The sequence below is a fragment of the Falsiroseomonas tokyonensis genome (assembly GCF_019024325.1).
In the GTDB taxonomy this organism is placed as follows: Bacteria; Pseudomonadota; Alphaproteobacteria; order Acetobacterales; family Acetobacteraceae; genus Falsiroseomonas; species Falsiroseomonas tokyonensis.
Genome location: NZ_JAFNJS010000014.1, coordinates 1 through 54093, shown reverse-complemented (window position 1 = coordinate 54093; position 54093 = coordinate 1). Strand labels below are relative to the sequence as shown.

Genomic DNA, 54093 nt, shown 5'->3' with positions numbered 1-54093 from the left:
CAATCCACCTTCTTCGGCAGATCGACCGCGATCTCCACGGCGCCGTCCTGGAAGCGGACCGTGCCGGTGTCCTTGCCGGCAGCGGCACGGGCGCCGATGGCGCGCTGCTCGTAGCGGAGCGCGATCGCGGCCTCGATCCAGTCCTGCATGCGCTTGGCGGCATCCAGCGCCTCGCGCGCATCGGTCTGCAGCAGCGCCAGATGCTCGGCGGGCAGCGCGATGACGTCGCTCACCTGCATGTGGCGCAGCGCGTCGAGGGTCGGGCGGTTGGTGCGGAGCGCGTCCATCACGCGGCCTCCGCGAGCAGCATCGGCAGGATGGCGGAGGAGGCGCGGCGCGGGCGACGGCGGGCGACGAGGATGTAGTCGTAGTCCTCGTAGCCGTGGCGGCGCTGCACGATGTCGGCAAGGCCGAGCTCGGCCAGCTTCCAGGCGCGGGCCGCCAGGCGCTGCAGCGCGGTGCGCTCCGGCTCGGGCAGGCACTGCAACTGCGGGCAGACCTGCCGGGCGAGCGCGCCGCGGTGGTAGGTGATGCTGTCGCCGGGAGCCGCGGCGCCCAGCCAGGCGCAGAGGGAAGCCTCGGTGAGAGGCGCCACCACTGCGCGGATGTCGGTGATGCTGGTGTCCATGACAGCCATTACTCATCCACCTCCAAATCCGTATCAGGCGGCGGAGGGGATGCCGGCGGCGAGCAGCCGCAGGCGGATTTCCCGGATGCGGCGATAGATGCGCATGCGCGGCATCGTCTTCTGCTCGCCGAACTCGTGCGGCGTGTGCTCGCTGAGCGCTGCGCAGAGCGGGTAGTCCTCGGGGGCGACTGCGCCGGCCGCGCGCTCCAGGTCGAGGCGGCGTTCCAGCGCGCCGATGGCGTCGGTGGACTGGCCGCACCACGCGCCGTATCCATCCGCCTCCGCGATGGTGTCGCCCAGCGTCAGGCCTTCGGTGTTGGGAACGGCATCGTCGAGGGAGCGCGGATGGCGGGCAGCGCGCTGGCGACGGGCTTTGCCGGCGATCAGTGCGGCAGCATTCCGGATGCAGACCCGAGCGAAGGCGCCGAACTCGCCCTTCGCAGGGTCGTAGGCAGGAAGACGGGTCAGAAGATCGACAAGAAGATCCTGGCGGAAGTCTTCGCGATCCTCAGGCGGCAGGCCGAGGCTGCGGCACAGGGCCGAGGCTGCAACGCCGGCGAGATGGTGGGCCGGAGCGAGGTCGGGGAGATTGGGGCGGGAAGCCATCGGTGGTCCTTTCCATCGAGTTGATGGGCGGACCGTGCCGTTCGCGGGGGGATTCAACCTGTGTGGAAGCTATCCGAACCTATGTGGAAGCTATTCTGCTCGTGCGTCCGAGCGTCGAAACCAGATGCGGTCAGCCGGCAGCCGAAGCTCGTACCCTACACCGCGAACGGTCCGGATGAGCGCGTCCGAGGCTTTCTCTTCCGGTGACGCTGCTGCCGCAATGACCTTCTTGATGGCCGAGATGACCAGTGTCACCTGCTCGTCTCTCGGCTCCTCGCCATGGGTCGAGTATCTGGCGAGAACATCCAGGATCGCACCCCTCGAAACGATGGGATCGCGGTCGGCAGCCGCACCGGCGAGTTCTCGCAGGGCGTGGAATTCACGGGGGGTCAGCGAAAGCTCGCTGCCCCGAAAGGCCGCAACCGAGCGAATCTCGTCGATCTGCAGAGCATCCTCGCGCGGAGACGCATCCTGTCCGCTGACAAGATCGTCGAGCAGGATTCGGAAAGGCGCGGGCAGGGCGCCAGCTATGCGCTCGGCGACGGGGCTGATGGTGACGCCGAGTGGCTGAATCAAACGAAGCGTCTCGGGACTGAGGAAGCGCAATGTCGGTGTCATGATGATCACGCGACCCGCACCATGGCGTGCCTTGATGGCCGACAAGGTGTCCAGCGCATTCCGGTCGGACAGGAGTCGTACCAGGTAGACGCCGCACGGGTACGGTTTGGCCGGGACGGCACCGATGCGCACAACCCGTGCGTCCAGCAGTTCCAAAGGCGGACCCGTGATCCCGCTGTCGCGGCGGATTGCGACCGCCGTCGCGCGAAAGTCGATGTCGAGCGAACGCGCATGCAGATCATCTTGGACGACGGTGAGGTAGGGCTCGCCATCAACAAACTCGACATCCGCTGCGTCCGCCTCGTCCAGCGGTGGACGCCAGGCCAGGATGCCCACTTGGCGGAGGTGATCTCGAAGCGGCTCCCACCCTACGCAGGCTGCGGCGGGCAGCGCGCGGATGGGATGCAGATCAATCTGCTGCAGCAGCGAGGCGAGCAGGGTCGTCATCCATCAGAAATCCGTTGAGCCGAAGGTGCTCGAATATCCGGGCCTCGAGCAGATGGTCGCGAAAGGAGACTGTGTTGGGCACCTTGATCGCGACCGTGACGTCGCGTCGCTCCCCGTCGATTTCGAAGCGCATCCGCATCTTCAGCCCCGATACCCTCAAGGTCGAGAGATCGATGTCTGGACACACGCGCTCGACCCGGGACACGGAATTCAGGGTGTCGGTCATGCGGAGGCTCCACGGGGAACCTCCGCGGCCGCCTTTGCCTGCTTGCCCCTCATCGATCTCGATCTCGACGACCTTGACGCTTTTCAGATCGTCGTCCCAGTCGTTCTCGAACTTCCAGGTGGTGCCCTTCTTTTCGATGGGCGCCAGATGGTAAAGTTGATCGCTCTTCGGACCAAAGAAAAAGTCGGGATCGTCGAGGAGATGTTCGGCGAATAGGTGCACCAGCTTCAGGCGCTCGACCTTGGCGCGGGCCGCCACCTTGATGAGCCCCGTCTCCGGCTCGAAGCAAATGGCGTCTGCTGTGATCTCGCGGACAGGACGTGTCGTCTGCCGGCCGCCCTCTTCTACGGGAAGGATCACGGCGTTCATCCCGTGCTCGACCAGCAGGTTGATGTGGGTGGCTTCCGGGTACCAGTAAACGTCGCAAATGCGCCCCTGGTAACGTCGCGCGAAGTATTCCCGGCAGGCGGCTTTGAAGGCTTCCCGTGCCGTCTCGTCCTCGTGCCGCGGCACCACTCCTTTCCTGGCTCCGATCAGCCTGAGGGGGGATGATGCGAAAAACGCGTGCCGATGGACCGCTCGCTGAAAGATATCGCGGTGGTGCAGGTAGGCGATCAGCGCGAGATGGCGCGCGGTCAGGCGCTTCCGATCATCGGCGGGTGCCGGTTCGGCCTCCTCGGCCAGTCGCACGCCGCGCTCATCGGCAATCTCCTGAAGCGCCCGCGCTCCATTCGGTGTCGAAAGTGTCAGTATTGAGTGAAGCGCATCCAACAATATATCGGGGAACTCGTCACCGCGCTCCCGGAAGAGGTGGAAGAGGGCATCCCGCTGGGCAGATTCGTCTTCAGGAAGCTCAAGCCACTTAAAGGCCATGTCTGGCTCATGCGGCGCAAGGAGTTCTTGAAGAAGGCCAAGGTCGACCGTCTGCATGAACAGGCGGTTCACGAAGTTTCGGACGTTCTTGGCCAAGCGAAGCTCCAATTGATGATTCGTAATCTTTCTATCGGAGGTTGTGAGCACGGCGCAACGGTCACGTGATACGGATTCTGGCCTTGCCGAGTAATGGCTTGGGATGAGCCTTCCCGCATCCGGCCCGATGAACCAGCAGCTCCCGTCGCACCTTCGGGAGGTTTGCTCGATCCTGGCCGCCGGCCTGGTGCGGCTGCGCAGCCGCGCTGCCGAAGACCATGCGCGGGATGCACAGATAGCTCGGGGGGTGGGAGACGTTCGCCTACACTCCACCGCCCACCAGCGCCTGCATGCGAACCCCAACAGGAAGGGACTCGCATGACCAGACGATCCACTGCGCCCGCGCTAGCGCCCACAATCCCGAAGATTCCACCGACGCAGGTGCTGCCGCGGCTCGCCGCGCTGCAGGCGGCGCCCACCGCCGCGCTGAAGGAGCAATGGCGGGAGTTGTTCGGCAAGGAGCCGCCGCCCTGGAACCGGGCCTACATCCAGAGCCGACTGGCCTATCGCATCCAGGAATTGGCCTATGGCGGGCTGAAGCCCGAGACCGTTGACCGGCTGGTGGCGCTGGGCGAGCAACTGGATGGCGGCAACGTCGTCCTGCGCCGAATCCGCGCCGACAGCCGCCCGCTGGCCGGCACACGCCTCATCCGGGAATGGCAGGGCGTGCAGCACGTGGTCACCGTGCGCATCAACGACTTCGAATTCGAGGGGCGGCCGTATCAGTCGCTGTCGGCCATCGCGCGGCACATCACCGGGACGCGGTGGAATGGCTGGACGTTCTTCGGGCTGCGCGCGCGGGGTGATGCATGACCCGTCGCGCCCGCATCGAGCCGGCCATGCCGGCGACGACCAAGAAGCTCCGCTGCGCTGTCTATACGCGTAAGTCTACCGACGAAGGGTTGGAAAAGGAGTTCAACACACTCGACGCGCAGCGCGACGCTTGTGAGGCCTACATCACCAGCCAGCGAGCCGAAGGCTGGGTACTGGTCCGCGACCGCTACGACGATGGCGGGTTCTCCGGCGGCACGCTGGAGCGGCCGGCGCTACAGCGCCTTCTGCGCGACATTCAGGCCGACCTGGTCGACGTGATCGTGGTCTACAAGATCGACCGCCTGTCTCGCTCGCTGATGGATTTCGCTAAGTTGGTGGAGGTGATGGATGCGCACGGCGTCACTTTCGTGTCCGTCACCCAGAGCTTCAACACGACCACCAGCATGGGACGGCTGACGCTGAACATCCTGCTCAGCTTCGCGCAGTTCGAGCGAGAGGTCATTGGCGAGCGGATCCGCGACAAATTCGCCGCCTCGCGCGCTCGCGGCATGTGGATGGGGGGCAAGGTGCCGCTCGGCTACGATGTCGTGGCACGGAAGCTGGTGGTGAATGAGGAGGAGGCACCGCGGGTGCGCCGCGTGTTCGAAATCTTCGCCGAGACAGGATCGGGCATTGAGACGGTGACTCGCCTCCGGGCGGAGGGCGCCACCAGCAAGGCAGGGCGAACGCTCGACAAGGGCGACGTCTATAAGCTGCTGAACAACCGGACCTATGTCGGCGAGGCCGCGCACAAGGGGCAGATCTATCCCGGTGAGCACCAGGGCATCGTGCCGCGGGAGCTGTGGGACCGGGCGCACGCCGTGCTGCAGGTCAGCCCGCGGGTCCGCGCCAACCAGAATCGGGCGCAGACGCCGGCGCTGCTGAAGGGGCTGATCTTCGGCGTGGATGGCCGGGCGCTGTCGCCGACCCACGCCCGGAAGAATGGCCGGCTCTACCGCTACTACGTGGCCCAGCGGGTCCTGAAGGGTGATGCGGCCGGCGACGCCAGCATCGTGCGCCGGGTTTCGGCGGCGGAGATCGAGGCGGCGGTGGTGGATCAGGTGCGGGCGCTGTTGCGGCAGCCGGAGATCGTGGTCGGCACCTGGCGGGCGGCGCGCAGGGAGGCGCCCGACCTGACTGAGGGCGAGACGCAGGACGCCCTGCATCGGCTCGACCCGCTCTGGGAGCATCTGTTTCCCGCGGAGCAGGCGCGGATTGTGCGGTCGCTGGTGGAGCGGGTGGTGGTAGGGCCGGCTGGTGCCGACATTCGGCTGCGGCTTGACGGGCTCGGCGGACTCGTCCGCGACCTCGGCGCCATTGCGCCCGATGCGCTGAGGTCGGCAGCATGACCACGGCGACCAGCATCACGGTCCGGGTGCCGCTGGCCATCCGGCACCGGCCGGGCAGGAAGACGGTCGTGATGCCCGATTCGCAGGTTTCGTCTTCGACCACCACCCGCGCCGACCCTGCCCTGGTGAAGGCAATAGCCAGGGCGCATCGCTACCAGCGCATGCTTGACCAGGGCCTCCACGGGTCGCTGACCGAGTTGGCGGCGGCCGAGAAGATGGATCGGTCCTTCCTGGGGAAGCTCCTCAGCCTGACGCTGCTGGCGCCGGAGCTGGTCGAGGCGATCCTGGAGGGCCGGTGCGACGTCGGCCTGCCAACTCTGCTTCGGCCCTTCCCGGCATCCTGGCACGAGCAGGCCAGCGCCTTGGCCGCGGGGAGCAGGCCGCCTTCGTTGCGGGAGACCAGGGCAAGAGGCTAAGGTGCCGCATCGGCTGCGGCACCCTCTGGGACTTGCGGCAAGAGGGGGAATTCTTGAGCGGGTTGAATATCTCGAACTTCATTTGGGGAATCGCCGACGACGTTCTCCGGGACGTTTATGTCCGCGGAAAGTACCGTGACGTCATCCTGCCGATGACGGTCATTCGCCGGCTTGACGCGATACTTGAACCGAAGAAGGAAGCGGTTCTCGCCCGCAAGGCGTTTCTTGACGAGAACGGAGTCCGGGACCAGGACCAGCCCCTGAAGCAGGTGGCCGGCGAGGCCTTCTACAACATCTCGCCCTTCACGCTGCGCGACCTCACCGCGAAAACGCGCCAGCAGCAGCTGAAGGCCGACTTCACCGCCTACCTCGATGGCTTCTCGCCGAACGTCCAGGACATCCTGACCAAGTTCAAGTTCCGGAACCAGATCGACACGCTGGTCGAAGCCGATGCGCTCGGCCCCCTCATCGACAAGTTCCTCCATCCATCCGTCAACCTCTCCCCCTATCCGGTGAAGGATGAGGACGGCCGGGTGCGTGTGCCTGGTCTCGACAACCACAGCATGGGGACGATCTTCGAGGAGCTAATTCGTCGCTTCAACGAGGACAATAATGAGGAGGCTGGCGAGCACTTCACGCCGCGCGACGTCATCGAGCTGATGGCGAACCTCATCTTCCTCCCTGTCGCAGAGCGCATCGAGTCCGGCACCTATCTCATCTATGACGCCGCCTGCGGAACGGGCGGCATGTTGACGGTCGCGGAAGAGGCGCTGACCAAGCTCGCTGCAGATCATGGCAAGGAGATCAGCACGCATCTCTTCGGCCAGGAGGTGAACGCCGAGACCTACGCCATCAGCAAAGCCGACCTGCTGCTGAAGGGCGAGGGGGCCGAAGCGGAGCGCATCCAGCACGGCTCCACGCTCTCGTCAGATGCGTTCCCCTCGCTCGAATTTGACTTCATGCTGTCCAACCCACCCTACGGCAAAAGCTGGAAGACCGACCTCGAGCGGATGGGCGGCAAGAAGGATCTGAAGGACCCGCGCTTCGTCATCCAGCATGGCGGTGACGCTGAATTCAGCCTCGTCACGCGCTCCTCGGACGGGCAGCTGATGTTCCTGGCCAACAAGCTGGCGAAGATGAAGCGCAGCACGCCGCTCGGCAGCCGAATCGCCGAGGTGCACAACGGCTCATCGTTGTTCACGGGTGATGCGGGATCTGGCGAGAGCAACATCCGCCGCTGGGTGATCGAGAACGACTGGCTAGAAGCCATCGTCGCCCTGCCGGAGGGCATCTTCTACAACACGGGCATCGCGACCTACGTCTGGGTGCTGAGCAACCGCAAGGCCGATGAGCGACGAGGCTTGGTGCAGCTGATCGACGCGACGGCATGCTCCCGCCCGCTACGCCGCAACCTCGGGAAGAAGAATTGCGAGATGGGGCCGGACGACATCCGAGAGGTCTCCGACGTCTTTCTCAGCCAAGCCAATCTGCCGGAGCCGGCAGCAGCGGGTGAGGTGCGGCGTGTGCGCACCAAGGTGCTGCCGAACGCTTCCTTCGGCTATTGGAAGGTGGTTGTGGAGCGTCCGCTCCGGCTGGCCGCACGGCTTGATGATGCCTCGCTGCGCAGCCTGCGTCGCGCCGCGGTGGCGGCGAAGGACGAGGCGCTCGCTGACCTCGTTGACGCAGTGGCGCCGACGCTCGGCGCCGGTCCCCACCTGGACATCAACGCCGTGCTCGCGACGATCCGCACCGCGGCCGCGGCGAAGGACGAATCCCTGACCGCCAAGCGGGAAAAGCTGCTGCTGGCCGTGCTCGGGCGGCGCGACCCGAAGGCGGCGCCGGTCATTCGCAAGCAGTCGAAGCCCAAGCCCGGCACCGAGCCAGAGCAGGAAGCGCTGCACGGCCGCTACCAGCAGAAGCTGGGTGGCCGCACGGTCGTGGTGGAGTACGAGCCCGACCCCGAGCTGCGCGACACGGAGCAGGTGCCCTTCCTGGAGGAGGGCGGCATTGAGGCCTTCATCCGACGCGAGGTGCTGCCGCACGCGGAGGATGCCTGGGTGGACGAGGACCGGACGGAGATCGGCTACGAAATCTCCTTCACGCGCCACTTCCATCAGCCGAAGCCGTTGCGCGACCTGGCTGCGATCGAGCAAGACATTCTGGCGCTGGAGCGGGAAGCCGCGGACCTGCTACGCCAGGTCGTTAGCGCGGCCTGAACCATGGGGTCGAAGCTATCGCCTTATCCAGAATATCGTGAGAGCAGCCTTGCTTGGCTGCCACGAGTGCCGAGCCAGTGGGATGTTCGGCGCTTGAAGTATGTCTTTCGTGAGGTGGTCGACCGGACCGAGACCGGCGAAGAAGTTCTGCTGTCTCTCCGGCAATTCCGGGGCTTGGTCCCACATAAAGACGTCTCGAAGAAGCCGATCGATGCCTCGGACGTGATCGGCTTCAAGCGTGTCCAGGCTGGTCAGTTCGTACTGAACCGCATGCGCGCTTCGAGCGGTATGATGGCATTCTCCACGCGCGATGGCTTGGTCAGCCCGGACTACGCGGTCTTTCAACCCTTATGCCCGGCCGACCCTCGTTTCCTCGTCTACCTCATGCAGACCCGCGAGCTTGGCGCCGAATTCCGACGGCAGTCGAAGGGCCTTGGAACCGGGACCGCAGGCTTCCTACGACTTTACACGGATCGGTTCGGGGCAACGGCTATTCCCTTCCCGCCACCCGAAGAGCAGCGACGCCTTGCTGATCACCTTGACGCGCACGGGCGGCTGACGACACGTCTGATCCGGAACCGACGCCGCATGCTTGCTGTGCTGAAGGAGCGCCGTCAGGGCATTATCAACGACGCCGTAACGCGGGGCGTCAATCCGGCCGCGGCCATGAAGGCAACGCCGCTCGACTCGGTCCCGCTGATCCCGTCGCATTGGCAGTTGAAGCGGCTGAAATACCTGACCCGCTTCTCCAATGGCATTGCGTTCAAGCCCTCGGATTGGAAGGACGCGGGTACGCCGATCATCCGCATCGAGAACCTCAACGGGAGCGACCAGTTCAACTACACAGATCGGGCGGACCTTCCAGAGCGACTGCTGATTCAGCCGGGAGACCTACTGTTCGCTTGGTCAGGCAACCGCGGGACGTCATTCGGTTCCTTTGAATGGGATCGGGCCTTCCCCGCATACCTCAACCAGCACATCTTCAAGCTGGAGAGCTTCTCGCTTCATCGCCGGTTTTTCTTCTACGCCCTGCGCGCAGTCACCAAGCGGGTCGAGGATAACGCGCACGGCATCATCGGCCTGGTGCACGTGACGAAGCCCGAACTCGGCGCGATTGAGGTCCCCGTACCGCCGCCCGACGAGCAAGAGGCGATCGCCAACCACCTCGACCGTGTGCTGGGCGAGATCAATGCCGCAGCTGAAAAGCTCGTTAGAGAGATCAAGTTGGTCGAGGAGTACCGGGAGCGCCTGATTGCCGACGCAGTTACCGGGAAGCTCGACGTCCGCGCCGCAGCCTTGGCGATGCTCGCCGACGAGAGCGACGGCGAGGCTCCGCCTTTGGAGGATGAGGAGGCAACGACAGCCGAGGATGCCGACGACGAGGACAATGCCGACGTGGCGCTTGCCGAGGTCGATGAATGACGGCTGCACCGCCAGCGAAGCCGAAGATCTACCACATCCTGCATGTGGACCGGCTTGCCTCAGTGGTGGCGAACAAGCGGCTCTACAGCGATGCCGCCATCAGGGCGCGCGCCGGTGCCGGAACGGTCATCGGCATGCAGGGGATCAAGGACCGCCGGCTCACGCTGCCGGTTACCTGCCACCCGAAGACCTATGTCGGGGACTACGTTCCGTTCTACTTTTGTCCTCGCTCGATCATGCTCTACTTGCTATATATGGGGAACGCGCCGGGGCTCGATTACCGGGGCGGCCAAGTCCCTATCGTCACGCTTGAAGCGGACCTCCACACCGTGGTGGAGCGCGCGGACAAGGTGGGGCGACGGTGGGCCTTCTCGCTTGGGAATGCCGGCGCGAACTATCAGTCGTTCAGGAAAGACTTGAGCCAGCTCAGCGATATCAACTGGACGGCGGTCCAGGCCACGGATTTCCGCTCATCCGATGTGAAGGAAGGCAAGCAGGCTGAATTTCTCGTCCACGAACGCTTCCCGTGGTCTCTTGTCGAGAGGATCGGCGTTCGGACCATCGATATGCAGAAGCGCGTGAGGGAAATACTGGACGGCGCGGACCACATGCCGCCTGTTCAGGTCCGGACGGACTGGTACTACTGATGCGGAGGAGAATCGGATGATCACCAGCAAAATCGGAGACCTCCTCGCCGAGCCGGCCGAGGCGCTGGTGAACACCGTGAACTGCGTGGGCATAATGGGCCGCGGCGTGGCACTTCAGTTCAAGAATGCCTTCCCGGAGAATTTCAAAGCCTACAAGGCCGCGTGCGACCGGGGCGACGTGCAGCCTGGCCAGATGTTTGTCGTCGAGGTCGGACAGCTGACCCGGCCGCGCTGGATCATCAACTTCCCCACTAAACGCCACTGGCGCGGCAATAGCCGGATCGAGGACATCGAGAGCGGGCTCGTCGCCCTGGCCACCGAGATCCGGGCGCGGGGCATCCGCTCCATCGCCATCCCGCCGCTGGGCAGTGGCCTTGGCGGCTTGGAGTGGCGCGACGTCAAGCCGCGCATCGTCGAGGCGCTGCGCGGCATCAACGATCTCGAGGTCATTCTGTTCGAGCCCGCCGGCGCCCCCGTGGATGGCCGCGGCATGGCCTCGAGCAAGGTCCCGCCGATGACCGCCGGCCGGGCTGCGCTGGTCGGGCTGATGCACCGCTATCTGGGCGGCCTGATGGACCCGTTCGTGACGCTGCTGGAAGTGCACAAGCTCATGTACTTCATGCAGGAGGCCGGGCAGCCCCTGCGCCTGCGCTATGCCAAGGCGCCCTACGGCCCCTTCGCCGAGAACCTCGGCAATGTCCTCGCCCAGGTCGAGGGGCATCTGGTTGCGGGCTACCGTGACGGCGGCGACGCCCCGGACAAGCAGCTCACCCTCGTGCCGGGTGCCGTGGATGACGCCATGACCTTCCTCGAAGGAGAGGAGGCGACGCGGGCGCATTTCGATCGCGTGGCTGCGCTCGTCCAGGGCTTCGAGACGCCGTTCGGGCTGGAGCTACTCTCTACCGTGCACTGGGTCGCCAAGGATGCCCCGGACGCGACGCCGGCGGACATCGTCGTTCGTGTGCATGGCTGGGGTGAGCGGAAGCGCCGCTTCTCGCCGCGGCAGATCGGCCTGGCGCTCGACACGCTGGCCGGTCAGGGCTGGCTGCCGGGCCGCGTGACCACGCCCGCGGCGTGAGTACCGACACCAGCGAGAAGGGCCTCGAAGCGCTCATCGCGCGATCGCTGGTCGATGACGCCGGCTATGTGCTCGGCGACCCCAAGGACTACGACCGCGACCACGCGGTGGATGTGCCGAAGCTCCTGGCGTTCCTCCGAGCCACACAGCCCGAGGCGGTCACGCAGCTTGGGCTGGAGGATGAGGCCAAGCGCCTCAAGTTTCTCCATCGCCTGCAGGGCGAAGTTGCGAAGCGCGGTGTGATCGACGTGCTTCGCAGCGGGGTGAAGGACGGCCCTGTCTCCGTCGAGCTGTTCTTCGGCACGCCCTCGGCCGCGAATGCCAAGGCCGTCGAGCTGCACGTCGCGAACATCTTCAGCGTCACGCGGCAGCTGCGCTACGCCAAGGATGGCGGTGCGCAGTCGCTCGACATGGCGACCTTCATCAACGGACTGCCGATCTCCACCTTCGAGCTCAAGAACAGCCTGACGAAGCAGACCGTCGCGGACGCGGTCGAACAGTTCAAGCGCGACCGCGATCCGCGGGAGGCGCTGTTCAAGTTCGGGCGCTGCGTCGTCCACTTCGCCGTGGACGATGCCGAGGTTCGGATGTGCACCCATCTGAAGGGGAAGGAGTCTTGGTTCCTGCCCTTCAACAAGGGCTGGAACGATGGAGCCGGGAATCCGCCCAACCGAGCCGGGTTGAAGACCGACTACCTGTGGCGCGACATGCTGACCAAGCCGCGCCTGACCGAGATCCTGGAGAACTACGCTCAGATCGTCGAGGAGCGGGACGAGCACGGCAAGAAGAAGCCTCCGCGCCAGGTGTTCCCCCGCTACCATCAGCTCGACGTGGTGCGGGAACTGCTGCGCCACGCCGGGGATCACGGTGTCGGGCGGCGTTACCTGATCCAGCACTCGGCCGGCAGCGGCAAGAGCAACTCTATCGCCTGGCTCGCGCATCAGTTGGTCGGGTTGGAGCATGCGGGGCGCCTGGCATTCGACACCGCAATCGTCGTGACCGATCGGCGGCTGCTCGACAAGCAGATCCGGGACACGATCAAGCAGTTCGCTCAGGTGGCATCGGTTGTCGGGCATGCCGATCGGTCCGGCGCGCTGCGCGAATTCCTGAAGACGGGCAAGAAGATCGTCATCACGACGGTGCAGAAGTTCCCGGTGATCCTCGACGAGATCGGCGATGAGCATCGTGGCAAGCGCTTCGCCATCATCATCGACGAGGCACATTCCAGCCAGGGCGGCCGCACCTCTGCCAAGATGAACATCGCCCTCTCGGGCGCTGGCGGCGAGGGGCAGGAAGAGGACGAGACGGTCGAGGACACGATCAACCGGATCATGGAATCGCGGAAGGTCCTCCCCAACGCCAGCTACTTCGCCTTCACGGCCACGCCGAAGAACAAGACGCTGGAGGTGTTCGGCACGCCGTTCACTGAAGGCGGCGTCACCAAGCACCGCCCCTTCCACACCTATACGATGAAGCAGGCCATCCAGGAAGGTTTCATCCTGGACGTGCTGGCCCAGTACACGCCCATCCGGAGCTACTACCGCCTGGCCAAGGCGGTGGAGGACGACCCCGAATTCGACTCCAACCGGGCGAAGAAGAAGCTCCGCAGCTACGTCGAGGGGCACGAGCACGCGATCCGCCAGAAGGCGGAGATCATGGTCGATCACTTCCACGACCAGGTCATCGCCCGAAGGAAAATTGGTGGTGACGCGCGAGCGATGGTGGTGACGGGGGGCATTCAGCGCGCGATCCAGTACTTTCACGCGTTCCGAGATTACCTGCGGGAGCGGAAGAGCCCGTACCAGGCCATCGTCGCCTTCTCGGGCGAGCATGAGTATGGCGGGCAGAAGGTCACCGAGGCATCGCTGAACGGCTTCCCGAGCAGTGCCATCGAGGAGCGCATCCAGAAGGACCCGTATCGGTTCCTGATCTGCGCCGACAAGTTCCAGACGGGCTACGATGAGCCCCTGCTTCACACGATGTACGTGGACAAGGCGCTCTCCGGGGTAAAGGCGGTGCAGACCCTGTCGCGGCTCAACCGTGCGCACCCGAAGAAGCACGACACGTTCGTGCTCGATTTCCAGAACGATGCTGACGTGATCGAGGCGTCCTTCGCGCCCTACTACCGCACGACGATCCTCAGCGAGCAGACCGACCCGAATAAGCTGCACGACCTGAAGGCCGCGCTCGACGGCCACCAGGTGTACGACGCGGCTCAGGTGGACGACCTCGTCGCCCGCTACCTGTCCGGCGCGCCACGGGATGCTCTGGACCCCATCCTGGATGCCTGCGTCGCCACATACCTGAGCGACCTGGATGAGGATGGACAGGTCGACTTCAAGGGGAAGGCGAAGGCGTTCGTTCGGACCTACGGCTTTCTGGCGTCCATCCTGCCGTACACCAATGCGGAGTGGGAAAAGCTCGCCACCTTCCTCAATTTCCTGATCCCGAAACTGCCAGCGCCGCGGGAGGAAGACCTATCGAAGGGCATCCTCGAGGCGGTCGACATGGACAGCTACCGGGTTGAGGTCCAGGCATCGATGGCTGTGGCCTTGCCGGACACCGATGCCGAGGTCGATCCAGTGCCGACCAGTGGCGGCGGCCGAAAGCCAGAGCCCGAACTGGACCGACTGAGCAACATCATCCAGGCGTTCAACGACCAGTTTGGGAACGTCGACTGGAAAGACGGGGACAAGATCCGGAAGGTGATCACCGAGGAGTTGCCGGCCAAGGTGTCTGCGGACAAGGCCTTCCAGAATGCGGTCCGGAACTCCGATCGGCAGAATGCCCGAATAGAGCATGACGCAGCTCTCCAACGGGCGATGAACGACCTCGTCGCGGACCACGTCGAGCTTTTCAAGATGTTCCAGGACGACCCGTCGTTCCGGAAATTCCTCACGGACAACATTTTTGCCGCCACCTATCGGCCCGATAAGGGGTCCGGCTCGGGTGCGTCGCCGCCCTGAGTTGGCGCCGGGTTGTCATTGGCAGGCGAAGCCGACCGCAACTCAAAGCAGTGCGGGCGGGTTGGATAGCGAACAAAATCAACGTGTTGTCGGCTTGGGAAATAATCGCCCAAGTCCCGAGGTGCAGAGAGAATTGGTCGGTCGGAGAGAGAAAGTGCCAACCTCGGGGCAGTCGCTATCCCGAGCTTCGGGCGCAAAGCCCCGCCAAATCTGGCCGTGACCGCCGGCTACTGCTGAACAGAGAATGAGGTTGGGAAACCGGCTGGAGCAGCGGTAGCAACCGGAATCCAACCTTCGCTGGGCGCGGTGAGACATGTCTCAAATGGCGCGACCGGTTCCGCCGCGGGCAAGGGCGCTGGCTCGACCAGGTCGTGCGCGGCTATCTCGCGCATTACGCTGTGTCCGCCAACTCGTTGGCCATCACGTTCTTCGCGCACTAAGCCATCTGGCACTGGAAGCTGGCGCTCGGACGCCGCAGCAATATGGGCCTATTGACCTGGACACGGATGACGACCATCGCCGCACGGTGGCTGGCGCCAGCCAGGGTCCAGCACGCGTATTCGCAACAACGCTTCATCATCAAACACCCGAAGCGGGAGCCGGATTATCAGCGCACGCTCGGATCTGTCCGGGGGGCGCGGGGTAACCCGCGTCTCTACCGGAATGGGCGCCGGAAGACAGGACGACGCGCCACGAGGTGCTGTAACTGCGCAAGGTAGACTGCCCATCTGAGACCACACCCACAATTTTGTGAGTTTTCCGGCCTACAACACCTGGCGGAACGAGACTAAATAGATCGAGCGTAGCGTCGCGATCCTAATGATCGCCGCTTTCGTATTTCCCCTGGTCACCGCCCTTGGTGCCCCGGGAGGCTTCGAGTGGATGGAACTTTCGTTCCAGCGGCAGGGCCAAGCGCTCACGTCGCCCGTACAGCGGTCCACTTGATGCCTGCAGTAAGGATAGCGCATGGCGCAGTTCCTTGGTGCGGGCAGGACCTCCTGGCGGTCGCGCGAGGCCCTTAGCCCGCCTCCCCAGTGAGAGGCGGCGCCGGAACCTATGCGCCTTTCCCCTCACGCCTAGGCAAGAGAGGAGACGAGATTGTATGATTTTTTTCCCACTGTGTTCCGCCAGGGCGCTCGTGGCTGTGCGTTGTCGCCTTACCGGCAGTCCGCCTCTGGAAATTCAACCGCGCTGAATTTGTTCTTGCTGCTGCCTGCTCGGCGACACGTCCAACATTTCGGCTTGCCGACAGGCCTTGAAGGCCGCCGCCCTGGGACCTCCCCTCTATCGCTGCATCGCGTTCGTTTAGCACGCGGACGCGTGACGTGACCGAGCGCGCAGATGCCGTCTGGCCGGAATTCCTCGAGCGCGTGCTGGGCGATGAGCCGAAGCCCGAACTGCAACGGCAGAAACTGAACAACGCCTCGCCGGCGTCCACCGACGTGTCGGAGCGCCCCAAAACGGCGCCCGCCGAAACTAGATCGCCCTTGGTGCAGTCCGATCCGCCGTGAATGCGCCTGTGGAGGGACACACCGTCCGGCACCACTCGGCAAACATCACAGGCAAACAGATTTCATCAAGGACTCCCAATGCTCGACATTCTCAGATCGGATACAATGCGCCGCAGTTTCCAGCGCGGCATGCAGGTGACCGCAAACGCGGTCGCCGTGACACTAGGCCCATGCGCGCGCCCCGTCTTTGTCGGTGATCTCCACGCCCCGTTGCGTGTCGCGCAAACCGGGCTCGCTGTCGCCACATCAGTTTTTTTTGAGGATCCTGCAGAAACTGCTGGGGCTGCGCTTCTGCGGCAGGCTGCGGAATGGGCACGCCAGGCGTCCGGCGACGGTACAGCCAGCGCTGTCGCGGTGGCTCATCACCTGGTGCACGAAGGCATCAACCTCGTAGGTGTCGGCTTCGACCCGACCGAATTGCGTCGCGGGATCGAACTGGCGTTGGGGGAGGCTGACAACCACCTCAGCCTGATCAGCACGCCTGGGAAGGATGCGGAATCTTTGAGGCATGTCGCTAGAACGGCATCGGCCGACTCAAGGCTGGCTGATCTCATCGTAGACATCGCCAGGGAGAGTGGATCGGGAAGCCTCGTCATCGTCGATGGAGGATACGGCTCAACGCCGCGGATCGAGAGCGTTGGTGGGCTCCAGATTGAGGCCGGCTACGTGTTCCCACGGGTGATGACGGGCGGTGCTCGCGGTGGCGACAGAAAGCGCTTGCACCGCCCTCTGGTCCTGCTGCTCACCACATCAAGCCCGGATGGCACAGCACTGGATCGGGTGCTCGATCATGCCGGACGCGCCCGCAGACCGCTGCTCGTTGTTACCGAACGGGCCAGGGCGGATCTCGCCGCGCAGGTCTGGCGATGGTCGGTCGATTCTGACCTGAAGGCCCTGGTGGTCGAACTGCCATCGATCAGGCCAGGCGACACGAATGGCGGCGCGACGATGTCAGAACTCGCAGTTCTGACGGGCGCAAGACTGATCTGCGGCGATACGGGCGACGCGCCGATGGTGCACCATCTTGGTGAAGCTGGTGTCGTCCTGGCCGACGCGACCCGGACACTGGTCGTTGCGCCCAATGGCAATCACTCGGGCGCTCCAAGCCGTCTGCTTGTCCTGCAGACGCCTGGCCGTGGCGCCCATGACGGTGGCGATACCCGCGTGCGGGCCGAACGCGCAGCACGGGCAGTTCATGCGGCCACGTTACATGGCGTTGTTCCGGGAGGCGGCGTGGCGCTGTTGTCCGCTGCCTCGGCACTGGCTGCCCTGGGGCGCCTGTCACAGGACCGCGTGACGCGCATCGCCTTCTCATTGGTCCAGCGGGCATTGGAGGAACCGTTTCGGCAACTCGTCCACAATGCCGGCATCTCGCCGACTACCGCCTTGCGGCGCGTGCACCGGCGCGACGATTTCGAATGGGGCGGTCTGGTCTTGCCCTCGGGTGAGGTCGTGGATGTCCTCAGGGCTGGAATCATCGACCCATTGCCGGTCCTCCAAGGCGTTCTGCAGGCGGCGTCCTGCGCGGCGAGATTGATGCTGACCACCGAGGCGGTTGTGGCTCGTGGCCGCGATGCCGAGGCACGAGATGCGGCTTTGCGACTTGCCTCCTGACGCTGTGCGGCTGGCGACCTGGCATCAAGACCGAGCAAGGAGAACGACATGCTCGCGAACCAACGACATCGGACGATCGGAACACGCGGCTCTGCCGAAATCGGCGAGGAGAAGTTGCTCCTGCGGATCCTTCAGGCGCGACCCTGGGCCATAGCACTGGACGTCGTGCGCATCGCACCAATCCTCGCCCAACATGATCAGAAGCAATTGGAGGCGCGCATGACCCGCCTGCGTCAGCGGACGGTTCGAGGGCGGTAGACGAGGCGCCAGGCCATCCGCCGCCACCACACGTCACATCGGAGAGAACAATGAACGACGAGGAACTGATTGCCAGGATCGCCTTTCACGTGGACCCCCTGGTCTTCGAACACCAGGGCTCGCAGCCGCCAAATGGCTTCATGGGCTCCGCCGAATGGTGGGCAACCGCCAAACACAGTCGCCGGCAACGCGCCACCGAAGCGGCGACCGCGGCGGTGGTAGCGATGCGCGCGCTAGGCCTGGCATGCGTCCCGCATGAGGCAACGCCGGCAATGCTGCAGGCCGGCGTTGCCTGCCTCCCCCAGGGCAGGACAGCCGTCGAGAAGGATCAATGCGCGCGCGGTATCTGGGCTGCGATGCTGACCGCGGCTGAACGGGCGGAGCCCCCGGCACAGCCGGCACATGACATGAACCGCGCCTTCCCCTCCGTGATCCGGCGGCGAGCATGACGAATGACGACATGGCTCTGGGTGAAGTAACGCTCGCATTCTTCCATGTCCGGCGCGCGTGCGGGTGACGCGCATGCGAAATGCTCTTTCGGCAGCTGGGAGGCTCAGCCATCGGGATCTCTTCCACAGAATGATGTCCCGACGATCGAGACCATGCGAGCCATCGAACGATGGGGCGGTGCGGTGCCGGGATCGCCTGGTCAGGTAAGTTCGCTACTGCGGCGAGCCACATAGATCGTGTTGGACACCTCATGATCACCATGCAGGCTGTCAAAGCGCACAACATGCGTTTCGACATCCGCGAAAATCATTGTCAGCGTCGCCACGAATCCCGGATCTGGTGGGTCGTCCGACCAAAGGGCGAAGATGCCTCCAGGATACAGATGGCCAAGCACACCACGAAGGCCGTCGGGCTCATAGAACGGCGCATGGCTCGGATGCAGCAGTCGGCTCGGCGAGTGGTCAATGTCCACAAGGATGGCATGAGCTTTCTCGGACTGCATGCCAGAAGCGAAGCGTTGATCAGGCGCCGCGCAGAAGGCGAAGAAGTCACCGTGGACCAGCTCGCATCGTGGATCGGCGATAAGTCCCGCGCCCAGTGGCAGCAGTCCGGCCTTGTGCCATCCTATGACGTCCGGCAGCGCCTCTACCACGCGGAGTGAGCGGACGCGCAAATCCTCAAGCACTGCGGCAGCGGTATGTCCCAGTCCAAGACCGCCAACCACGACATCCAGCCCGGCCCCGTACAGCGCCGCGAGGCCCAGACGGGCGAGGGCGATTTCCGCATAGGTGAACTGGCTCGACATCAGAAAATCGTCGTTGAGCTTGATCTCATATATATCCTGATGTTGGTCCGGAGGCCTGCGGCACCGCAGACTCAATATGCCCAGGGGAGTCGGCCGGAAATCCAGTTCTTTGAAGCGCATGCTGGTCCACGTCCTTCTCGCAAATTGGCCAAGGAAGGCAAACCGGCGGGGGCGACATACCCTTGGTGAGGCCGGTCAACGCGGCAGAAAGATCCAATTCAGGATGTAATCCTGCAGATTGGCACTCTGTGCGTGCCGCTGCGCCAGATCGATCTGTTGCACACGCCGCAATACGCCCTGGTCAAGCGCGAAGGCATCATAACCATGGGCACATATCTCGCCGAGGAGTTCGACGAGCGGCCTGCGCGTATGCCGCTCCTCAATCTCTACCACCAAGTTCGGCCGCCAGAGGGCCAATGTGCGAGCCGCCCCGGCGATCACCGCCATCTCATGCCCTTCGACGTCGATCTTGATGAAGCCGATGGGTCCGAGATCGAGGTCATCCAACCGCTTTGTCTCCACTTCAACGCTGCGGTGTTCCGCCGCACCGATCTTCTTCGGGTTGAGCGACGCGCCCTGGTTGGAGTAGCCGCGAGAGCCTCGCGGAACCATCAGCGCCGAGGTGCCGCTACGGTCAGACAGCGCGATGGGATACGTCGTCACGCCGATGCCCGCACTTCTGCGCAACAGGCGATAGATCTTGGGGTTCGGCTCGAAGGCATGGACGCAACGCGAGTGGCACCGAAGCACCTCGGACCAGACGCCGCGGTTCGCGCCAACATCCACCGAAGCCCTACTCTGGTCGGCGAGGAACGGCACCATGCGAATTTCTGCCTCTCCACATGCCTTCTCTCGCGCCACCTGGTAGCGCAATTGCAGCCGCGCCGGCAGCAGGAGGGCCTTGAGGCGCTCCTCCACATTCATTGGCGGCTCCCATGCTGTCATGTCAGCCATGGGCAAGCTCCGGCCATCGGCGCAGCATCGCGTCCGCTACCGACCAAGCCTCCAGGTTCGTCATCTGGCTCGCCGACGCGCGCGCGCCATCTGCGTCGCGCAGCGCCTGAAGTTGGGCGATGCTTTCCGGCGTCCTGACGACTAGCGCATTCCTGCCCCAGGGGGCGTACTGCGCATCCTGCGTCGGGCCAAACAAGCCGATGGTGCGCGTCCCCGTCGCGGCCGCGAGATGCATCATCGCGGAGTCATTGCCAACGAAGACATCGGCGCGCTCCAGCAGCGCCGCCGTGGTCGGCAGGTCGTAGCCGAAGGCATCGACGAAGCCGTTCTGAGAGATACCGTCGATGACCGTCGCGGCTGACTTGCGTTCATCCGCTCCGCCGACAAGCAGAACCGTGCTACCGCCCAGCACTCCACCCGGTCCGGTGAGGCGGTCGATGAGCTCTGCGAAGCGGGTTGCTGGCCAGGTCTTGCAGATCCAATTGGCGCCTGTGCCGAGCGCAAGCACGGGGCGCCCTTCTGGCAGCAGTCGCGCTGCGGCCAATCGGTGGCTTTCGTCCAGCCATAGCCGCGGCGCCTGCGGCGGCAGGTCGAGCGTGCGGGCCGCCTGGGCGACACGATGCTCACCCGGCGCGCCCTTTGGCACGCTGTGCCGCGCATCCGCACGAAGTAGCCAGGGTAGCGCCGAGCGCCGCAAGTCAACGATGCGGCGCCATCGCCGTCCATACGTGGCGCGCCAAAGGTCAAGCCAGTGACCGCCGCGCGGACGCTTCTGCATGATATGCAGCGACGCCACACCCGACGCGTGGCGTAATGCGAGCGCTGCCGGCGCGCCGCAGGCGAGGGTGATCTCTTCCTGCGGATGCTGACCATGCAGCCAGTGGAGAAGCCCGCTGACGAGAATACCGTCGCCCAATCGAGTCGGCCCAATGAACAGGATCGCCATGCTGATATCCGGCGTCTAAGAGGCATAGGATTTCTGCTCGGCGATATCGGAGCCGAGCAGCGCATTGATCTCGGCCTTCAACGCGGCCCGCTTGTCGTTCGTCATGTAGACGTCACGTGCCAGACGAACGAAGTCGGCGCCAAACTCGCCACGCGCCTCAAGGTCCCGCAGCCTGTCCTCAATGGTCCAGAGAGCCTCGTTCACGGCCTGCAGCGATGTCTGGAGATGACGCAGCGTGGGCTTGGAGTGAAGCAGTGGCTCGACGACTTCGCGCAGCGTTTCCGCTTCGCGTCTGACGTGTTCGAGCTTGTTCCTATCCGCAATTCGGGACCGCTTGATCTCTAGTATGGTGATTTTGTCAATCGCCTCGCCTGGCGAAATTTCGACCCGCAGGCGCATTCATCTTCTCCCGGTTTCGCATGGCTCCTGTCGTTCATCGCCACGTAGGTGGCGGAACAACCGGACGCGTCAGGGGGGAGTGAAGCCTTTGCTCGACATGGAGAGTTTTTAATCAATAATGCAGGCTTTAGCAACCTATTGCAGCGCCGCAGATGTGCTGCTCCGATGCGTTCGATCGGGGCCGCCGGTTTGTCTCGAGTGACGGGACGGCCAGACCAGGTCGCCGAGTGCTTGCGCTGCAGTCGTTCCAGCCGTGACCACTTGACCGCGCTCCCTCCTCCCGCTTGGGAAGGTGGGCGATACAATCGCTCGGCTCGGCATACCGAATAGGACTCGTTGGACCTGCAGTTCTGATTCGCGGCCAATCACAGCCGTGGTCTGAGACAATCAACGCTCAGCGTGAAGCACATGTCACGCAATGCGCGATCGCCGGGTCGAGCGCCAGGCGCCCCGGCGCGATCGGCTCGCCACAATGGACGCACCAGCCGAATTCGCCCGCCTCTATTCTCACCAACGCGGCTTCAATGCGGGCCAGGGTCCCGGCGCGACGCCGTTCAGTGGCGAGCGCCATAGCCTGCTGCTGCATCGCATCCATCCGCGACAACCGCCCGACACTGGTCTGGTCCAAGGTCACCGCCTCGCGGCTTTGCGCCGAAGCGGCGCTGATGCCTCCCAACGCGGCGCGTTCCGCCAGAAGGCGCTGCTTCATCGCCATGACGTCAACGCCCGGAGGTGCGTCGGCCGGATTGCCGTTCATTGTACGACACCCGAGAGCCCGTGCTGCTCGCGCACGGTATGGAATCGGATGGCCTTCCACTCCTCCTCCATGCGCTGCCGGCGCCAGTTGGAGGCGAACAGGGCTACGATCTCGCCATCATGGTCCTCCGCGAGATCATTGATATGCGCTCGCGTGAAGCGGGCCATGGCGTCCCGATCATCGGACGCGATCCAACGAAGCTGATCCCACTGCGTCACCTCGAAACCGAGCGGAATGCCGTATTCCACCTTCAGCCGGCTGGTCAGCACATCCAGCTGCAGCAGCCCAAAGACGCCGACGACCGGCGCTGAGCCGTCAAGTGGCTTGAACAACTGCACCACGCCCTCATCGGCCAGTTGCTCCAGCGCCTTTTTCAGCTTCTTGGCGAGCATGGGGTCATCGAGGCGCGCGCGTCGCAAATGCTCCGGCGCGAAGGAGGGCACACCCCGGAAGTTCAACGCCTCTCCCTCGGTCAGCGTGTCGCCGATGCGCAGCGTGCCGTGATTGGCGATGCCAACGACGTCACCGGGCCAGGCCTCCTCAGCCACCTGGCGCTCCTTGGCGAAAAAGAACAGCGGCGCGTTGACAGGCACGTGCTTGCCGGTCCGCACCTGGGTCAGCCGCATGCCCTTCTCCAGGCGCCCCGAACAGATGCGAAGGAAGGCAACACGGTCGCGGTGGTTCGGGTCCATGTTCGCCTGCACCTTGAACACGAAGCCGGTGAGGTTCGCCTCTCCCGGAACCACCATGCGCGTGTCGGCGGGCCGCGGTCGCGGCGGCGGCGCCAGCCGCGCAAGCCCGTCGAGCAGATGCCCCACGCCGAAGTCCCGCAAGGCACTGCCGAAGAACACGGGGGTCATCGTGCCTTGCAGGAACTGATCGCTGTCGAAGGCCGGGCATCCCGCCTCCACGAGACCTGCCTGCTCACGCAAGGTCGCAACGCCCCCCGGGGATAGCAGCCCATCGAGTGCGGGATCATCCAGGCCACTCAGGCGAATGTGATTGTCACCGCCATCCACCAACATGCGCAGAGCCGGATCGAGAAGATCGTAGACGCCGAGAAAATCGCGCCCTTCCCCGATCGGCCAGGCCGCGGGCGTCACGTCGAGGGCGAGCGTCTTCTCGATCTCATCGATCAGGTCGAGCGGCTCGCGCCCGTCACGATCCATCTTATTGATGAAGGTGATGATCGGGATGTCGCGGAGCCGGCAGACCTCAAACAGTTTGCGCGTCTGGCTCTCGATGCCCTTCGCCGCATCCAGCACCATCACGGCGGCATCCACCGCCGACAGGGTGCGATAGGTATCCTCGGAAAAATCCTCGTGGCCCGGGGTATCGAGCAGGTTGAACACCAGGCCGTCACGCTCGAAGGTCATCACGCTGGTGGCGACGCTGATGCCCCGGTCCTGCTCGATCTTCATCCAGTCCGAGCGGGTTCGGCGACGGTTGCCCTTGGCTCGGACCTGACCGGCAAGCTGGATGGCGCCGCCCTTGAGCAGCAGCTTTTCGGTGAGGGTTGTCTTGCCGGCATCAGGATGGGCGATGATGGCAAAGCTGCGCCGTCGCGCCGCTTCGGTCGCAACGTCATGATTGTCCCATTGGACGGCGTCGGTAGGTAGGTGATCCATGCTGGCGGTCTCCTTGGTGCGAATGGGGCACTGGGGGAGGCGACCAGAATCAGGGCGGCGTTGTGCTGCCCCTGCGTTGATGTAGCGAAGCGACTTGCGCGAGAGGGACGGTTTCTTGCATGGATGGTTAAGCCTAGTGCCATCCATCCCGCAGCGCCAGTTGGTTATGCGGTTCCGCATTGGCAGCGATGCCGGTAGTCACTGAACATGCTTGCCGAATACCTGTCCTTTGCCCGCTCCCATCCACGCCCATTGGCCTTCGGCTTGCTGCTGGCGAGCCTGTCCAGCTTTGGGCAGACCTTCTTCATTGCACTGTCCGGAGCGGGAATCCGCGCCGACTTCGGCATCTCGGATGGGCAGCTCGGCCTCAGCTACGCCGCGGCGACACTGGCCTCCGGCTTCGCCCTCGGCTGGGCCGGGCGCTGGATCGACCGGGTTACGCTGCGCCACTACACGCTCGGCGCGACGCTTCTGCTGGCGCTGGGCTGTGTGGCCATGGCGCTGGTTCCGGGCGTCTGGGCGCTGCCTGCGGCATTTTTCCTCCTGCGCATCGCGGGCCAGGGGCTGCTGACCCATACCGCGATGACGGCGACGGCCCGGCGCTTCGGGCCGGATCGGGGCAAGGCCCTGGCATTGGTGGCGCTTGGCTTCGCGCTGGGCGAGGCCGCATTGCCGCCCATGGCAGTCGGCCTGCTGCCCTGGATCGGTTGGCGCGGACTGTGGTGGTGTGCGACGGGCGCGCTGCTGATCGGCGCCTGGCTGGCGCTGCGCTTGCTGCCGAGGTCCGAGGCCGCGCCGCCGTCGCGGCTTGGCAGCACGGCGGCGCCTCGGCCGCCCTCACTATGGCGCGATCATCGACTTTGGCTGGTAATGCCCGCGATCCTGGCGCCATCCTTCGTCGTGACAGGCTTCTTCTTCCACCAGCTACGGCTGGCCATGGAACTGAACTGGGACCTTGGCGTGGTGGCGGGGGCCTTTGCCGGCTATGCCTTGGCCCGCGCCGGCGCCATGCTGCGCGCGGGACCGGTGATCGATCGGATCGGCGCGACACCATTGCTGCCGGTCTTCCTGCTGCCTCTGACCCTGGCGATGGTGGCCATCGTGATGGGCTCAGGGAGCCAGATTGCCGCAGTCTCCTATCTCGTTCTCGCAGGCCTGACCTCCGGCGTATCCACGACGATGACCACGGCGATGTGGACGGAGTTCTATGGCCTCGAGAGGCTGGGCGCGGTCCGCGCGGCGGTGGCGGGGGCGGGCGTGATCGCCTCCGCATTGGCGCCGGCTGCCTTTGGATGGCTGCTCGACCTCGGCATAACGCTACATAGGCAGGCTCTATGGAGCCTGTTCGGAATGGTCCTGGCTGCGCTTCTCACGCTGCCAGTGTCACGCCCCTGGCGCCGGGGGCGGTGATCGCGGCGCTGCAACAAGCATTGTGCAATGCAGCGAAAGTCTGTTAGAGCCTTTCTATGACGTCTTTTGCGCCGCCCTAACCCCTGAGCCGTCGCGCCTCCAATGGCGCGCACCCTCAGGCGTCCGGTCATTGCCGCGGCCGCGCCCTCGTCGCCTTCCTGTTCGAATTGTCGCAGGCCCGGCTGACCATGCCGGCGCTTCTACTTGTCCCCGGAGTCCTCCCATGTCCCTTGCCCGGCTCCGAGCCGAATGGTTCCCCAATGTGCGCGCCGATATCCTGGCCGGCACTGTCGTCGCGCTCGCCCTCATCCCGGAGGCGATCGCCTTCTCGATCATTGCTGGCGTCGATCCGAAGGTGGGCCTCTATGCTTCCTTCTGCATCGCGGTGGTCATCGCCTTCACCGGCGGTCGGCCCGGCATGATCTCGGCGGCGACCGGCGCCATGGCGCTGCTGATGGTAACGCTGGTGCGCGACCATGGGCTGCAATACCTGCTGGCGGCGACGATCCTGTGCGGTGTCCTGCAGATGATCGCGGGCGCGCTGAAACTCGGCGTGCTGATGCGCTACGTATCACGCTCGGTGATGACCGGCTTCGTCAATGCGCTGGCCATTCTGATCTTCCTGGCGCAGTTGCCGGAACTGACCGGAGTCACCTGGATCACTTACGTCGTCGTCGCTGTCGGACTGGCCATTATTTACCTGTTGCCGCTGCTGACCAAGGCGGTGCCCTCTCCCCTCGTGGCCATCGTTGTGCTGACGGCGGCCACGATCTGGCTCGGTCTGGACGTGAGGACGGTGGGCGATATGGGCCAGTTGCCCTCCGATCTGCCCATCTTCCTGCTGCCGGACATCCCCCTGACCTTGGAGACGTTGTGGATCATCCTGCCGACATCCGCCACGCTCGCCGTGGTCGGCCTGCTCGAATCGCTGATGACGGCGCAGATCGTCGATGACCTGACCGACACCGGCTCCAACAAGATCCGCGAAAGCTACGGCCAGGGCGTTGCCAACATCGTCTCCGGCCTCTTCGGGGGCATGGCGGGCTGCGCGATGATCGGGCAGTCGGTCATCAACGTGCAATCCGGCGGGCGAGGCCGGCTCTCGACGCTATGGGCCGGGTTGTTCCTGCTCTTCCTCATTGTGGTCCTGGCCGATCTTGTGCGGCAGATCCCGATGGGTGCGCTGGTCGCAGTGATGATCATGGTCTCGATCGGCACCTTCTCCTGGAAGTCGCTGAAGGATCTGCGCGTTCATCCCAGGGAGTCGAGCATCGTGATGCTGGCCACCGTCGCCGTGACCGTGGTGACCCACGACCTGGCGCAGGGCGTGCTGGTCGGCGTGTTGCTGTCCGGCATCTTCTTCGCCCGCAAGGTGACGAAGATCTTTGAGATTTCTTCCGCCCTTTCCGCGGACGGCACGCAAAGGACCTATACCGTCTCGGGGCAGATCTTCTTCGCCTCCGCAGAAGCCTTTGGTGACGCCTTCGACCTGAAGGAAGCGATCGAACGCGTCGTCATCGATGTGTCGGACGCCCATATCTGGGATCTGACGGCCGTTGCCGCCCTCGACCGTGTGGTGTTGAAGTTCCGCCGCGAGGGGACCGAGGTCGAGATTCTCGGCATGAACAAGGCGAGCGCCACGCTGGTGGACAAGCTCGCCATCCACGACAAGCCGGGCGCCTCCGACGCACCGGCATTGCACTGAGGGGGGACAGAGTTATGGCCAAGATTCTCGCCTGCACGGATGGCTCGGTCTACGCCGAGAGCATCCTCGATCACGCCGCCTGGGCAGCTGCCCGGATGGGTGGCGCCTCAGTGCGTGTGCTGCATGTGCTGGACCGCGCCACGGCGGAACTTCCGGTGGATCGCAGTGGCGCGCTCGGCGTCGATGCGTCGGAGGAACTCCTGCGTGAACTGGCCGCGGTGGACGAAGCGCGCGGGAAGGTCTCGCTTCGCCGGGCACGCGCCCTGCTGAGCGCCGCAGAGGCCCGACTGAAAGCGGCGGGCGTCGTCGAAGTGACGCTGACGCAGCGGCATGGTGCGCTCGTCGATACGGTTGTGGAGTTCGAGGCGGAGGCGGATCTGCTGGTGGTCGGCAAGCGCGGCGAGGCGGCGAATTTTGCCGTGGGCCATCTTGGCGCCAATCTGGAACGCGTGCTGCGCGCCAGCATTCTGCCCGTGCTTGTCGCCTCCCGCGCGTTCAAGCCGATCCGCCGCTTCGCCATTGCTTATGATGGCGGTCCCGCCGCGATGAAGGTGGTGGACTACGCGGCGCGAACTGCCTCCCTCGATGGGCTGGAATGCGAACTGCTGACGGTGACGGCGGATGCGGCCGCGGGCCGGGCCATGTTGGAGAAGCCCGCGAAGCTGCTCGCCGACGCTGGCAAGACAGCGACCGTCAAAGTGCTCCATGGCGAGCCCGAGACAGCCATTGCAGCGCATGTTGTGGACGCCGGGATCGACCTGCTCGTCATGGGTGCCTATGGCCATGGGCGGCTTCGCAACATGATCGTGGGCAGCACGACCACGGCCCTTCTGCGAAGCTGCCGTATCCCGGTGCTGGTGTTCCGTTGATGCCGTAACGCTACTCATGGCCACATCACTGCGGAACGCGGCTGTTGTCCTGTTGAGTGTCGCCGGATAGATTTCCGTGGAGAAGATTGCGTGGTCTCAGGTCGTTCTGATAAGGGGCCAGCCTGACGTCCTTCAGTCAGCCAGCGCTGGTCGTTCATCGCGAAGATGAGCGTCCGGCGGAAGTGCCGATGGCCGGGCGGCTGCTGTGGCTGCGCCGGATGCTGAGCACGTAGTGCCCCCGTCAAGCGCATCGCATCCTCACGGCACCTGCCGCTTCGTCACCCCCACCGACAGCGTCGCCGCCGCCAAGTCGAACGTTGCGCCGGAGATGTTCCGCGCCATCACGCGCACCGTGTTGTTTGACCAGACCGCCGCGTCGAGCTCGATGAAGCGCGTCGACGACACCAGCGACGCCTGCGCGAGATCCCCCGCCCGTGCCCCGTTCACTGTCACGTCGATCAGCGCCGTCGCGCCCGGCGCCAGGCTCGGCAGATCCCAGGAGACCTCCGCCGCCAACTCCCGACGCCCTGAGCCGAACAGCGCGCCCGTCAACAGCGGCGTGCCGTTCAGCACCGCGGGCGCAGCTTCCGGCAGCCCGTAAAGCCGCAGCGACTGCAGGTCGATCGGTCCATCGAAGCCGATCACCCCCACTTGGGCATAGGCCACCGACGCGCCGACCCGGATGGTCTGCCGGCGATTGAAGTTGGCGTCGTCCATCGGTGCGCCGGCATTCCACCCCTTGGCCGGCCCGTTCCACTGCATGGTGGTGATCGAGGCCAGCACATCGCCCGCGATGTCCTCGCGGACATTCCCCGCCCCGTCGAACACCCGCACGAACAGCCGCCCGCCAGAGGCCCCGCTGGTCAGCCAATGCGCCAGCGCGAACTCCTTCGCCTGGGAGGTGTCGAGCATCCACCCCAGCCCACGGTTTGCCGCCAGCGTGACGGCCCGATCGGTCGGCGTCAGGTCGGTCAGCCCGTTGAAGCAGAAATCCGCCATGAAGGTCGCGGTGGTGGTCGACGTGGCGATGGTGATCAGCCCCTCCACCCCGACCTCCGTCGCCGACTGCCGGAACGCCGCCGCGCGGGTGTTTGGCACGCCCGCGAGAAAGCGCTGGAAGCGCGACGCGGGCGCGCGGTGCCGGTTGATCACCGCATTGCCGCAGCGGTTCGCCGTCGCCGTGTAGTCGATGCCGACCAGGTAGGTGTTGGTCCAGGCGATGTCGTACTCGCAGTCCTGCGCCCCGGCGGTGTGGCGGGCGGCCAGCGGTGAGCAGGCCTCCATGCGCATGTTCCGCGCGATGATGGCGCTGCCGGAGGTTTCGTTCAGGAAGGGGATGGCGATGTTGCTGCCGGCCTGGCGCAGCTCGAAGTTCGGCGCGTCGAAGACATGGCGGTTGTGGTTGGTGTAGGCGCCGGGCTCGTTGCCGAGCCGGATTCCGAAGCGGTCCTGCGCCGCATTGACCCCCGTCGCCTGGGCGAAGTGGCCGCCATAGTAGCGGATCGAGGTGTTCCAGGCCGTGGCGGTGGCGCACCAGATATCGAGCCCGATGCGGTTGTTGACGATGCGCCCCAGCGTGAAGGTGCTGTCCTCCACGCCGCGGCCATCGCCCAGGGTCCGTATGCCGATGGTGAAGCCCTCAACCCGGCGCAGCTCGATCTGGCTGGCATCGACGTTGCGCACGGTGATGCCGATATCCGCCTCGGAGGACCAGTCCGACAGCGTCTGCCGGATCACGTTCAGCCCGCTGTAGAGCTTCTCGGCGTTGCGGATGGTGCCGCCATCGCCCAGCACCAGCACGGAGGTGGGCGCGGTGCCGGTGTAGCGGATGGTGCCCTGCATGATCAGGCCGCGTGCGCCGCCCGGCAGGGTCACGGTGCCGGAGACGTTCCAGGTGCCGGGCGGGATCATCGCGAACTTCTGGTCCGCACCGGCCCGATCGAAGGCCGCCTGGATGGCGGTGCGATCATCCGCCACGCCATCGCCCAGCCCGCCGAAATCATTCGGCAGCACCTCCTCACGGTCGCGCAGATACTTCGCGAAGTCGGTCTTGTTGAGGTTGGCGTTGAGGACCAGCAGGTCGTCGATGCGTGCCGGCATGGCGTTCTCCGATCAGAGGGCTGTGGCGGTGACCGGGCCGGCGAAGGCCGAGACGTTGCCCTCGGCCGAGACGCTGCGCAGCCAGAACCAGCGGGCCTCGCCGGTGGTGAGGCCGGTGCGGTCCCAGGGCAGTGCTGTCGGCTCGCTGGCGAGCTTCACGGCTGCGGACAGGCTGGCGCTGCTCGCCTCGAACACCTGCAGCCGCACGGCATCCGCGGGAAAGCCGCCCGACAGGCGCACGCCGCCGACAATGCCGGTCGCGGCCAGACCCGAGGCGGCGGCCGGCACCAGCGCCTCGCGCCAGCCCGACACCGCGCCGCTGCGCGCCTGCGCCCGCACCCGGAAGGCGGTGGGCTCTGCCGTGGGGATGGCGACAGCCGTGGCGCCGAAGCCGCCGGCATAGCCCTGCCAGACCGTGACGGACGTGGGGCGGAGCTCGATCTCGTAGCCGGCGAGATAGGCCGAGCCCACCGTCGACCAGGAGACGGCCATCGCAGTGAAGGCGATCGCCACCGGCGTCTCCACCAGGATCGTCGCGGGCGCGGCGATGACGCCCGGGTTCGGCAGAACCACCGATGGGTTCTGCCCCGTGGCCCGCTCATCTGTTGCCGGGTTCCAGGCCCAGACGGCGGGATCCTCCTCGGCCAGTTGCAGGTTCACCCCGCCATCCGGCGCCAGCGCCCAGCCCGTCACGCGCGCCGGGAATGGCGTGAGCCGCTCCAACGCCACGGTCACACCATCCCAGGGCCGCAGGCGCAGCGCCGAGAGGTTGGCCTGCATCGCCACCTCACGCTGGCGGCGGTTACGCTCCAGCTCGATTTTCATAAGGCGCTGGACCGTCGTCGCCGAGGTGGTGAGCGGGAATTCCATGTCGCGGTAGATCGCCTCGCCACCATCCTCGGTGACATAGTTGCTGGCGAGCAGCGGCGGCGCATCGGTCGGCTGCCAGGCGGCGGCCGGCTCGACATAGACGGCGCGCACCCCGTTGAAGAGATCGCGCCGCGGGCGCGAGCCGACGATGGTCACGTCGCCGCGCAGATCGTCGGAGGTGAGTGTCGCCGCCGGCAGCGCGGGCGCCCCGGCATGGATGTAGAAGCGCCCGCCACTCACGACCAAGGCGCCGGCCATGGCGGCGACCAGCTTGCGAGTGATGGCGATCTTGCCCTCGCCAAGGGTGACGGCGCCGTTGACGGTGTAGCGGCGCTCGGCGGTCCCATCGCGCCGGCCCATGATCTCGTCGCAGATGTTGGCCGCCGCCATCAGCGCCGGCAGGTCGATATCCGCCCAGGCGGCGCGCCAGCCAAAGGGCGAGGTCAGGTACCAGGCCAGGCACAGCGCCGGATTGTCGGACCACCCCGTGGCACCGGTGCGCGGGTCGAGGATGGTATCCGCCCCCTCGACGATGGCGGAGAGGCTGGGCGCGCCAGAGGGAAAGGCCTCGGGCCGCAGCTTGAGCCGCACCGCGAGATAGGCGCGCCCCTGGCCGCGATGCGCAGCGGTCCACTGGCCACCGGTATCCGCCACCAGATTGGCATTGGCGACCTGGCCCGGATCGCCCAGCGCACGGTCGATGCGCAGCAGCCCGGCGAACTTCGCGTCGGTCGAGGCGGTGCCATTGAGGAACACCTCGCCGATGGCGCGGACGCGATGCGCGGCCAGGACCACGACGACATGGAGGAAGCCATCGGCGCGGCCCTCGTCATCGGTGGCAGAGTGCAGGAACACGACGGGGCCGGAGGTGCGGCAGCGCCCGAAGACGATCTGGTGCTCGGTGATGGGCTGGCGGAAGGACTGGGTGCGGCCGGCGCCGGGCGTGCGGGGATCGAAGCCGGAGCCGGGGCCGGAGTCCGTCCCTGGCGTGACGTTGGCACTGCGGGCGGCGGAGGGCGACTTGGGGCGGAAGACCGCGGCACCCACGGCGGAGACCACCAGGGCGGCGCCGGCGGCCGCCACGGCGCCCAGGACGCCGCCGCCAATGACGGCCGAGGCGGCAGCACCCGCGGCAGCGGCGATGAAGGGGATGGCGACGGGCATCAGCCAACCCTCCAGGCAATGGCGCAGGCAGTGATGGGGAGGCGGACCAGACCCGCGGGCCCGACGAAGGCGGCGCGGCCGGCGTCGAGCACGACGCCGAGGCGATCCGGGTCGGCGGCCAGCACCACGTCCCCCGTGCGCGCGAAGGGGACCGGCACGCGCGGGTACCCTGCGGTGTCGGCCATCGCGGCGAGGGAGGGCCGGTGCTGCCACGACGGCTGCTGCCCGGTGCAGGCCACCACCGCCGCCATGGCGAAGCGCCCGCAGTTCCAGCGCGCCGCGTCGAAGGGCCGATGCTCGGCGGTGGTGACCAGCGCCGCCAGCCGTTCCGGCCAGTCGGGCAGCCGGCCCGGGGGCGAGCCTCTCACTGGTTCGGCAGCCGGATCTCGGCCTCCTGCAGCGCCGGCACGAACTCGAAGAACCGATCGCCGGGGTATTCGGCCTGCTGGTCGGCATCCGTGTAGCGCCGCACCTCCGCGCGCTCGAGGTCCACCAGCCGGCTCTCGCAGGCGAGCGCCACGGAGGGCTCCGCGCCGTCCGTCACCTCCATCGTGTCCATCAGCCCCGCCCAGAGCGGAAACGGGTCCGCCACGAAGGCGCCGTGCGCATCGAGCAGTGCGCCCCACAGCGTGACCGGCCGCAGCCGGTAGCTGCGCTCAGCCAGGGCGATATCCACCACCTCCTGCGGCACCGGCGACAGGGCGAGGGTGAGGCGCACCGCGCGCAGCTCGACCGTCTCCTCCACATCCGAGATGGCGCCGATGCTCCCGGCGCCCTCGAACACCTTCCCGGCCCAATCGAGCGGCCCGAGCCCGGTCCAGACGCGAAAGGGGCCGGTGGCGAAGTCGAGCTCGACGAGGACGACCGGCGTGGCGACCGGCGCCGTGGCGGCGGAGGCTGCCTGGTTGCTGAGCCGTGGGGTGCCGGACATGACTACAGCGCCTCCTCCATGCGGATGGTGACGGCGGCGAAGGGTCCGGGCCGCGTTGGGTTCGCCGCCTCGTCATCCGACACCAGTCGCACCGGCACGCTCGGCATGGACAGGATCAGCGGCTCGCCGACCACCACCGCGGCGCGCAGCGGCGGCGCGATGGCGATCGTGGCGGTGCCGGCGCCCGAGGCGGCGACCGCGGCGGTGGCGATGTACAGCCGCCCGCCGAGGCCGATGTAGTCGCCGGCGCCGACCGCCACCGTGCTCGGCCACCAGCCCTGCGTGACGATGGACAGCGCGCCGCGTGGCGCGCCGGCTGCCAGCGACGGATTTCCCGAGCCCACCACCAGGCCGGTCCCATCGGTGAAGATGGTCGCGTCCGAGAAGGAGTACGGCCCGGTCGGCACATCGCCCTGGCTGCGCGGATCGCCGGTGCGGTACTCCCGCCGCCAATCCCAGATGCGGACGGTGTTGGCCGACCCCGCCAATGCCGCCAGCAGCCCGTCCATCACCCCGGCCTGCACGCGGCCCAACGGCTCGAAGCTGGCCTCCGCCACCCAGCGCGCGCCCTCGCGCCGCAGCACCTGCGTGGCGCGGGTGACGGGCGAGACAAAGCGCAGCGTGTTGTGCTGGAGGTAGAAGCTCAGCCGCGACGGGCGCAGCGTGGCGGGCCAGGCGTATTCCGTCATGCCTCTATCCCCGCACGATGGAGGTGGCGCTGCCGCCGCGGCGGATGGCGTCGAGCGTGGCGGCACTCGCCTGCCGCACGATCTGCGCCGAGAGCACCCGCAGCCGCGCCTCGACCCCGGCATCCGCGCCGCGTGCATCGATGGTGATGCTCTGGTTGATGACGGGGCCACCGGGCGCCATGCCGTTGGGCAGCACCGTGCCGCTGCGGTTCGGCACGAACCATTCGGGCCCGCGCTCGCCCACGATGTAGGGCTGCCCACCCGCCACCGGCCCGCCCTCGGCGCGGAACAGCCCACCCAGCGCCGTGCCCAGTCCCGAGAAGATCGAGCCGAAGTCAAAGCCGCTGAGGCTGGAGGTGACTGCGGTGCCGAGCGGCTCAGTGATGGTGCGGCGGACGACGATGCGGGCGATGTCCTGCAGGATGCCCTGCAGCACTTTCGAAAAACTCTCGCCCTTGATGATCGCGTCCTCGAAGGCCGAGGAGAAGGTCAGGCCCAACTCGCGCGCCGTGTTGCTGGTGCGCTCGGTCGCCTGCTGCACGCGCTGCTGGCTGCGCTCCAACTCCTCCAGCGCGGCATTGGCCTCGCGCGAGACGGTCTCGTCGGGGATGGGCTGGCCGATGCGCTCGGAGCGCTCCACCAGCCGGCCGAGGGTTTCCAGGCGGCGGGTGTAGCGTTCCTGGGCGTTCTCGTTGTTCTGGATCAGCCGCTCGCGCTCGCGGATGATGTCGTTGATCTCGCGCTCGGCCTCGCGGTCGGGGCGCGGGATGGCGGCGACACGGCGCGTGGTGCCCTCGATGCGGCGCAGCGCCTCGTCGCGCTCGCGCAGGGCCAAGGTTTCGAGCCGGGTGCGATCAGCGGCGGTGATCCCGCCGGCGGCCTCGGCCTCGCGCAGGCGACGGACCCGGTCGTCGTATTCGCTGTTGATGCGAAAGCGGTCGTCCAGCGCCTTGCGCAGTTCCTCGGCATCCGCGGCGGTGCGGCGGCGACGCGCTTCTGCGGCCTGGGCAGCGGCGCTCTCCTGCTCGGTGCGCTGGCGCTCGCCGGCCGCCGCCTCGCCGCGGGTGATCTCCTCCTGAAGCTCGCTGTACTGCCGGCGTAGTTCCTCCAGCCGGGCGGCGCGGTCCACGCCCGCCTGCTGCTGGGCGGCGCCGACCAGCCCGCCCTGTATCGAGCCACGCCGGGGCTGGGAGCGCAGGCTGTCGCGGCCATCATTCTCCGCCTCGAGCCGGGCGATCTGGGCGCGCAGGGCCTCGGCCTGGGCGCGGCGGTCGGCCTCCTGCTCAGAGGGGAGCAACAGGCCGGAGCCACGGCGCACGCCGTCCAGCACGCGCGCGGCGCCGGACAGCGCACGCGCGAGCGCGTTGGACAGGCCGATGGCCTGGTCGAGCCGGGCGAGGAATTGGTCGGCGGCCGCGGTGAGCTGCCCGAAGGCGCGGCCGACGGAAAGCGGCGCGCGCTCGAACTCGCCATTCAGCCGCTCGACCGCGCGCAGCAGCGCCGGGAAGACCGTGTCGGCGGTGAGCTTGCCCTCGGAGCCGAGCTTGCGCAGTTCGCCAATGGAGACGCCGAGCTCGCGCGCCAGTGCCTGCGCAAGCGTGGGCAGGCCCTCCAGGATCGAGCGGAGCTCATCGCCCTGCAGCGTGCCCGACGCCAGCGCCTGGGCGAGCTGCTGCGTGCTGGAGGCGATCTCCTGCTGGCTGGCGCCCGACGCGATGGCGATGCGCTGCAGGCCGCCGACGAGCGTGGCGACCTGGTCGGAGGTGGCGCCGATCTCACGCGCTGCGATCGAGAAGCGGGCGAAGGCGTCGACGCTCTCGCGAACCGCCACGCCGGTCTGCAGGCTGTCGCGGTAGAGGCGGTCGTAGATCTCGCCGGCACGCTCGACGGAGCCCAGCGCGGTGTTCAGCCGGCCCATGGACTGGGTGAGCGCGTCGCCGGCCACGACCACGGCGCGCAGCCCGGCAGCGAGGCCGGCGATCTGCACGCCGCGGACCGCGACGTCGAGCAGGTCGAGCGCGCGGGAGGCGCGATCGGCGCCGCCCTGGATGCGTTCCAGGCTGCGTTGGCCCGTCTCGCCGACCTCGCGCAGCTCCTGCTTGACGCGGGCGGCGTCGTCCAGCGACAGCCGGACCGAGACACGGCGCGTGCTGTCGGCCATGCGTCACGCCTCCTGCGTCAGTTGGAGTGGTCAGGGCCCGGGCGGATCAGGGCGGCGCGCAGAGCTACCCGCGGCGAGGCCCATGCGCATGGCGAGCAGCAGTTCGGCGGCAGCCCAGCCGGAGGCGCCCATCTCGCGGGCGGTGGCGAGTGCGGCAGGCATGTCCAGGTCGAGGCCCGCCATTGTCGCCGTGGCACAGGTGGTGCCGGCGGCCCAGGCTGCGGCGCCCTCGACGCTGGCCGGCGCGTGCGCGGCGTAGGGGCAGGCGAGGCCGCAGTCGCGATCGAGTGCCGCGCAGCCGCGGCAGTAGTCAGGGCCCTGGCCGAAGTGCCATTCGGCCCGGGCCCTCAGCCGTTTCCCTCCAGCGCCACGGCGGCGACGGGGCCGGTGGCGCGGTCCCAGAAGGCGGCGGCCATCTCGTCCATGTCCATCAACCGCTCGACGGCCTCGGGCGAGAGCGGCAGGGGCTTGCCCGCGGCGTCGCCAACGCCCTCCCAGGCGGTGACGGCATGGCGGGCGAGCGCCTTGACGAGGAACGCGAAGGCCAGGCCGCGCGCCATGTCGGGGTCGAGGTCTTCGGATGCCGCCCGCAGCGCGCCGAGGCGGCGGGCCGAGCCGGCCTGGGCCGCGGCCATCACCGCGGTGGTGACGGGGCGGATTTCCACGCGGACGCCGCGAGGCAGGTCGAGCCAGTACGGCTCGACCGGGAGGTCGAGGGTGAGCATGGGATTCTCCGTTGTTCGGATTGAGTCGTGTCCGCTTGGCGAAGCCGCCGCCAAGATGTCTGCTATTGCTGGTGCGGCCTCAGTCGCGCCGCGCCAGCGCGCTGCGCAGCCAGGCGAGTCGGTCCGCCACGGCTGTCTCGGCGGCGGCCTCGGCCTCGCGGTAAGCGCGCAGCACCTCCTCGCCAAGCGATGTGAGCCGCGCCCCGCCGCCGCCCGTGCCACCCATGGCGGTCGCCACAAGCGGCTCCCGGAAGTCGGCGTTCAACGCCACCACGAGGTCATGCGCGCGCTGGTAGCTCATCCCCATCCGCCGCCCGGCCGCGGCGATGGAGCCCGCGTCGCGGATGCCCTCCAGCAGCTCCGCCTTTCCGGGACCGAGCGCCACACCCTCGCCGAGCGCGAGGCGCAGTGTCAGTGCCCGGCGCGCGCCCTTCTCTCCGCTGTTTCGCTTTGCCGCCATCGGGCGAGGGAAACACGGCGCCAGCAGAGGCGCCACCGCTGCTGGTTGCAAGCAGGAGCCACCGACCGCTATCTTTGAACAAAGATAGCGACAGGAGAGCCCTGTGGTCCACGGCAGGCCGTCGAACCAGACCCGCGACGGCAAGCTCGGCCTTGTCGCGAACGCACTACCGTTCGCCACACGCCCGCGCCAAGCCTGGGGTGACGCCATGGCACGTCGCTGCGGCAGATGAGAACCTTGTCACTCTCCGCACTCGGCTGGGGGGCCGCGATCGGTACGCTGGGCGGCCTGATCGGCCTCGGTGGTGCAGAGTTCCGATTACCGGTCCTGCTTGGCCTTTTCGCGCTGGCGGCGCACCAGGCAGTGCGGCTGAACCTGCTTGTGAGCCTCGTTACCCTCGGCGCCTCCGCTGTGGCCCGACTCGGCTTCGGCACGACGCCGGACCTCTGGCCGCATGCCCACGAGATTGCTGCGCTCACCCTCGCCGCGATGACAGCGGCGTGGTTCGGTGCCGGATTGCTCACGCGGATCGACGCCGTCAGGTTGACGCGCGTCATTGCCGTGCTGCTGGCCGGCATCGGCATGCTGCTCCTTGTCGAATCTATGGTCGGGGAGGCGCTGCACCTTGGGGCGGAATCCGGCGGCTGGTGGCGCGCCCCGGCGGGTGCAGTCGCCGGAGTGGTCATCGGCCTCGTCTCCTCGCTGCTCGGCGTGGCGGGAGGCGAACTCATCATCCCGACACTGATCTTTGGGTTCGGCCTTGACATACGCGCGGCAGGTTCGGCGAGCCTCATAGTCAGCCTGCCCGCCGTGGCCGTCGGCGTGCTGCGCCATGCCCGGGCCGGTGGCTACCGCGACCACGCAATCCTGCGTGAGGTCGCGGCGCCGATGGCGGCCGGGTCGATCCTCGGCGCGATAGCAGGGGCTGCGCTGCTGCCCTTTATTCCGGTCGGCGCGTTGAAGCTCGTACTCGGCGCCATCCTGCTGGCCTCGTCGGTCAAGCTATGGCGCAAGGGCGCCGCGAAGGCCGCTGCCGCGCGGGAGGCAGCTGCGCAGCGCTGAGCGGACGCCGCACGGCATGTGATCCAAGGATGACGACTACCTCTGAACCCGCAGGTTTCGCATGTTGGCTCATGCCGGCGACTCGATGAGCGTTACGCATACTCCGTCCCCGCCTGCTGGTTCCGCAGCACCGCCGTCATCATCCGCGTCGCCGTCGCGTTGAACGCGGCTCTGAAGTCGAAGCTCGCCTCCACCCCGGCCGGTCCCTCGATCGGCGTCTTGGCCAGCGCGAGATAGACCTCGTGCAGTGTGATGGTCAGGCTGCGGTTGGCGTCGATGGTGAAGGCGAGAGCGAATTCCGCCGAGGTGCCAGCCTGGGCCTGGGCCAGCAGCGTGGTGTTCTCGAACCGGACGGTGATCTGGCCGGTGCAACGCGCGATGCCGGGATCCACGCCCTCGACGCGACGGTCGGCACGGATGGTCCGCACGGCTTCCATGCCGTTGGCATAGGTGAGCCGCGCCCCGGTGACCTGCGCCAAAGCGACGCTACTTCGGGTGACGGACCCCTGCGCCTTGTTGAAGGCGGTGTAGGCCGCACCGGTCGGCGTGCCGCCTGACGTCGCGCCCGTGCGCACCGAACCCTGCCCCAGCAGCCCGAAAGTCGCAGTTGCCGCGCCGGTCGGCGTGAAGTCCATCTCCAGCGTGTCGGCGCGGACGCCGGTGCAAACGTCGAAGCTCGGCACGTCCGGGTAGCCGATCTCCATCGCGTTGCTGGGCAGCGCAGCCGCGCCCGAGCCGAAGGTGTGAATGAAGTTGGTCGTGCCGGTGGTGGTCGGCGCGCCGAGCAGCAGCCGCAGCCAGTGGCCGATGTTGATCAGATCGACCGGCACCACCGCCTGGCCCGCGACCGTCACCGTGTCGAGGAAGGGCGCCGCGGGGTCCCGATTACTGCCCACGCCGATCACGTCGGCATCGAGCAGCGGCTGCTCGGCGCCGAGATCGCAGGACAGGAAGGGCATGCGCCGCCAATTGCCGCCTGGCGCGGTGCCGTAGGTGGATTCGGGAAAGGTCAGCAGGCGGCAATTCGCGCCGATGGCACGGGGCATGGGCGTTCTCCTGGAGGGGGATCAGGCCAGCGGCGAGCCGGCGACGGTGAACCAGAGGGTGACGGGGATGGCGGCAGCGCGGGCCGCGGCGGCCCCCTCGAACTCGACATCCTCGAAGGCTGCGCTGCCGGGCTGCGCCCATTCGACGGCGCCGCCCAGCGTGCGGTTAGCGGCGATGGCGGCAGCGACATCGACAAGCAGCGCGTCGAGCAGGGTGTTGCGCGCGACGGGCGCGGCGCCGGCGACGATGACCTCGACCTCGGCACGATGCTCGATTTGCCAGGCGAGTGGGGAGAGGATCGGCGTCTCCTCGACCGTCTCGCCATCACGGATGACGACCAAGCCACCGGACGGGATGCGCTGCGGGATGGTTTCGCCGCGCACGACCATAGGCGCTGGGTTCCGAACGGCCAGCGAGGTGGCGAGCCGGCTGTGCAGCGCGGCGATGGCGGTCTCGCGCGTGCTCACGCTGACCTACCGCTTTCGCGCTCCCAGGCCGCCACGAAGCGGCCGGGCAGGCGGCGCAGCCCGCGCTCGGCAGCACCGCGCACGTCGAGCCGCTTGGCGAGCTTCACCTGGGGCAGGAGGAGGAACATCGGCACCATCCCCTGCTCCAGCAGTCCGCGCGCCCAGGCCTCGCGGCCCTTGCGATTGGCGGTGCCGACCTCGGTGACGCCGCCCGCCACCAGCCGGGTCCGGCGCCGCCGCCCGGTCTGCTCGCCCTTGCGCAGCGGCAGGCACCAGACGAACCCGCGGCCCGACTTGAACGGTCGGAGGAAGGCCTGCCCGGAGGCGACCATCTGCGCCGGCGTCACGCGCATGCCCTTCTCACCACGGCCTCGCCTGCCACGCGCCGCATTGAAGCCGGTCGGGATGGCGAGGAACTTGCCGCCACCCTTGGCGCGGATCAGGGCGCCGCGCTCGAAGGCATCGATGACGTTCGGCACCTTTGTGAAGACCAGACCCGCCGGCCGCAGCGACTGGCCGCTCCGCGGAAAGATCATCGACCGCCAGGCATTGGCGATGCCGCGCGCATTGCCCGCGAAGGCGGTGGTGACCTGCCGTCGCAGCTCAGCCTTTACCTGTTCGGTCTCGGCGCGGATTGCGGTCATCGCGGCGCGCTCGCCCGCGCGCACCTGGTCGGCCAGCACCTTGCGGAGGTCGCCCACGATGCTGGCGCCGAGGCGCATGGATCAGCGCCCGCCGAATTTGCGGCTGAGGATGCGCAGCAGCAGGTCGTGCAGCGCGGCATAGCCGAGCGTCCCCGCCAGCCAGGCGACGGCAAACAGCCACCACCCGTCGAGCTCGAAGGCATGGGCGATCAGCCACGCGCCAGTGCCGAGGCTGCCGCCCGCCAACGCGTGCAGCAGATAGGCGCGCGTCAGGAGCGGCCGGTCGGTGGAGGAGAATCGCGCCATCGCCCCGAGCGCACCCAGGGCGCCGGCGAGTAGTGCCTCACCGACGATGCCGCCGATGCGTTCGGGGTCGATCATGGTCATGCTCCTATCGGCGGCAGAAGACGCGCCAAGCGATGCCGGCCGCGTCCCGCTCGGCGTGCTGGACCGTCAGGGTCTCGGCGCCGAGGGTGAAGGTGTCGTCCGTCTGGACAGCGGGCAGCACGGCGATCGCCACCGTCAGGACGTCTGATGCCTGGATCACGCTGGTGCCGAAGGCGTCGCCCAGCCGATCCGGCGCCGAGCGGAGCACGCGGAGCAGGACCGGCGCCCCGGTCCCACCCGCGCTGTAGCTCGCATCAGCGCCGATGTTCGGATCCGCGGCCAGCGCATCCATGGCCGCGGCGAAGGCGTTCATGCTGGCCGCCGCAGCCGCCAGGCGAGGACGCCCACCACCGCCGCCACGATGCCCGCGATGGCAACAGCCGGCGCCAGCGTGCCCAGCGCCTGGATGGCTGGTGCCGCCTGCGCCACCGCGGTGGCGATCCCGGCCGCACCCACCAACACTGCACCCCGGCCGGTGCCGGTGACGGCGGCCACCTCCCGCAATGTCACCGGCGGCGCGGGCGGGACCCCGGCCAGGGTGAGCGCGCGGTCAATCACCGCGGCCGGATAGCTTAGCCCGGCGCATTCATGGTGGATGATGGCCTCCACCAGCGGGCGCAGGTGGTCGTGCCGATGCAGGTCGATCGCATCATCCGGACCGACACCGATCCGCCGCGCCACCACCGCGATGTATGCGGCGGTGTCGTTCTCCACCTTGGGCGCCCAGCGTTCGATGATCGCGCGGGGCGTGCGCAGCTTGTGCCGGTCCTGGTAGGTGACCAGCAGGGCGGCGAGCGCGCGGATGCCGAACTCATGGCTGGTGAATCGGCAGAAGCGCCCGTCCGACGGCGGCTCGGCCAGCCCCTGCCATTTGTTGGCAGGGACGTGCTCGATGTTGCCCGGGTTGCGGTTGCGATAGCCCCGCGTGGCCTTCGGATCGATGCTCATGTGCCGGACGCCGGAACGCGGAGCAGCACGGCGCGGACGGTGGTGTCCGCCGCCAGCGCCGCCATGGTGGCGAGGCCCACCTGGAAGTTGCCGGTGGCGGTGGTGGTCAGGCGCCGGTTGGTGTTGTCCCAGAAGAGCCGCGCCCCGGCGGTGATGGCCAGTGCTGGCTCCTTGGTGATGTCGAACACACCCTTGGTCTGGCATTCGATGACGGCGTTCTGCGCGCCATCGACGGCGGCCACACCGAAGAGTGCGCCGACGAGCACGCCCTGGCCGGAGGTGACGCCGCCCGCATAGGGGACGGCGAGCGCCAGGCTGTCGCCGGGTTGCACATAGTTGCGCATGGATTGCTCCTGTGAAGGTTGGATTGGTGGGGAAGAACGGCCTTGCAGAGGGCCGCCGAGCGCGTTACATGTAACGTCTCATGGAGGTTCCGATGCCCGCTCCCGATGTGCGTAAGCGCGTGGCTGCCCACCGGGCGGAGTTGCGCAAGCGAGGCCTGCGCCCGATCCAGATCTGGGTTCCGGACACCCGCGCCCCCGGCTTTGCCGAGGAGGCGCGCCGGCAATCCCGGCTCGTCGATGCGGATGACGAGTTCGGGGAGGTGATGGGCTTCATCGAGCGCAATTCGGCCTGGCCCGAGGGAGACGACGACATCCCCGAATACGATGCGCCGCGGTGAGGTGGTGGTCGTCGCCGACCGTGCAGGCGGCGACTACGCGAGCAAGCCGAGGCCGGCGGTGGTGGTGCAGTCCGACATCTACGACCAGACGCTCAGCCTGGTGGTGTGCCCCCTGACGTCGCGGGAGCGCGATGCCGGCTTGCTGCGTGTGGCGGTCGCGCCGAGTGATCGGTTGTCGATCCGTCAGCCAAGCTGGGTGATGGTGGAGAAGCTGACCAGCATCCGCCGCGATCGAGCGACGTCCGTGATCGGGAGGCTCTCAGATGAGGAGATCACCGCGCTGAACAGAAGCCTGGCGGTCTTCCTCGGCTTTGCGTGAGGCGCGACATGGCATTTGAAGTGAGGGTCAGCAGTCGCGCGATGCGGGGAAAGCTCGCTGTGTTCCTGCGGCGCGCTGAGCGCGGGCATCGGGTGGTGATCGCCGATCGCGGGCAGCGACCGGTGCTCCTGGTTCCCGCCCGCGAAAATGGCCACATGCCGACACGCGACGCCTTGCGGCTGGGCGGACGCTTTCGCGCACTGCCCGCCCAGCAGCGGCGTGCCCTTAGGTCCCCGGGTTGAACCAGGCGCCGCGCCAGTCGATGGCACCCACGCCGAAGTCGAAGATCACGCTGACCTCGACGCCATCCACGCCCTGGACATTGCCGGTGGTGACCTGCGGCCCCTCGGCGCCGTTCAGGTAGCCGTAGACGTAGACCGGCGCGGCCATCGGATCCGAAAAGAGATACCAGCGATGGTTCGGGATCAGCGGCTCGACCAGAGGCTGCACGAAGCCGGCGTAGACATTGGCGTTGCTGGTCTGCGTCGCCTGGACGGAGACGGTGAGCTGCCTAGCGGCGAGCTCCTGGTTCGGCCCGACCAGCAGGCGCATCTGCGCGCCGACCGCGATGGGCAGGCCGTCGAGGGTCTTCTGCCGCATCACCGCGGCACGGCCCAGCGCCAGGTTCGGCAGGTCGAGCGCGGTGCCCGCGCCCGCCTTGTTGGCGCGCGCCGCTGCCGTGCCGAACACCGCCGCCGCGCCGGTGGTGAGCGTCGGCCCGTCGCCGCCTGCGCTGTTCACCAGAGCATAGGCCGTGGCGTTCTCGAAGTCGGCGACGCGCCGGCCGATCATGCTGGCGAAGTCGGTGAAGGCGCCGAGGTCGTCATTCACCAGCATCTGCCGCGTCACGCGGATGCGTCGCGCGAAGGTCTGCAGGAACACCAGCTCCTGGCTCTCGGACATGGTGCCGGCCTGGACCTCGCCATTCTCCGACAGCGGCAGCAGCGTGGGGAAGTCACCGACACGCAGGTGGCGGTGCGGCTTGAAGTCCCGGAAATCGCGCCGCAGGAACAGCGTTCGGTAGGTGGGTGCCGCCGGCGCATAGGCGGCCAGCAGCATCTTGTTGGCCGCGGCGGAGAGCAGGGCGGGGAAGTCGCTGGTGGTGTGGAAGGCGCGCTCGGCGAGGATGGTCGGGTTGCGCGGGACGTTGCGCTCGCCGCGGGCGCGCAGCAGTTCGCCGATCATGTCGGAGGGCCGCCAGCCGAGGAACTCGGTGTGGCGGCCGTTCGCGGGCGCCTGGTAGCCGGGCATGGTTCGCGCGGCGAGCGCCTCGGCCATGGCGTCGAGGAGTTGTGAGGGGTCCTCGTTGGATGGGCCGGTGTCGGGGCGCGCCGGGAGGGATGGGCGCGCGGCACCGCTGGTGAAGGCCTCCCACAGGCGGCCGCGCAGCACCTCGGGCGAGACACGGTCGCGGATGGCGGCCTCGCGCATGGTGTCGAGCATGTCGGGCGTGACGAGGCCACGGGCGGCGGCGAGCACCGGCTCATAGCCAGCGATGCGCTCGACCGCGGCGCGCTCGGCCTCGGCGCGGATGGCGTCCAGGTCGGGGGCCGGCGGTGCGGCGCGGGTCGGTTCGGGCGGGACGGTGGTGGTCACGGGGTTCTCCTGGGGCGTGGATACGACGGGCGGCGCGGGCGGCGCCGGCGCGGGATCCGGCGAAGCCGGCGTCGTCTCGGGCATGGTGGGTTCCTCGGGGATGGTCAGGGCGGATTCGATGGCGGTGGCGGGGGTGTCCTGATCCCCCTCGCCACGGACCACGGCGAGACCGTCGACCGGGACGGGCACGATCGAGATCTCGTAGGGCTCCCAGTCCACCGCGCGGTGGATGGTCTGGCCGGTGGCGGCATCCGGTCGCGGCTCGTAGCGATGCACCCGGTAGCCGACGCTGACAGACTGCAGCGTGCCGTCCGCGACGCGCTGCCAAACCGGCTCGACGTCAGCGGCGCCGCTGAACTGGAGGGTGGCGTAGCCGCGGCCGGCCTCGAGGCGGGCCGCGGTCACGCGGCCCAGCACGTCGCGCGTGCCGGCGCGGCGGTGGGTGTCGAGAACAGGCGCCCGGCCGGAGCGGAGCGCCTCCATGCGCACCGCTGAGGGCGCCATGTCGAGCTCTTCGAGGATGGGACCATAGGGCGGCACGAAATTGCGGGCCCGGGCGCCGGTGCTCCACACCACCTCGACGGTGCGGGCTGCGCGATTGACTGTGACGGGCGCCGCCAGGGCGCGGCACGCCACTATCGACTGCCCAGCGGTGGGCAGTCGACCGGGCGCAGGTTCCTGCTCCGGCGCGGGGACGTCCCCGCCCGGTTCGATCGGCTCGGTCATGAGATGTGCTCCTGGGCAGCGCCGCTACGGCGCGGCGAAGCCCTGCGCGTTGACGTAGACCTGCGCGCCGGTGGTGATGCAGGCGACGTTCATCGCCGTGGCGGCGGTGCCGCGCAGCGGTGTGGGAAAGGTGATCTCCACCGGAGCCGCCATCGCGGCCGGGAGCAACTGCCGCCAGATGACTGTGGCCCCGTCCTTGATCACGACCTCCGTCGCCACCGTCGCGTGCGCATTGCGGATGTCGATCGAGGTCACGTAGTTCCGGATGCCGGCCGCGGCCGCGGTACGGAGCACCACGTCGGTGGTGTTGATGATCCCGCCCGCGGCGGCGGCATATTGCCAGTCCGCCTCCGGGATCGCGTAGGGCTTGGTGACCAGCGCGCCGATCAGCGTCGCCAGCAGATCGACGCCACGGGCGGTGGTGACAGCGGTCGGATTGGCCGAGTAGCCGGTGGCAGCCAGCACTGGCACGGCGCCGCTGGTGTTGCGGGCCTGGCCGCCCACCGGCGTGACCGTCGGCGGCACCGTGCTGAGGACGTTCACGCCCAGCCCCTGGCCCGCGACGGACTGGCCGCGGCCCGCGGTGATCTCGGTGGTGAGCTCGGCATAGTCCGCGATGGTGACGAACTGGATCTTGATGTCGGTGTTCGAGACCGGCGCCAGGTTCCGGCTGACCGAGGCCCAGCCGGTGTTCAGATAGGCCCCGGTGAACGTCGAACCGACCAGGTCAAAGCTGTTCGCGTCGATCACCGTGATCGTGAACGTGCCATTCGCGCCGGGGACGCCCGAGACGTCGGCAACGGTCACCACGTCGTTGGTGGCAAAGCCATGCGCCGCGCGCGTGATGCGCACCGCACCGCTGCCGTTGTTCGCCACGGCCGACACACCGCTGACGAACTGCCGGTTCCGCACCCGGATCCGAAAGCGGTACAGCGCATTCGGCTCCGGGATCTGCTGGTGGCGGACATAGGAGTTCGAGCGCGCCGCCGTGGTGTCGAGCAGGCGGCCGTGGAAGTAGCATTCGTCGTTGGTCGGCTCGAGCTCCAGCACGGACCAGCCCGCGGGCGCGGTGGTCGGGATGGTGCTGCCCGAGGTGCTGCCGAGGCGCGGGGCGCCCTCGCTCTGGACTTCGTAGTTCGCGAGCGTGGCGCTGGCCCCGTCCAGCCGCCAAGCCGCGGCGCTGCGCCCATCCGGCTGGGCGGTGGTGGGATCGATGCTGACCAGCTCGAGCCAGGCGGACTGGCCAACGATCCGCTGACTCATGTTCACCGCCACCATGACCCGGAGCGGGATGGTGAAGGTAGTCCGACTGGTGAGCGTCAGCTCATCGTCGAGCGTGGTGCCGGTCGAGATGGTGACGGCGCCATCGGCTACGGTGTGGGTGATGCCGCCGCCGGTCGCCGCGATCTCCCACCGCGCCGGGTTGATCTCGGTTCCGTTGAAGCTGTCGCGGAACTTCTTCTGCATGCTCTTGATCTTGAGCATGTCGTCGGTCCAGTCGTAGGCGCCTGCGATCATGGCTGTGCTCCTGGGGCAGGCTCGGCGCGCGGCGATGCGGCACCGGTGGCGGCGATCTCGATCGCCGCGAGCTGGGCGGCGTCCTGCGCGGCGCCGGACTTGGCGACGCGGCGCGGATCGCTGTCGAGGGAGAGGCCCGCCTCGTCGAGCAGGGCATTGGCCTCGCGGATCATTTCCACCACCTGGCGGAAGTCGTAGCCGAAGGCGCCGACCGCCTCGGGCTGCGGCACGAAGCCTGCGCGGACCTGGGCGATCAGCGCCGTCGTGTCCTTCAACGGGTCGATCATCTCGTGGGCGGGCGGGACGTGGGAGAGGCCTTCCGGCACCTCGGCGCGCCACAGCCCGAGCAGTGCGCCCTGCGCATGGAAGCGATCCGCGATCGGTCGCACCAGCATCGGGATGAGCATCCCGTACTGCACCTGCTCGCAGAGGCGGCGGAACTCGATCTTGCCAGCACGGAGCGAGGAGTAGTTCGCCTGGGTGAGGTCGCCCGCGAGCTGGTCGTAGGTCAGGCCGGTGCCGACCGCGGACGCCTCAAGCGCCCGGCGCGCGAAGGCGGCGTGGCTGCCGCCGCCGGAGGGATTCACCACCTCCACGGATCCCATGCCGCGGCGATAGAGGATCATCCCCGGCTCGAAGCTCTCCACCGTCCGGCCCTGCGCGTCGCGCAGCAGACCCGAGGCCGGGCCCGTCATGGCGTCATCGCCATCCTCGGAGACGACCGCGGCCAGGCACGCCTCGATCTTAGCCTTCATGAGCAGGGCCGCCTCGTAGTCGCCGAGATCGCGCAGGCGCGTCAGGACCGGCGCCAGCCAGGACACGTCGCGCAGTTGGCCCGGCCGGCGCTTGCGATAGACATGCAGCACGTCGCGGGCCGGGACGCGCTGGCTGCTCAGCCAGGTGGCACCCCCCGGCAGGACCCAGGAGGCGCCGGGGTGCACGCGATGCAGCCAGTAGCCGACCGGCTCGCCGGCCTCGCCGAGGCTGATGCCCTGCAGGGTGGGGACACCCTCGATGACGCCCTGGCGCGCCGTGTCGAGGTGATCGCTCTCCAGCACCTGCAGCCGCAGCCCGATCGGGTTCGCCGTCGTGATGTCGGCCGGCAGCAGTCGCACGAAGCATTCGCCGCTCTCGACCACCGCGCGCATGACCAGCGCCTGCAGGCCGTAGAGGTCGAGCCGCCCCTCGGCGTCGCAGGCGGTGCTATCGGACCAGCGGCGCCAAGCCTCGGCATGGGGCTTGTGCGGCCAACGCGTGGTGATGCCGGCGCCGACGGCATTGCCGGTCCAGAGATCGACGATGCGGGCGGCATAGGGGTCGTTGCGGACAGCGTCGCGGGCGCGGCGCGCCACGGTGGGCGCGGCAGCTCCGACTTCGGCCGTGGCGCTGCCGCCGGACGCGGCCCAGCTCGAGGCGCGGCTGTCCTGCGCCGCGGCATAGCCACGCAGGGCGTGCCAGGCATCACGGAGACGCCCCATCACCTGCTTCCCTCACGCGAGAAGCTGGCGAGGGTCACGCTGGGGCGGCGCGCCGCGGCGTTCTCGGCCGCATGCAGGACGGACAAGGCGCGGCCGAGCTCATCGAGGGACCGATACTCTACCGTTCGCCCGTCGAAGGTCACGCGGGTGGTGCCGCCGGTGAAGGCGGCGGCCAGCACGGCGGCGCGGCTGCTGACAGGCTGCGCCAGCGCCCAGGCGAGGACGGTCGGATCCATGGTCGTCCTCCTTTCAGCGAAGCCAGCCATTCCGCGGCGTGAGCCAGCCCCGCGGGCGCTGTGTGTCGAGCGCCTGTGCCGGCGCCGCCTGCGATGGCGGTGATGGGTCAGCGACATTCCCGGCGGCGGGAATTTCGCTCGGCCGCAGCGGCGCGTCTGCCGCCTCATCCCGCAGCCGCGCCCAGAATTGCTCGCCGTAGCGGTCGGCGCCGAGCAGCCAGAGCGCCGCGCGCGCCAGCACGGCGCAGTCTAGCGCCTCGTTCCGCTCCCGCAGCTTGGCCCATTCCTGACGGGCAAAGCCGCGGCGATCCTTCGTGGTGCACAGCTGCTCGGCGACCAGCTGCTTGACCCACTCCACCTCGACCGCTCGCGGTAGATGCACCCAGCCGGGCGGCAGCTCCTCCGCGTCACCGCGGCCGAGCCAAAGCCTTCGATAGAGATCCGCCTTCCATGTGGAGACGGAGACGGTCCAGAGCTTGAGGCCGCGGCGCAGCTTCTGGCCGTTGACCAGCGCGTCCACCGGCGTCGGGCCCTGCACCGGCTGCGCCCGGTTCCAGCCGTCGATGCCCTTGGTCGGCGCGATGCGCGGATCCCGCAGGCGGCGGAGGTGGCCATAGACCGCCGCCGTGTCCCGGCCGCCGGTGTCGACGCAGAGGCGGGCGATGCGCATGGCCCCGCCACCGTGCCGGGGCCAGTCGCGCGCCAGCAGCTTCGCCAGGTCGTCCCACGGCTCGCGATCCCGCGGGCTGCCGGGGATGACCACGTGGTCAACGAGCCACGACGAAAAGCCCTCGGCCCAACCCCAGACGTCGCATTCCAGGCGGTCGTCCTGCACGTCCACGCCGGCCGTCAGCACCAGCGCGCCGGTGGGCACCACGCCCATGGCGAAATCCTCGCGGCGCTCGACCAGGCGCTCCCAGTCCGGGGCCTCGCCCTGCTCCTGCCAGGTCTCGCCCAGGATCGTGTTCTTGAAAGTCTTGATGTCCTCTGGCTTGCCCTGAGCGGCCTCCCAATCCCGCGCGATTTGCTCCCAGGACAGCCAGCCGACCGGCGAGTAGAGCGCCGAGATGTGGAAGCCGATCGTGTGCGGATCCTGGCCATCGGCCGTCGCGCGCCATTCCCCGCCGCCGAGCATGGCGGTCTTGTCGTGCTCCAGCATGGGGTGGTCGCAGGCCGTGCAGTGATACCGCGCCGTCTCAGGTGCGCCCTTGTCCCAGAGCAGCCGCTCAAAGCGGAGCCACTGCATCTCGCCGCACGCCGTGCACGGCACGAAGAACCGCCGCTGGTCGCTGGCCAGGTACTCCCGCTCGATGCGGCTGCGGCCGGCGATGGTGGGCGTCGAAACCAGGAAGGCCTTGCGGCGCCAGCCGAAGGTGCGGGCGCGGGCCTCCGCGAGCGCGATCGGATCACCCTCGCCGGCGACATCGCCGGGATAGGCATCCACCTCGTCGAGGAAGAGGAACCGCGCCGTCATCGAGCGCAGCCCGACCGCGCTGTTGGCCCCCGTCAGCACCAGGATGCCACCGGGGAATTCCTTCGACAGCATGGTGTTGCCGCTGTCGCGCGCCCGGGCCGGTGCGACCCGCTCCCGCAGCGCGGGCGTTTCCTCCAGCAGCGGGTCGATGCGTTGGCGCGAGAAGCGCTTGGCCAGTTCCACAGTTGGCTGCACCGCCAGGGCGGGTGCCGGCACGTGGTGCATGATGTAGCCGAGCCAGTTGTTCCCGCTTTCCGTGGCCCCGACCTGCGCACCCTTCATGAAGACGACGCGCCGAGCGGGATGCACCGCGGAGAGCGCGTCCATCACATCCTTCAGGTAGGGCGTGCGGCTGGTGCGCCAGGGGCCGGGTTCGGCCGAGGCGCGGCTGCCGAGCATGCGATGGCGCTCGGCCCATTCCGAGACGGTGAGCTGCGGCGGCGGGCGGAGCATGGCGCCGACACGCCGGCGCACATGCTCACGGCTGCGGAGACCGATCCCCTCCGAGGCCTGCGGGATCGAAGCGATCGGCCGCCTCCGTCAGCAGGTCGTTGATGTGGCTCTGCAGGATGGTCTGCAGCAGATGCGGGTCGACGCTGATCTCAGCGGCGATCAGGCCGGACACGCGCGCCGGCCAGTTCAGCAGTGCGTCGCGCATGGTGCTGCCGATCTCGTCGAGCGCGGCATTGGCCTCAGTGACATCGACGAGGCGGCGCTTGGTCTCGTCGAGCGAAAGGCGCTGCGCTTCCACCTTCAGCGCGAGCTGCGCCACTTTAAGCCGGGCGAAGGGCGTACCCTCGGCGCCGGCGCCGTTGGCCAGGGGCGAGCGGGTGGGATCGGCGGTTTCGGTCAGGCGGCGGCGGGTCTTGTCGATGTCCCACTGGCCGTCCGGCTCGCGGGCGATACGGCCCGCGCGTTCGGCCTTGTGGATGGCAGTGTCGCTGACGCCCAGGCGACGGGCGGCCTCGCGCGTGGAGGCGGTCAGCTCGGGCATGGCGGCGACCTCCCGCCGCACGAGGATGGACTGCGCGCGTGCTACAGGGAGCGCAGTGCGTGCTGACGGGCGGCTTCAAAGGCGGTGATGGCGGCGGACCAATCCAGCGTGGCGCCGTCGCCGAGCATCTGCACCGACGCGAGCGCCACGCGGCGGCGCGACCAGTAGTTCCCGTCCAGCGTGGCGAGCCAGCCGGCGAGGCCCTGAGCGGCGAGCGCCGCGGCGGCTGCTTCTACCTCGGCCTCGCTGGGTGGTGCCGCGCGCCCCATCGTCACATGCCGGCCATCCTGCGCGAGGATGATCCAGCGGCGTTCAGCGGCCATCGGCGGAAGCCTCGCTTTGGCTCAGGGAGCCCTGCAGGGCATCGAGGGCGCGGCGGGCCGCGCTGATCTTGCGGGCGGCCGGGATCCACCCCGCCTCCACCGAGCGCAGGAGCGTGTCGATCGCGGCGATGGCGCTAGCGATGTCAATCGGCCTGCTGGTCTTGCTCATTGGCATCTCCGTCTCGGCGGGGCGGAATGCCCTGCGGGTGACGGACGATTCGCGCTGCGTCAGAGCGCAGCCAACTCGAATGATCGATGTGCTCTGTAGGTTTTCGATGGGCGCAGCGATGCGCGATGTGCATCCTGTTCGGAGGAGCAGAGGGCAGCGAACATGCCACCGAGCAGAGGGCCGAAAGACATCGAAAAGATGGTCTATGAGACGGCGAAAGCGATGGCTCTGGCGGGAAACGGTGTCGGCACGCCGCGGGTCGTGAAACTTTACATCGATGATGCGCGCGAGGTGCTGCTCGGCGTTGCGAAGGCTGCGAAGCGTCAAGGGTGGACGGCCGAGGAACTGGTACTGGCACTCGATCCCCCGAAGCAGAAACTGAAGCCCTGGGAACGGCATCAGGGTCCGCTGCCTTCCAGCAGCGAGCCCTGATCAATGCCATTTGGCGTCAACCTGCCAGGGCGTAGATGGTGAAGGAGCCCTTGGCGCCGGTCTTGTTCGGCCCGACCTGGCGGATGCGCTCGCGCACCTCAATGCTGTGGCCCTTCTTCTTCAGCCCTGCGAAGAAGCCCCGCACCGTGTGTTGTGCCCAGCCCGTCGCTTCGGCGATCTGTGCGACCGTGGCGCCCTCGGGCCGGCGGAGCATGGCGAGCACCTGCTCCTGCTTCGTGCCCTCGCGCGGCTTGCGCGGCGCGCCGGGCTCGCGGGCGGGCTTCCCGGCGAGCAGGGTGCGCAGGGCCTCCATCGGCGCGTCGAGGGCGCCGATCATGTCGCCCTCGCGATTGGCCTCGTCGTCCCAGGCGGCGAGCACCGCCGTGGTGGCGTCGCGCAGGCTGGTCCGCGGCGTGGCGGTGCGCGCCGCGAGGGCCTGGTCGAGCAGGGCGATCTCCTCCGCCAGGGGCGCAGCCTGGGCGGCTTCGGGCGCCGGGGCGTCCTGTGTGGCGGGCTCCGCGGCCGGCGCCACCGTGGGCGCCGTGTCGGGCACGCTGCCCTCGATGCCCGAGCAGTCGGGCTCGCCGGCCCCCGCGTCGCCCTCGTTCGGGTCGATGCCGATGGCGCGCAGCCCCTCGTCGGTGATGCGCGCCACGATCCAGGTGCCTTCCTCATCCTGGCGCCAGCCGAGCCCGACATGCTCCCGCGGCGCGTTGATCTCGGTCAGCAGGTTGTTCTTGATCAGGCTGCGGAACACCGCGTTGCGGGCGGCGGCCGGCAGGGTCTTCGGCGCGCGGGCGAGGCCCATCTCGTGCTGCGCGGCGGCGCTCAGAATCACGCGCTGGCTATCGGAAAGCTTGGTCATCGTGGTGGTCTCCCGTTCCGGGTGCCGGTCATCGGCCCCTACTGCCGGGAGCCCCGCCGGCCTCGCCGGTCGGGGCGGTGCGGGAACGGCCCGCGTCGGGTTCCCATCGCAGCAAGCTGCGATGGGGTCCCGTCAGGCTTCGTATTCGCCGCGGCGGAAATGCTGGTCCGCGATGTCCTTCAGCTTCGCGGTGGCATCCGAAAGCCAGGCTGCTTCGCCCCAAAGCACCGTCTCGGGGTCCGCGCCGAAATGGTCCGCGCTGGCCTGCTGGAGTTCCGCGAGGAGGGCGTCGAACTCGGCCTTCTTCGCCAGGAAGGCAGCCAGGCTGCGTTCCTGGTTGCGGGTGGCGCGGGCTTCGCGGTCGGTCATCTTGGTCTCCGTGGTGCAGGGCGGGGTGCTCTGCGTGTGACGGACCATTCGCGCTGTGCCGCGCACGAGCCAAGCAAGATGCAGCGGCGCGGAATTGCTATGATTCGGCGGTCTGGATCACATCATGATCGACGACGCCACGCGCCGCGGCGACATCGGCAAAGATGCGATCATCACCCTCCAGAACCGCGGCTTCGCCGGTCGTTTCCTGCCAGCGTCGCACGATGACGTCGGCATAGGCAGGGTCGATCTCCAGCAGCACGGCGCGCCGCCCCGTGCGCTCCGCCGCGATCATCGTCGTGCCCGAGCCGCCGAAGCAGTCCAGCACCGTGTCGCGCGGCTTGCTGCTGTTGCGAATCGCGCGCTCGACCAGCGCCACCGGCTTCATAGTGGGATGCAGGTCGTTGCGCGCCGGCTTGTCGAAGTGCCAGACATTCCCCTGGTCACGCGCACCGCACCAGTAGTGCTGCGCGCCCGCCTTCCAGCCGTAGAGCATGGCCTCGAACTGCTGATGATAGTCGGCGCGGCCGAGGGCGAAGGTGTTCTTCGCCCAGATGATGGTGCTGGACCATTTGCCGCCCGCCTCCTGCCAGACGCGATGCAGCGTCGGCCATTCGGAGGAGGACATGCAGACGTAGCAGGCGCCCTTGGTGATCGAGAGCAGGTTGGCCAGCGCGGGGCGGAGGAACTCGGGAAAGCCACCGCCGAGCGCGTCGTTGGCGATGGTCATCTTGGCCGCGGTGCCGCCCTCATAGGCGACATTATAGGGCGGATCGACGAAGCCCATGTCGGCCAGTTGCCCGGCGCCGAGCGCGCGCTGCACGTCCTCGATCTTGGTGGCGTCGCCGCACAGCAGGCGGTGCTCGCCACAGCGCCAGAGATCGCCCGTGCGCGTGACTGGCACCACGGGCGGCGGCGGGGCGTCATCGGCATCATCGCCGAGCCCGGCATCGGCGGCTGCCAGCAGCCGATCGAGCTCCATGCCGGAGAAGCCGAGCACGTCCAGGTCGACCACCGCCTCGTCGCGGATCCGCGCGATCTCAGCGGCCAGCAGCGCCTCGTCCCAGCCGGAGTTCAGCGCGATCTGGTTGTCGGCCAACCGCAGGGCCCGCGCCTGGGCCGGGGAAAGATGGCCGAGCCGCAGCACCGGCACGGAGGCGAGGCCCAGCTGCTTCGCGGCCATGACGCGGCCGTGGCCGGCGATCAACACGCCCTCGGCGTCGACCAGCACCGGATTCACGAAGCCGAACTCGGCGATCGACGCCGCGATCTGCGCCACCTGCGATGGCGAATGCGTACGCGCGTTCTCGGCGTAGGGCACGAGGGACGCCACCGGCAGGGAGGAGACGACGAGATCAGGCTGCATTGGCGGTGACCTCCGTCCGCGCCGCGGCGACGGCGTCGTAGTCGCGGCCATCGTCCGCCAGCGTCACCGGCATGTCCGGATGCAGCATCCTCCACCGCGCCACGGCCAGGTCGACATAGGCAGGCGCGAGCTCGATCGCCCGCACGCGGCGACCGGTGCGCTGGCCGGCGATGATGGTGGTGCC

The 54093-nt window shown here is 67.8% G+C and carries 56 protein-coding genes and 2 pseudogenes; 19 read left to right on the top strand and 39 right to left on the bottom strand.

Annotation, left to right across the window (positions count from 1 at the left end):
* From J3S20_RS27855 to J3S20_RS27835, 5 genes and pseudogenes are all read right to left on the bottom strand, one after another.
* Window positions 1-287, bottom strand: a pseudogene (locus J3S20_RS27855) (hypothetical protein); the annotation flags it as partial.
* On the bottom strand, window positions 287-628 hold the full coding sequence (locus J3S20_RS27850; RefSeq protein ID WP_216840198.1) for a hypothetical protein: 342 nt from the start codon (window positions 626-628) through the stop codon (window positions 287-289). The pseudogene J3S20_RS27855 and the gene J3S20_RS27850, both read right to left, overlap by 1 nt.
* A 33-nt stretch (window positions 629-661) precedes the next feature.
* Window positions 662-1234 (bottom strand): sigma factor, encoded by a 573-nt coding sequence (locus J3S20_RS27845; RefSeq protein ID WP_027286252.1) that lies wholly within the window; start codon window positions 1232-1234, stop codon window positions 662-664.
* Between the two features lie 90 nt (window positions 1235-1324).
* Window positions 1325-2299, bottom strand: a complete 975-nt coding sequence (locus J3S20_RS27840; protein WP_027286253.1) for a winged helix-turn-helix domain-containing protein — start codon at window positions 2297-2299, stop codon at window positions 1325-1327.
* Window positions 2262-3494: a hypothetical protein gene (locus tag J3S20_RS27835; RefSeq protein ID WP_156910205.1), complete on the bottom strand. Its 1233-nt coding sequence runs from the start codon at window positions 3492-3494 to the stop codon at window positions 2262-2264. Before J3S20_RS27835 ends, J3S20_RS27840 begins: the two co-directional genes overlap by 38 nt.
* Window positions 3495-3875: 381 nt before the next feature.
* Here J3S20_RS27835 and J3S20_RS27830 point away from each other — a divergent pair, with 381 nt between their 5' ends.
* The 12 genes from J3S20_RS27830 to J3S20_RS27775 all read left to right on the top strand — a co-directional run bounded on the left by J3S20_RS27830 (window position 3876) and on the right by J3S20_RS27775 (window position 18233).
* Window positions 3876-4307: a DUF2924 domain-containing protein gene (locus J3S20_RS27830; RefSeq protein ID WP_456305714.1), complete on the top strand. Its 432-nt coding sequence runs from the start codon at window positions 3876-3878 to the stop codon at window positions 4305-4307.
* Entirely contained in the window at window positions 4304-5656 is a 1353-nt protein-coding gene (locus tag J3S20_RS27825; protein ID WP_027286256.1) for a recombinase family protein, read from the top strand. The genes J3S20_RS27830 and J3S20_RS27825 overlap by 4 nt, the downstream gene beginning before the upstream one ends.
* Entirely contained in the window at window positions 5653-6072 is a 420-nt protein-coding gene (locus tag J3S20_RS27820; RefSeq protein ID WP_037302132.1) for a hypothetical protein, read from the top strand. The genes J3S20_RS27825 and J3S20_RS27820 overlap by 4 nt, the downstream gene beginning before the upstream one ends.
* Before the next feature lie 53 nt (window positions 6073-6125).
* Entirely contained in the window at window positions 6126-8288 is a 2163-nt protein-coding gene (locus J3S20_RS27815) for a type I restriction-modification system subunit M (RefSeq protein WP_216840197.1), read from the top strand.
* 93 nt (window positions 8289-8381) lie between these two features.
* A complete protein-coding gene (locus tag J3S20_RS27810; protein WP_216840196.1) occupies window positions 8382-9710 on the top strand; it encodes a restriction endonuclease subunit S in 1329 nt (442 codons plus the stop codon).
* Complete coding sequence (darT, locus tag J3S20_RS27805; protein ID WP_216840195.1) at window positions 9707-10357, top strand: type II toxin-antitoxin system toxin DNA ADP-ribosyl transferase DarT; 651 nt, start codon at window positions 9707-9709, stop codon at window positions 10355-10357. The genes J3S20_RS27810 and darT overlap by 4 nt, the downstream gene beginning before the upstream one ends.
* 16 nt (window positions 10358-10373) lie before the next feature.
* The gene (darG, locus tag J3S20_RS27800; RefSeq protein ID WP_216840194.1) at window positions 10374-11435 is read left to right on the top strand and encodes a type II toxin-antitoxin system antitoxin DNA ADP-ribosyl glycohydrolase DarG; all 1062 of its coding nucleotides are present in this window, start codon (window positions 10374-10376) and stop codon (window positions 11433-11435) included.
* On the top strand, window positions 11432-14401 hold the full coding sequence (locus J3S20_RS27795; RefSeq protein WP_216840193.1) for a type I restriction endonuclease subunit R: 2970 nt from the start codon (window positions 11432-11434) through the stop codon (window positions 14399-14401). The genes darG and J3S20_RS27795 overlap by 4 nt, the downstream gene beginning before the upstream one ends.
* 1325 nt (window positions 14402-15726) lie before the next feature.
* Entirely contained in the window at window positions 15727-15912 is a 186-nt protein-coding gene (locus tag J3S20_RS27790; protein ID WP_216840192.1) for a hypothetical protein, read from the top strand.
* A 78-nt stretch (window positions 15913-15990) separates the two neighbouring features.
* The gene (locus tag J3S20_RS27785; protein WP_216840191.1) at window positions 15991-17526 is read left to right on the top strand and encodes a TCP-1/cpn60 chaperonin family protein; all 1536 of its coding nucleotides are present in this window, start codon (window positions 15991-15993) and stop codon (window positions 17524-17526) included.
* 48 nt (window positions 17527-17574) lie between these two features.
* Window positions 17575-17784: a hypothetical protein gene (locus J3S20_RS27780; protein ID WP_216840190.1), complete on the top strand. Its 210-nt coding sequence runs from the start codon at window positions 17575-17577 to the stop codon at window positions 17782-17784.
* Between the two features lie 50 nt (window positions 17785-17834).
* Window positions 17835-18233, top strand: coding sequence for a hypothetical protein (locus J3S20_RS27775; RefSeq protein WP_216840189.1), 399 nt, complete (start codon window positions 17835-17837; stop codon window positions 18231-18233).
* 200 nt (window positions 18234-18433) lie between these two features.
* On the opposite strand, the gene J3S20_RS27770 is transcribed toward J3S20_RS27775, so the two are convergent.
* From J3S20_RS27770 to J3S20_RS27745, 6 genes are all read right to left on the bottom strand, one after another.
* Window positions 18434-19159, bottom strand: a complete 726-nt coding sequence (locus J3S20_RS27770) for a polyamine aminopropyltransferase (protein WP_216840188.1) — start codon at window positions 19157-19159, stop codon at window positions 18434-18436.
* A gap of 75 nt (window positions 19160-19234) precedes the next feature.
* Window positions 19235-19993 (bottom strand): FkbM family methyltransferase, encoded by a 759-nt coding sequence (locus tag J3S20_RS27765; RefSeq protein WP_216840187.1) that lies wholly within the window; start codon window positions 19991-19993, stop codon window positions 19235-19237.
* The gene (locus tag J3S20_RS27760) at window positions 19986-20939 is read right to left on the bottom strand and encodes a glycosyltransferase family 9 protein (protein WP_216840186.1); all 954 of its coding nucleotides are present in this window, start codon (window positions 20937-20939) and stop codon (window positions 19986-19988) included. Before J3S20_RS27760 ends, J3S20_RS27765 begins: the two co-directional genes overlap by 8 nt.
* Window positions 20940-20954: 15 nt before the next feature.
* Window positions 20955-21338: a DUF6165 family protein gene (locus tag J3S20_RS27755; RefSeq protein ID WP_216840185.1), complete on the bottom strand. Its 384-nt coding sequence runs from the start codon at window positions 21336-21338 to the stop codon at window positions 20955-20957.
* 394 nt (window positions 21339-21732) lie between these two features.
* The gene (locus tag J3S20_RS27750) at window positions 21733-22095 is read right to left on the bottom strand and encodes a TraR/DksA family transcriptional regulator (RefSeq protein WP_246603349.1); all 363 of its coding nucleotides are present in this window, start codon (window positions 22093-22095) and stop codon (window positions 21733-21735) included.
* Window positions 22092-23723, bottom strand: a complete 1632-nt coding sequence (locus J3S20_RS27745; protein ID WP_216840184.1) for a peptide chain release factor 3 — start codon at window positions 23721-23723, stop codon at window positions 22092-22094. The genes J3S20_RS27750 and J3S20_RS27745 overlap by 4 nt, the downstream gene beginning before the upstream one ends.
* 207 nt (window positions 23724-23930) lie before the next feature.
* Between J3S20_RS27745 and J3S20_RS27740 the strand changes: the two genes are divergently transcribed.
* The 3 genes from J3S20_RS27740 (at window position 23931) to J3S20_RS27730 (ending at window position 27707) form a co-directional block, all read left to right on the top strand.
* Window positions 23931-25133, top strand: a complete 1203-nt coding sequence (locus J3S20_RS27740; RefSeq protein WP_216840183.1) for an MFS transporter — start codon at window positions 23931-23933, stop codon at window positions 25131-25133.
* A gap of 223 nt (window positions 25134-25356) precedes the next feature.
* Window positions 25357-26838, top strand: a complete 1482-nt coding sequence (locus J3S20_RS27735; protein WP_216840182.1) for a SulP family inorganic anion transporter — start codon at window positions 25357-25359, stop codon at window positions 26836-26838.
* Between the two features lie 14 nt (window positions 26839-26852).
* Window positions 26853-27707, top strand: coding sequence for a universal stress protein (locus J3S20_RS27730; protein ID WP_216840181.1), 855 nt, complete (start codon window positions 26853-26855; stop codon window positions 27705-27707).
* Window positions 27708-27965: 258 nt separating this feature from the next.
* On the opposite strand, the gene J3S20_RS27725 is transcribed toward J3S20_RS27730, so the two are convergent.
* From J3S20_RS27725 to J3S20_RS27685, 9 genes are all read right to left on the bottom strand, one after another.
* Complete coding sequence (locus J3S20_RS27725) at window positions 27966-29807, bottom strand: glycoside hydrolase family 55 protein (protein ID WP_216840180.1); 1842 nt, start codon at window positions 29805-29807, stop codon at window positions 27966-27968.
* A 12-nt stretch (window positions 29808-29819) separates the two neighbouring features.
* On the bottom strand, window positions 29820-31841 hold the full coding sequence (locus J3S20_RS27720) for a phage tail protein (protein ID WP_216840179.1): 2022 nt from the start codon (window positions 31839-31841) through the stop codon (window positions 29820-29822).
* A complete protein-coding gene (locus J3S20_RS27715) occupies window positions 31841-32209 on the bottom strand; it encodes a DUF6950 family protein (protein ID WP_216840178.1) in 369 nt (122 codons plus the stop codon). The genes J3S20_RS27720 and J3S20_RS27715 overlap by 1 nt, the downstream gene beginning before the upstream one ends.
* Window positions 32206-32772, bottom strand: a complete 567-nt coding sequence (locus J3S20_RS27710) for a hypothetical protein (RefSeq protein WP_216840177.1) — start codon at window positions 32770-32772, stop codon at window positions 32206-32208. The genes J3S20_RS27715 and J3S20_RS27710 overlap by 4 nt, the downstream gene beginning before the upstream one ends.
* Window positions 32773-32774: 2 nt before the next feature.
* Window positions 32775-33461, bottom strand: coding sequence for a hypothetical protein (locus J3S20_RS27705; RefSeq protein ID WP_216840176.1), 687 nt, complete (start codon window positions 33459-33461; stop codon window positions 32775-32777).
* A 4-nt stretch (window positions 33462-33465) separates the two neighbouring features.
* Window positions 33466-35622, bottom strand: coding sequence for a tape measure protein (locus tag J3S20_RS27700; protein ID WP_216840175.1), 2157 nt, complete (start codon window positions 35620-35622; stop codon window positions 33466-33468).
* A gap of 30 nt (window positions 35623-35652) precedes the next feature.
* Window positions 35653-35805 carry a hypothetical protein gene (locus J3S20_RS27695; protein WP_216840174.1) on the bottom strand — a complete coding sequence of 51 codons (153 nt, stop codon included), beginning with the start codon at window positions 35803-35805 and terminating at the stop codon, window positions 35653-35655.
* A 164-nt stretch (window positions 35806-35969) separates the two neighbouring features.
* The gene (locus J3S20_RS27690) at window positions 35970-36347 is read right to left on the bottom strand and encodes a hypothetical protein (protein WP_186773480.1); all 378 of its coding nucleotides are present in this window, start codon (window positions 36345-36347) and stop codon (window positions 35970-35972) included.
* Between the two features lie 79 nt (window positions 36348-36426).
* Window positions 36427-36807: a winged helix-turn-helix domain-containing protein gene (locus J3S20_RS27685; protein WP_216840173.1), complete on the bottom strand. Its 381-nt coding sequence runs from the start codon at window positions 36805-36807 to the stop codon at window positions 36427-36429.
* A 237-nt stretch (window positions 36808-37044) separates the two neighbouring features.
* Here J3S20_RS27685 and J3S20_RS27680 point away from each other — a divergent pair, with 237 nt between their 5' ends.
* Window positions 37045-37869: a sulfite exporter TauE/SafE family protein gene (locus J3S20_RS27680; protein WP_216840172.1), complete on the top strand. Its 825-nt coding sequence runs from the start codon at window positions 37045-37047 to the stop codon at window positions 37867-37869.
* 92 nt (window positions 37870-37961) lie between these two features.
* Here J3S20_RS27680 and J3S20_RS27675 read toward each other — a convergent pair whose 3' ends face one another.
* Genes J3S20_RS27675 through J3S20_RS27645 form a run of 7 tightly spaced genes read right to left on the bottom strand, consistent with a single transcriptional unit; the run spans window position 37962 to window position 41706 of the window.
* A complete protein-coding gene (locus tag J3S20_RS27675; RefSeq protein ID WP_216840171.1) occupies window positions 37962-38915 on the bottom strand; it encodes a phage tail tube protein in 954 nt (317 codons plus the stop codon).
* A gap of 21 nt (window positions 38916-38936) precedes the next feature.
* The gene (locus tag J3S20_RS27670) at window positions 38937-39383 is read right to left on the bottom strand and encodes a hypothetical protein (protein WP_216840170.1); all 447 of its coding nucleotides are present in this window, start codon (window positions 39381-39383) and stop codon (window positions 38937-38939) included.
* A complete protein-coding gene (locus tag J3S20_RS27665) occupies window positions 39380-40105 on the bottom strand; it encodes a DUF6441 family protein (protein WP_216840169.1) in 726 nt (241 codons plus the stop codon). The genes J3S20_RS27670 and J3S20_RS27665 overlap by 4 nt, the downstream gene beginning before the upstream one ends.
* A gap of 3 nt (window positions 40106-40108) precedes the next feature.
* Window positions 40109-40408, bottom strand: coding sequence for a hypothetical protein (locus J3S20_RS27660; RefSeq protein WP_092963389.1), 300 nt, complete (start codon window positions 40406-40408; stop codon window positions 40109-40111).
* A 10-nt stretch (window positions 40409-40418) separates the two neighbouring features.
* Window positions 40419-40727, bottom strand: a complete 309-nt coding sequence (locus J3S20_RS27655; RefSeq protein ID WP_216840168.1) for a head-tail joining protein — start codon at window positions 40725-40727, stop codon at window positions 40419-40421.
* Window positions 40724-41362, bottom strand: coding sequence for a structural protein (locus J3S20_RS27650; protein WP_216840167.1), 639 nt, complete (start codon window positions 41360-41362; stop codon window positions 40724-40726). The genes J3S20_RS27655 and J3S20_RS27650 overlap by 4 nt, the downstream gene beginning before the upstream one ends.
* Entirely contained in the window at window positions 41359-41706 is a 348-nt protein-coding gene (locus J3S20_RS27645) for a DUF2190 family protein (RefSeq protein WP_216840166.1), read from the bottom strand. The genes J3S20_RS27650 and J3S20_RS27645 overlap by 4 nt, the downstream gene beginning before the upstream one ends.
* Before the next feature lie 92 nt (window positions 41707-41798).
* Here J3S20_RS27645 and J3S20_RS27640 point away from each other — a divergent pair, with 92 nt between their 5' ends.
* Together J3S20_RS27640 and J3S20_RS27635 are read left to right on the top strand one after the other, a co-directional pair.
* Window positions 41799-42044 (top strand): antitoxin MazE family protein, encoded by a 246-nt coding sequence (locus J3S20_RS27640; protein ID WP_246603348.1) that lies wholly within the window; start codon window positions 41799-41801, stop codon window positions 42042-42044.
* A complete protein-coding gene (locus tag J3S20_RS27635) occupies window positions 42031-42363 on the top strand; it encodes a type II toxin-antitoxin system PemK/MazF family toxin (RefSeq protein WP_216840164.1) in 333 nt (110 codons plus the stop codon). Before J3S20_RS27640 ends, J3S20_RS27635 begins: the two co-directional genes overlap by 14 nt.
* A 225-nt stretch (window positions 42364-42588) precedes the next feature.
* Here J3S20_RS27635 and J3S20_RS27630 read toward each other — a convergent pair whose 3' ends face one another.
* The 8 genes from J3S20_RS27630 to J3S20_RS27595 are packed head-to-tail and all read right to left on the bottom strand — an operon-like array spanning window position 42589 to window position 50877.
* Window positions 42589-44685: a prohead protease/major capsid protein fusion protein gene (locus tag J3S20_RS27630; protein WP_216840163.1), complete on the bottom strand. Its 2097-nt coding sequence runs from the start codon at window positions 44683-44685 to the stop codon at window positions 42589-42591.
* A 24-nt stretch (window positions 44686-44709) separates the two neighbouring features.
* Entirely contained in the window at window positions 44710-46203 is a 1494-nt protein-coding gene (locus tag J3S20_RS27625; RefSeq protein ID WP_216840162.1) for a ubiquitin-activating E1 FCCH domain-containing protein, read from the bottom strand.
* The gene (locus J3S20_RS27620; RefSeq protein ID WP_216840161.1) at window positions 46200-47681 is read right to left on the bottom strand and encodes a phage portal protein; all 1482 of its coding nucleotides are present in this window, start codon (window positions 47679-47681) and stop codon (window positions 46200-46202) included. Before J3S20_RS27620 ends, J3S20_RS27625 begins: the two co-directional genes overlap by 4 nt.
* Window positions 47681-47917, bottom strand: a complete 237-nt coding sequence (locus J3S20_RS27615) for a phage head-tail joining protein (RefSeq protein WP_216840160.1) — start codon at window positions 47915-47917, stop codon at window positions 47681-47683. Before J3S20_RS27615 ends, J3S20_RS27620 begins: the two co-directional genes overlap by 1 nt.
* A 13-nt stretch (window positions 47918-47930) precedes the next feature.
* Window positions 47931-49844: a phage terminase large subunit family protein gene (locus J3S20_RS27610; protein ID WP_216840159.1), complete on the bottom strand. Its 1914-nt coding sequence runs from the start codon at window positions 49842-49844 to the stop codon at window positions 47931-47933.
* A 25-nt stretch (window positions 49845-49869) separates the two neighbouring features.
* The gene (locus tag J3S20_RS27605; RefSeq protein WP_216840158.1) at window positions 49870-50385 is read right to left on the bottom strand and encodes a MerR family transcriptional regulator; all 516 of its coding nucleotides are present in this window, start codon (window positions 50383-50385) and stop codon (window positions 49870-49872) included.
* Window positions 50386-50426: 41 nt separating this feature from the next.
* Window positions 50427-50708 (bottom strand): hypothetical protein, encoded by a 282-nt coding sequence (locus J3S20_RS27600; RefSeq protein ID WP_216840157.1) that lies wholly within the window; start codon window positions 50706-50708, stop codon window positions 50427-50429.
* On the bottom strand, window positions 50698-50877 hold the full coding sequence (locus tag J3S20_RS27595) for a hypothetical protein (RefSeq protein WP_216840156.1): 180 nt from the start codon (window positions 50875-50877) through the stop codon (window positions 50698-50700). Before J3S20_RS27595 ends, J3S20_RS27600 begins: the two co-directional genes overlap by 11 nt.
* Window positions 50878-51075: 198 nt before the next feature.
* Here J3S20_RS27595 and J3S20_RS27590 point away from each other — a divergent pair, with 198 nt between their 5' ends.
* Entirely contained in the window at window positions 51076-51309 is a 234-nt protein-coding gene (locus J3S20_RS27590) for a hypothetical protein (RefSeq protein ID WP_216840155.1), read from the top strand.
* A gap of 16 nt (window positions 51310-51325) precedes the next feature.
* On the opposite strand, the gene J3S20_RS30625 is transcribed toward J3S20_RS27590, so the two are convergent.
* The 4 genes and pseudogenes from J3S20_RS30625 to J3S20_RS27570 all read right to left on the bottom strand — a co-directional run.
* The gene (locus J3S20_RS30625) at window positions 51326-52174 is read right to left on the bottom strand and encodes a DUF3489 domain-containing protein (RefSeq protein WP_246603347.1); all 849 of its coding nucleotides are present in this window, start codon (window positions 52172-52174) and stop codon (window positions 51326-51328) included.
* Window positions 52175-52306: 132 nt separating this feature from the next.
* Window positions 52307-52543, bottom strand: a complete 237-nt coding sequence (locus J3S20_RS27580; RefSeq protein WP_216840154.1) for a hypothetical protein — start codon at window positions 52541-52543, stop codon at window positions 52307-52309.
* 97 nt (window positions 52544-52640) lie between these two features.
* On the bottom strand, window positions 52641-53909 hold the full coding sequence (locus J3S20_RS27575; RefSeq protein WP_216840153.1) for a site-specific DNA-methyltransferase: 1269 nt from the start codon (window positions 53907-53909) through the stop codon (window positions 52641-52643).
* A pseudogene (locus J3S20_RS27570) lies at window positions 53899-54093 on the bottom strand (DNA modification methylase); the annotation flags it as partial. The pseudogene J3S20_RS27570 and the gene J3S20_RS27575, both read right to left, overlap by 11 nt.

Bases quoted from the DNA above. Each gene is read 5' to 3' on its own strand.
- J3S20_RS27850 (WP_216840198.1), bottom strand. From the start codon at position 628: ATGGACACCAGCATCACCGACATCCGCGCAGTGGTGGCGCCTCTCACC.
- J3S20_RS27845 (WP_027286252.1), bottom strand. From the start codon at position 1,234: ATGGCTTCCCGCCCCAATCTCCCCGACCTCGCTCCGGCCCACCATCTC.
- J3S20_RS27840 (WP_027286253.1), bottom strand. From the start codon at position 2,299: ATGACGACCCTGCTCGCCTCGCTGCTGCAGCAGATTGATCTGCATCCC.
- J3S20_RS27825 (WP_027286256.1), top strand. From the start codon at position 4,304: ATGACCCGTCGCGCCCGCATCGAGCCGGCCATGCCGGCGACGACCAAG.
- J3S20_RS27820 (WP_037302132.1), top strand. From the start codon at position 5,653: ATGACCACGGCGACCAGCATCACGGTCCGGGTGCCGCTGGCCATCCGG.
- darT (WP_216840195.1), top strand. From the start codon at position 9,707: ATGACGGCTGCACCGCCAGCGAAGCCGAAGATCTACCACATCCTGCAT.
- darG (WP_216840194.1), top strand. From the start codon at position 10,374: ATGATCACCAGCAAAATCGGAGACCTCCTCGCCGAGCCGGCCGAGGCG.
- J3S20_RS27785 (WP_216840191.1), top strand. From the start codon at position 15,991: ATGCTCGACATTCTCAGATCGGATACAATGCGCCGCAGTTTCCAGCGC.
- J3S20_RS27780 (WP_216840190.1), top strand. From the start codon at position 17,575: ATGCTCGCGAACCAACGACATCGGACGATCGGAACACGCGGCTCTGCC.
- J3S20_RS27775 (WP_216840189.1), top strand. From the start codon at position 17,835: ATGAACGACGAGGAACTGATTGCCAGGATCGCCTTTCACGTGGACCCC.
- J3S20_RS27770 (WP_216840188.1), bottom strand. From the start codon at position 19,159: ATGCGCTTCAAAGAACTGGATTTCCGGCCGACTCCCCTGGGCATATTG.
- J3S20_RS27765 (WP_216840187.1), bottom strand. From the start codon at position 19,993: ATGGCTGACATGACAGCATGGGAGCCGCCAATGAATGTGGAGGAGCGC.
- J3S20_RS27760 (WP_216840186.1), bottom strand. From the start codon at position 20,939: ATGGCGATCCTGTTCATTGGGCCGACTCGATTGGGCGACGGTATTCTC.
- J3S20_RS27755 (WP_216840185.1), bottom strand. From the start codon at position 21,338: ATGCGCCTGCGGGTCGAAATTTCGCCAGGCGAGGCGATTGACAAAATC.
- J3S20_RS27750 (WP_246603349.1), bottom strand. From the start codon at position 22,095: ATGAACGGCAATCCGGCCGACGCACCTCCGGGCGTTGACGTCATGGCG.
- J3S20_RS27745 (WP_216840184.1), bottom strand. From the start codon at position 23,723: ATGGATCACCTACCTACCGACGCCGTCCAATGGGACAATCATGACGTT.
- J3S20_RS27740 (WP_216840183.1), top strand. From the start codon at position 23,931: ATGCTTGCCGAATACCTGTCCTTTGCCCGCTCCCATCCACGCCCATTG.
- J3S20_RS27735 (WP_216840182.1), top strand. From the start codon at position 25,357: ATGTCCCTTGCCCGGCTCCGAGCCGAATGGTTCCCCAATGTGCGCGCC.
- J3S20_RS27730 (WP_216840181.1), top strand. From the start codon at position 26,853: ATGGCCAAGATTCTCGCCTGCACGGATGGCTCGGTCTACGCCGAGAGC.
- J3S20_RS27725 (WP_216840180.1), bottom strand. From the start codon at position 29,807: ATGCCGGCACGCATCGACGACCTGCTGGTCCTCAACGCCAACCTCAAC.
- J3S20_RS27720 (WP_216840179.1), bottom strand. From the start codon at position 31,841: ATGCCCGTCGCCATCCCCTTCATCGCCGCTGCCGCGGGTGCTGCCGCC.
- J3S20_RS27710 (WP_216840177.1), bottom strand. From the start codon at position 32,772: ATGTCCGGCACCCCACGGCTCAGCAACCAGGCAGCCTCCGCCGCCACG.
- J3S20_RS27705 (WP_216840176.1), bottom strand. From the start codon at position 33,461: ATGACGGAATACGCCTGGCCCGCCACGCTGCGCCCGTCGCGGCTGAGC.
- J3S20_RS27700 (WP_216840175.1), bottom strand. From the start codon at position 35,622: ATGGCCGACAGCACGCGCCGTGTCTCGGTCCGGCTGTCGCTGGACGAC.
- J3S20_RS27695 (WP_216840174.1), bottom strand. From the start codon at position 35,805: ATGGCGGGCCTCGACCTGGACATGCCTGCCGCACTCGCCACCGCCCGC.
- J3S20_RS27690 (WP_186773480.1), bottom strand. From the start codon at position 36,347: ATGCTCACCCTCGACCTCCCGGTCGAGCCGTACTGGCTCGACCTGCCT.
- J3S20_RS27685 (WP_216840173.1), bottom strand. From the start codon at position 36,807: ATGGCGGCAAAGCGAAACAGCGGAGAGAAGGGCGCGCGCCGGGCACTG.
- J3S20_RS27675 (WP_216840171.1), bottom strand. From the start codon at position 38,915: ATGCCCCGTGCCATCGGCGCGAATTGCCGCCTGCTGACCTTTCCCGAA.
- J3S20_RS27665 (WP_216840169.1), bottom strand. From the start codon at position 40,105: ATGCGCCTCGGCGCCAGCATCGTGGGCGACCTCCGCAAGGTGCTGGCC.
- J3S20_RS27660 (WP_092963389.1), bottom strand. From the start codon at position 40,408: ATGATCGACCCCGAACGCATCGGCGGCATCGTCGGTGAGGCACTACTC.
- J3S20_RS27655 (WP_216840168.1), bottom strand. From the start codon at position 40,727: ATGAACGCCTTCGCCGCGGCCATGGATGCGCTGGCCGCGGATCCGAAC.
- J3S20_RS27650 (WP_216840167.1), bottom strand. From the start codon at position 41,362: ATGAGCATCGATCCGAAGGCCACGCGGGGCTATCGCAACCGCAACCCG.
- J3S20_RS27645 (WP_216840166.1), bottom strand. From the start codon at position 41,706: ATGCGCAACTATGTGCAACCCGGCGACAGCCTGGCGCTCGCCGTCCCC.
- J3S20_RS27640 (WP_246603348.1), top strand. From the start codon at position 41,799: ATGCCCGCTCCCGATGTGCGTAAGCGCGTGGCTGCCCACCGGGCGGAG.
- J3S20_RS27635 (WP_216840164.1), top strand. From the start codon at position 42,031: ATGCGCCGCGGTGAGGTGGTGGTCGTCGCCGACCGTGCAGGCGGCGAC.
- J3S20_RS27630 (WP_216840163.1), bottom strand. From the start codon at position 44,685: ATGACCGAGCCGATCGAACCGGGCGGGGACGTCCCCGCGCCGGAGCAG.
- J3S20_RS27625 (WP_216840162.1), bottom strand. From the start codon at position 46,203: ATGATCGCAGGCGCCTACGACTGGACCGACGACATGCTCAAGATCAAG.
- J3S20_RS27620 (WP_216840161.1), bottom strand. From the start codon at position 47,681: ATGGGGCGTCTCCGTGATGCCTGGCACGCCCTGCGTGGCTATGCCGCG.
- J3S20_RS27615 (WP_216840160.1), bottom strand. From the start codon at position 47,917: ATGGATCCGACCGTCCTCGCCTGGGCGCTGGCGCAGCCTGTCAGCAGC.
- J3S20_RS27610 (WP_216840159.1), bottom strand. From the start codon at position 49,844: ATGCTCCGCCCGCCGCCGCAGCTCACCGTCTCGGAATGGGCCGAGCGC.
- J3S20_RS27605 (WP_216840158.1), bottom strand. From the start codon at position 50,385: ATGCCCGAGCTGACCGCCTCCACGCGCGAGGCCGCCCGTCGCCTGGGC.
- J3S20_RS27600 (WP_216840157.1), bottom strand. From the start codon at position 50,708: ATGGCCGCTGAACGCCGCTGGATCATCCTCGCGCAGGATGGCCGGCAT.
- J3S20_RS27595 (WP_216840156.1), bottom strand. From the start codon at position 50,877: ATGAGCAAGACCAGCAGGCCGATTGACATCGCTAGCGCCATCGCCGCG.
- J3S20_RS27590 (WP_216840155.1), top strand. From the start codon at position 51,076: ATGGTCTATGAGACGGCGAAAGCGATGGCTCTGGCGGGAAACGGTGTC.
- J3S20_RS30625 (WP_246603347.1), bottom strand. From the start codon at position 52,174: ATGACCAAGCTTTCCGATAGCCAGCGCGTGATTCTGAGCGCCGCCGCG.
- J3S20_RS27580 (WP_216840154.1), bottom strand. From the start codon at position 52,543: ATGACCGACCGCGAAGCCCGCGCCACCCGCAACCAGGAACGCAGCCTG.
- J3S20_RS27575 (WP_216840153.1), bottom strand. From the start codon at position 53,909: ATGCAGCCTGATCTCGTCGTCTCCTCCCTGCCGGTGGCGTCCCTCGTG.